Below are 49498 nucleotides of genomic sequence, written 5' to 3' on the forward strand. Positions count from 1 at the left end.
AAACCGTTGCGCTCCATGATGAGCAACTTCTGCTCGACGAACGTCCCTTCGATACCAGCGAGCGCCGTATCCAGCAACGGACCGATATCGCTCCAGATTTCGCGCCAGACAACCGAAGTCGGCTGACCGAGCGCCTGCGGATGCTTGCCGCCGATGATGGACTTGTAAGGGTCGTTATAGAAAAACAGCAGCTCCGGGCCCCAGCCGACCCAGATCGGCTGGCGCGACGTGAGCATGATGCGGATCGCCGTTTTGAGGCTTTGTGGCCAGTGCTCGGGCGAGCCGAGCGACGTTTGCGTCCAGTCGTGATTGCGGATCAGCGCGCCCATTTCACCGCCGCCCAGCAGAAAGCTCGGGTCGAGCCCGTCTGCTCTCGTATCGGGGATCAAATGGTCAGCTTTCACCGACGGCGTGTCTCCTCGCGGCGCATGAACAGGGGTGACGCGGCGGCCCCGCGCGCAGGTTCAGACGTGCGGCGCGGCTAGGCTCTCAAAAGATGGATGCGCCCGCTGTAACGATGCAGACGGGCGTGTTCGGATTCTCGCACGGAACGCGCGGACGTTTCAGTTTCGTGCGGTCAGTTTCCCGCGATCATTTTCCATCGATAGGATCGAGGCCCGTGGCTTTGACCGTCTCCAGCGCCTCGGGCGACGCCAGATAGCGGAGCAGGGCGCGCGCTTCCTCGGGATGCTTCGCGCCTGCGGGAATGCCGGCGGCATAGCGCGTGACGGATTGCATGGGTTCCGGAATCCGGCCGACGAATTGCGCGCCCTTTACCGGCAACAACTCGCTGACCTGCTGAAATCCCATTTCGTACTGGCCATCCGCGACGACGGACGCGACCGGAATCTTTGGCACCATCTTCGCCTTCGGTCTGACCTGATCTTCGATGCCGAGCTTTTTGAACATCTCGTTCTGAATGTAGACGCCGCTCGCGCTATCCGAATACGCAATCGATTTCGCCTGCAGCAGCGTATTGCGCAGCGCATCCACCGTGCCGATATCGGGTTTCGCCGCGCCCTCGCGCACCGACAAGCCGATGCGCGAATCCGCCAGTTCCACGCGTGAGCCGGGTATCACCTTGCCCTGTTTGATGAGGTCGTCGAGCGCATAGCCGACCATGATGACGACGTCCGCCGGTTCGCCGCGCGCGAGGCGATTGGGAATCGCTTCGGGCGATTTGCCCATCGAGGGGCCGAGCGTGGTGTCGAGTGTATTGCCGGTATCGGAAGCGAACTTCGGCCCGAGGATTTTGTACGCTGCGGTGAATCCGCCCGAACTCATCACGTGCAGTTCGGCGGCTTGCGCGGCGACGGGATTGAGGGAAATGAATGCGGGGAAAAGCGCAGCAATGGCCGCGCGGGCGATACAGTTTTTCATGAGGTTCGATCCGTTCGGTGCGGTTTTTTTGCCATATCGTTTCGCACTATACGGGATCGGCTCCGAAGCCTTGTCCTGGCGCGTGCGGAACACTAATTGCTGCGGCAGTCTCACCTCGAATGAGACGCTTTGTCGTCGCTCGTCTACCGCACGATCCATATCCGACTTATGCCGAAATCCTCGCCGCTCTCCGAAGGCTCCGTCTATGAAGGCTTCGATATTTACGCGTCTTATGTGGTGAATGCGACGGGCCTGCACGTCGGCACATTGAAGGTGGTCAGAAAACGCGACAAGCGCGTGCTCTATCCGTTCGATGGCTGCGAGACCATCGGCCCGTACGAGTCGAGTGAAGATGCGCGCAAGGCCGCGCAGGTGCTCGGACAAAGATTGGTCGAAGCGGATATCGCCAATCCGGAGCCTTGAGTCTGCTCACTCAGCGCCGACTCAGTGCGCCACCTTCACCGTCTTCCCGCCGCGCTTCAGCACTCTGGCCTGCAAGACGATCACCAGCAGCAGGAACAAACCGCGAATCACCGACTGCCAGTAAGCCGACAAGCTGATATACCCCAGCCCGTTTTCGAAGTTGAGCAGGTTGAACACCAGTCCGAGCAGCGCGACACCGGCAATCGTCATCGCGATCGAGCCTTCGCCGCCCGTCAGACGCGTGCCGCCGAGCACGACAGCGGAAATCGCGAACAGCTCCCAGCCGACGCCTTCGTTCGGCTGTCCCGCGCCGAACTGCGCTGCCAGAATCGCCCCGGCGATACCCGCGAGCAGTCCGCTCACCGCGTACACCGCCACCAGCGTGCGATCGACATTCATCCCCATCAATCGCGATGCCTCTTCGCTGCCGCCGATCGCCAGCGCGTGCCGCCCGAAGCGCGCCGAGCGCAACGCGATCCAGCCCAGAATTGCCGCCACCGCCGATACGACGCCCGGAATCGGCAGGCCGAAGATATCGCCCTGACCGAAGGCCGCGAAGCTCGTGTCGGACGCGATGCCGACCGCATCGTTATGGCCGAGCAGCAGCGCCAGACCATGCGCGCCGAGACTGGTCGCCAGCGTGACGATGAAGGGCAAAATCCGCATATGCGTAATCACCATGCCGTTGAGCAGACCCACCGCCAGCCCGGCAATCGATCCGGCAAGCACGGCGACCAGGCCGCCATGCGGACTCGCCAGCGCCGACACCACGCTCGCCAGCGCCGCCACCGATCCCACCGACAGATCGATCCCGCCCGTGATGATCACGAACGCCATGCCGATGGAAATCAGCAGGAACATGGAGTTGTATCGCCAGAAGGAGAGGATGTTGTAGGCATCGGCGAAATGGTCGTAACGGGTCACGCCGAGTACGAGCAGCGCGGCCAGCGCGATCAGAATGGGCAAGTTCTTCTTCATATTCGATTCAGCCTCGCTTTCTTTGCACGTACACGGCCGCGATGATGATGGCCGCTTTCAGCACCAGCGCCGCCGCATCCGGAATGCCGTGGGCGAGCAGCGTATAGCGCAATAACTGGATGATGAGCGCGCCGATCAGCGTGCCCGTGATGTACGCGCGTCCGCCCGTCAAGGCCGTGCCGCCGACCGCGACCGCCGCGATCGCATCCAGTTCGACGCCAAGACCTACCACGTTCGCGTCCGACGACGAATTCACCGAGATCGAAATGAGTCCGGCCAGTCCCGCCAGCGCGGCGCACAGCGCGTAGGCGATCATCTTGACGCGCATGGTCGGAATGCCCGACAGATACGCCGCGTCCTCGTTGCCGCCCGTCACCAGCAGATACTTGCCAAACAGCGTCTTGCGCACGATCCACGTGAACAGCGCGACCAGCGCGAGCATCAGCAAAATCTGGAAGGGCACGCCCGCGATCTTGCCCAGCGCGATCCACTGAAACGTGGGATTGGTGAACGCCTGAAGGCTACCGTCCGTGACGACCTGCGCGATGCCGCGTCCGGCGATAAACAACACCAGCGTCGCGACAATCGGCTGCACGTTGAGCCGCGTCACCAACAAGCCATTGAATACGCCGCACAAGGCCGCCACGATAATCGGCAGCGTGAACGCGAGCACGATCCCGAGCGGCCCGTCGATATTCATAAACAGCATCGGCGCGAGCGCACCGGAGATCGCCATCGACGCACCCACGGACAAGTCGATGCCGCCCGTCGCCACCACCAGCGTCATGCCAATGCCGACGATCACGATCGTCACCACCTGCGTCAGATTGACGTTGAAGGTTTGCAGCGACACGAAATGCTGCGTGAACAGCAGATTGAACACGATCATCGCCAGCAGCACGACGATCTCACGCTGGATCGCCACGCCGCGTTTTTTCTTGACCGGCGCTTGTTGGACGATGGGCGCGGCGCTATGCGTCTTATCGATCATGTTTGGCTTCCTCCACCGCCTCGGCCAGCGTCGATTCGCGGCCCGCGCCGTACGCGATCGCATCCATGATCGAGGCTTCGTTCATCTGCGCGCCGTTGAGTTTCGCGACGGTCTGGCCATCGCGGATCACGACCGCGCGGTCGGCCACCGCCGTCAGTTCTTCCAGTTCCGATGCCGACAGCAGCACGGCCAGCCCCGAATCGCGTAATTCGCGCACGATCTTGGCGACGTCCGCCTTCGCGCCGACGTCGATGCCGCGTGTGGGTTCATCGAGTAAAAGCAGGCGAGGGTGCGTGGCGAGCCAGCGCGCGAGCAGCACCTTTTGCTGATTGCCGCCCGAGAGCTCGCGGATCGGCTGATCGGGCGAACGCAGCTTGATACCGAGCGATTCGATAAAGCCATCGACGATTTCTTTTTGTTTGGCGACATCGACCACGCCGCGTTTGGTCAGCATCGGCAGGCAGACCAGCGTGAGGTTGTCGCGCACGGACAGCTCCGGCACGATGCCTTCCGCCTTGCGATCTTCGGTCAGATAAGCGATGCCGCGTGCGATCGCGTCTTGCGGCGACTTGAGCGCGACCTCTTTCCCGTCGATGGACAGCGCGCCTTTCGCCGGCCGATCTGCGCCGAACAACAAGCGCATGGTTTCGGTGCGCCCCGAGCCGAGCAAACCGGCGAGCCCGACCGCTTCGCCCGCATGCACATCGAGCGATACGTCCGCGACTTTCGCGCCCGCCGCCAGTCCTTGCGCGCTCAATGCCACCGCGCCGCGCTTGGCGAGATTCGCGTCTTTCACCGCGCTGTCTTCCTGCACCACAGCGGCGAGCGTGCGCCCGAGCATGGTGGTGACGAGCTTGAGCTTGTCCATCTCCTGCATGCTGCTTTCGGCGACGGTTTGTCCATCGCGCATGACGGTGACGCGGTCGCACAGCGCATACAGTTCGTCCAGCCGATGTGATACGAAAATCACCGCGCGTCCATCGTCGCGTAATCGTCTGACCACGGTGAACAGCAACTCGACTTCGCGCTCGTCGAGCGAAGAAGTCGATTCATCCATGATCACCATCCGCGCGTCCGACGACACCGCCCGCGCCAGCGCGACCATCTGCTGAATCGCGCTGGAATATTCACGCACGGGCTTTTTCACATCGATCTTCAGTCCGAACGATTCGAGCAATTCATCCGCGCGCCGCTGCACGCTTTTCCAGTCGATCAGACCGAAACGGCGCGGCTCGCGGCCCAGAAAAATATTTTCCGCGACCGAGCGGAACGGCACCAGATTGATCTCCTGATAGATCGTGCTGATGCCGGCTTCGCGCGCCTCTTTCGGCGTGCGGAAATCGATCTCGCGTCCATCGAATTTGATGCCGCCCGCGCTCTTGCGATACGCGCCGGTGAGAATCTTGATCAGCGTCGATTTACCCGCGCCGTTCTGGCCGATCAGCGCATGCACTTCGCCCGCCGCGACGGTCAGCCGCGCGTGCTTGAGCGCCGCGACGCCGCCGAAGGAAATATCGATGTCCTGCATGTCCAGCAAGGGAGCCTGAGCCATCGTGCTTCATCCATCGTCATCGAAATGAAAAAGCGAGCGCCTGGCTTGAGAAAGCAAGCGCCCGCAAAGGCACACACACTTCGCTGAAGATCAGTAGCCGTACTTCATGCTCGCATCGACGTTGCTCTTGTCGTAGAAGCGGTCCGAGACCTTGACCCACGGCGGAATGGTTTCGCCCTTGGCGTACTTCTGCGCCACGTCACACGCCAGCGGCCCGAAGAACGGACTGGACTGCACGCTCGCGCCGAGTTCGCCCGCCTTGATGGCGTCCAGTCCGCCCTTGGTGCCGTCGATGGTGACGATCTGGATATCCTTGCCCGGCTGCTTGCCCGCCGCCTTGATCGCGGCAATCGCGCCGAGCGCCATTTCATCGTTGTGCGCGTAGACGGCGGTCACATCCGGATGCGCCTGCAACAGGGTTTCCATCACCTGACGACCCTTGTCGCGCGCAAAATCACCACTCTGCGATGCAACGATCTTCATGCCCGGATTCTTCGCGATCACATCGTCGAAACCTTTCTTGCGATCGTTCGCCGCGGACGCGCCCGTCGAGCCTTCCAGTTCGATGATGGTCGCCTTGCCGCCCGTCGCCTTCACGAGCCAGTCGGTGGCGCGCTGTCCCTGATCGATAAAGTCCGAGCCGATAAACGTGATGTAGTCCTTGCCCGCTTTGGCCATCGACTGATCGACGTTACGGTCAACGAGAATCACCGGAATGCCGGCCTTCTTCGCCTGCATGATGACCGGCACCAGCGGCTTTTCTTCACGCGGCGGGAACACCAGCAGATCGACGTGCTGCGCGATCATGCTTTGGATATCCGCGACCTGTTTGGCGGCGGAACTGTTGGCATCGGTCATGACCATCTGCCAGCCGCACTTCGCGGCAATATCCTTGAAGCTCTTGGTCTCCGCCAGACGCCACGGGTTGTTGCTCTCCGTCTGCGCGAAACCGACCTTCAGCGGTTTCTTGTTCGGGATCTTGGGCAGCGCGTCATCGGCTGCGTGCGCGGTGGTGAAGCCTGCGGTAAAGGTAAGCGCGGTCAATGCAGAGAGTGTGGCGGCGAGCGGGCGCAAGCCCGATTTCTTCTTGAGCGACAGCATGTCTTCCTCCGATTGGAATGGTTTGCCTCTTTCTTGTTTCTATTGATGCCGATGCTTGTTGTTGCCCGGTCTGTCTGCTGCGAGAGTTATTACTTATTCGTTAATATTATTAGTCACGAGTTGCTTCGTTTCGCTGAGCACTTTCACCGACACACGTTCGATCAAAGGCCCATCGAGTTTCACGGTCCGACGCCGCACCGGCGCACCCGCCGCGCGGTTATGTTCTTCCTGCAAAAGCGTTTCGACCGCCCAGCGTCCGAGTTCGTAGTTGGGCAGAACGACGGTAGAAAGCGGCGGATGCGTATGACGCGCGATTTCCTGATCGTCGTAGCCGAGCACGGACACATCGTCGGGCACGCGCAGGCCGAGTTGCTTCACGGCTTCGATCGCGCCGATCGCCATCAGATCGTTCGCGCAGAAAATGGCGGTTGGCGGATTCGGCTCGCGCATCAGTGAAAGCGTTTCTTCGAAGCCGGTGGCCGGACCCCAATCGCCTTCGCGCACGAGTTCCGGCGCGAACGGCAAGTCAGCCGTCGCCAATGCGGTCCGATACCCCTTCAGCCGATCGCGCGCCGCGTCCTGCCACGGCTCGCCGTTGATATACCCGATCCGCCGATGCCCCGCCGCCAGCAAATAATCCGTCGCCGTATGTCCGCCCGCGACTTCCGCCGGCACCACCGACGAGATGTTGGCATCGTTCGAATAGCAGTTGAGAAGCACGGTCGGCACGCGGGCGAGTGCGGCGGGCACGCTCACACGGCGCGTATAAACCGTCGCGTAGATCACGCCGAGAACGTTCGGATTGCCGAGCGTTGCATCGAGCACGCGCGCTTCGATTTCCGCGTTGCCGTGCGTCGAATACACCGCGAGCATGCGATTGTTGGCAAACGCGGCATCGCGCGCGCCGTCGATGCTTACGACAGGATGCGGACTGGTCGAGATTTCATCAGCGAGATAGACGATCAGATTGCGCTCGCCTTCGTTTTCCAGCGGCGTCAACGCGTTCGGCTCGCGCTGTGTCATCCGATAGCCGAGTTCCTGCGCCGCGCGCAGCACCTTGTCACGCGTGGCATCCGAAAACTTGGCACCACTGGCGTTGTTCAGCACGAGCGAAACCGTCGATTGCGAGACTCCGGTGAGTTTCGCGATATCGGTCATGGTCGGGCGGCGCTGAGTGGTTTTCTTCATGTGCGTGACGGCTGGAGTGCAGCAAACTTACCACTAATATTAGCGATGAACAACGCGCACGAACGCCAATCAGACTCGGGGTTTTCACCGACTATTACTAATAATATTGACGACTCGATTACAGCCGTGCGATTCTCTTCGCCAACCGAGACAGAGACAAGAAGGAGCCGCGCATGGGCCGATACGACGAAAGCGAGCGCGATGCGCTGGCGGCATCGTTCGAGCGCGACGGCTTTCTGATGCTGCGCGAGCACTTTCCACGCGCGACGATCGAAGCATGGCGCGACGCCTTCATGCCGCTGCTGCAACCGCATGTCGATGCAAACGCCAACGGCAATCGCGGTCCCGGCCGCTATTACGTGACGCTGCCGTTCGACGGCCTGTTCGCCGATCCCGCCATCTTCTGCGATGAAGACATCGTCGGAATAGTCGAACGCGTCGCGGGCCGCGATCCGGTGATGTGCCAGCTCGCCACCGATACGCCCGTGCTCGGCTCGCAAAACCAGGACTGGCATCGCGACACGCCCGCGCTTTTCGACAACGCGCCGGAAACGCCGTCCTTCCAGCTCGCGGTCAATTTTCCGCTGGTCGATGTGGACGACAGCAACGGCCCGCTCGAAACCACGCGTGGCACGCATCGCATGTCACGTGAGGAAGCGCTCGACGCGATGGAAGCAGGGCGCATCGCACCGGAACGCGTACCGATGCAACTCGGCGACGTGATGATCCGCGACGTACGCGGACTGCATCGCGGCACGCCGAATCTGATCGCCGCGCCGCGTCCGATGGTCGTGATCGGCTACAGCCGCGCATGGTATTTCCGGCCCGAAGTGCATATCGACGTACCGCGCGGCGTGCTCGCAGGCTTACCCGCGCGCGCCAGACGTCTGCTGCGATTCAACAACATCGTCGAAGAAACCACGCGTAGCTTCGACGAAAACTACAGGCAGTTCGCATATTGAGCGACGATCGTTTTTCTCTCTCCACGCCCGCCGATACACCCTTGGTCGAGTTGCGTCACGGCGCGCGGCGTGTGCTGCTCGCGCCGCATATCGGCGGCGCGATCGCGGCGTTTTACGAGTCGCACGATGCCGACGTGATCCACTGGCTCCGTCCCGCGACGCAAGCAATGCTCGACGCGCGCAATCCGCTCGGCATGGCGAGCTTTCCGCTGCTGCCGTACTGCAACCGCATCCGCGATGCGCGCTTCACATTCAACGGCGAACTCATCGATCTGTCCGACGATGGCAATACGTTCCCGCATGCGCTGCATGGCAACGCGTGGCGTCGCCCGTGGCGTGTCGATGCGGTGAGCGAGTCGCGAGCGACGTTGAGCTTTGCGCACGAGCCGTCGCGTGCGGCGGCGCATCACTGGCCGTTCGCGTACGAGGCATCGCAGGAAATTGTGCTCGATGCGCACGCGCTGTCCGTCACCATGACGCTGCGCAATCTGTCCGATCAACCGATGCCGTTCGGCATCGGCCATCATCCTTATTTTCCACGTACGCCAGCCACGACTGTGAGCGCACAAGTCGATGCGATGTGGCACGGCACGCCCGATCCCTTGCCGATGCATCTCGCGCCGCACCCCAGCGTCGATGCGCTGAATTCCGCGCAAGGCATGCTCCCCGATGCCTTCGATCTCGACAATCACTTCACCGGCTGGAAGCATTCGGCCACGATTGCGTGGCCCGACGAAGATCGCGCGGTCACGCTGAAAGCGGCCGCGCCGTTCGACTTTATGGTGATTTATGCGCCCGCGACGTTTCCATCGTTATTGTGCGTGGAGCCGGTGAGCAATGTCGCGGACTGGGTGAATCTCGATGCGGATCGCGCGTCGGCGGGCGGCGGCGTGCTTGCGCCGGGTGAAGTCATGCGCGCGGGCTTTTCACTGGCTACGCGTATCGGTTGACGATTCGCTCTTGCCGGAATCGGCGCCGCCATAGGAATTGTCATTGGCGGCGGTGCCCGATGCGGGCGCGTCTTGCGCGACGTACATCGGCCGCATCGTATCGATAATCTGATGCGCGCTGTCCGGCATGCCTTGCGCGCGCGACGACTGCATATAAGCGGCATTCACGACGAGCGCGCAGGCGGCCATCATCGTGACGACTCTGGTTTGGGTCTTGCGATTCATGATGCGTTTCCCCTTCATTCGACGACAAAAATCGCGTCGCGCATGGTCCACGCGTATCGGGACGCCATGCGACGGCCAGCCGACACGCCTCTTCGGGTCTGCTCGCATACAAACGGCCACGCGAACGCTCGAAATCGCCCGCAGGGCAAGGAGTAAGGAGCGCCGTTTGGTTATCCAAACAAGCGACGCGCGACGCCGCCATGCGGGTGAGTTCGGGCGTTCCCGAAGGGTTGTCCCCGCAGGGGCAACGCGTGGTCGTTTGTATGCGAGCAGGCCCGAGTGAATCCATGCGCGCGCGATGCAATGAACGCACGGGATGCGCAGCGTTCAGGGGTCAAGTTACGGAGAATGGGGAAATGGCGAAATCCCTATGACGTAGGGACGCATTTGGCGGGGACATGAATAAGCCCGCGCGCTTCCGTCCGAAGCACGCGGGCTGTTACTCCTAAACCGATATCAATTCGACTTGGCTGCGCCGCCGCTGGCGTCCATGCCCGAGTCGCCTTTCTTCTTCATCATCATCTTGCCGTTCGAGCTTTTCGAATCCATCGTGTTCGCGCCCGATGCACCCGACGTCGAACCCGTCGCGCCATGCGCATTCGGCGTACTCATGCCGGTGCCGCCTTGACCCGCGCCATTGCCGCCTGCCGTGCCGCCACCGCCGCCACCCGACTGTGCAAACGCCAGCGTCGATGCGCTCATGATCAAGGCCGCGGCAATACTCGTTCTGATCGTTCTCATGATGTCTCTCCCTTTTCCAGTTTCCATTGACGGTGAATGTGAACCACGCGCCGCATTCAGCGATGCAGCGTCGTCTTACATTCCGCAATGAACGTGCCGTGAGGGAAGGGACATCGACAAGTTGCTATTGCTGTAGTCCCGCGAGCATCTCGTCGCACCACTCGATAGCCCACGAGCGCGCGCAATGCAGCGCGTCCCACTCGCTGTCGAAGCCATCGAGATCGTCCGAGTCGAACACCTGGACGTGCGGCGTGCGCTCATCCGGCGGACAGGCGATGCGCGCGTGCGCATAAAAGCGCCCGTCTTCGTCATGACGCGCGGTGCAGTCGATATGAAACGTGCGGTAGTCGAAACGCATAAAAGTCTCCGTGGAACGGGGCGTGCGGATGCATCCGAGAACGAGTCGAACACGTACCAGACTCATTAATTGCCAACGCCCCATCAACTCCGTAGAATACTGTATAAACATACAGTATCACATCAAAATGGACTTGTCCGAGAAGCTCGAAATTCTCGCGGATGCAGCCAAGTACGACGCCTCGTGCGCGAGCAGCGGTGCGCCCAAACGCGAATCGCGCGGTATCGATGGTTTGGGCGCCAGCACCGGCTCCGGCATCTGCCACAGCTTCACGCCCGATGGCCGCTGCGTCTCGCTGCTCAAGATTCTGCTGACCAACTTCTGTCTTTACGACTGCCGCTACTGCATCAACCGTCGTTCGAGCAACGTGCCACGCGCACGCTTCACACCCGAAGAAGTCGTCGATCTCACGCTGGACTTTTATCGCCGCAATTACATCGACGGGCTGTTTCTCAGTTCGGGCGTGATCCGCTCCTCGAATTACACGATGGAGCAGATGATGCTCGTGGCGAAATCGCTGCGCGAGACGCATCGGTTTCGCGGCTACATCCATTTGAAAACGATCCCGGATGCGGATGCTGAACTCATCGAAAAAGCCGGGCGATACGCGGACCGGCTGAGCGTGAATATTGAATTGCCGACCGAAATTGGTCTGGAAAAGCTCGCGCCTGAAAAAAGCGGTCGCACCATCAAGCTGGCAATGGGCAATATCCGCATGGCGCGCGAAGAGGCCGAAGCGGAGCCGCGCGCGCCGCGTTTCGCGCCTTCGGGGCAGAGCACGCAGATGATCATCGGCGCGGACGAAACCGACGACCGCACCATTCTCGGCACGGCGGAAACGCTGTACGGCTCGTATCAGCTCAAGCGCGTCTATTACTCCGCGTTCAGTCCGATTCCCGATGGACCCTCAGCCTTGCCGCAGAAAGCGCCGCCGTTGTTGCGCGAGCATCGGCTGTATCAGGCGGATTTTTTGTTGCGCGGCTACGGTTCCAACGCCGCCGAATTGCTGGGCGATGCAGGCAATCTGCCGCTCGATATCGATCCGAAACTGGCCTGGGCGCTGGCGCATCGCGAGCGTTTTCCGGTGGATCTGAACACCGCGCCGGTGCGGATGATCGCGCGGGTGCCGGGCATCGGCATGCGCAATGCGAAGCGTATCGTCGAGTTGCGGCGCGCGCGGCGTGTGCGTTATCAGGATTTGGTGCGGCTGCGCTGCGGCATGGACAAGGTGAAGCCGTTCGTCGTGACGGAGGATTATCGGCCGCCGCTGCGCGAGGTGCAGTCCGACCATCTGCGGCGCGCGCTCGCCACGCAGCCCGTGCAACTTTCGCTGATCTGACGTGCCCGTTATTACCATCGACGATGATTTCGATGCCTGGCGCAACGCGGCGCGCCATGCTTTAGCGCAAGGTCTGACGCCGGAATCGATCGAATGGCGCACGGAGCAGGCCGCGCCTTCCTTGTTCGATTCGGCCTCGGACGCTTCTCCGGACGTTTCCGCAAAGTCAGAAACCATCCGCATTTCCAAAGAACTCGCGACGCTTCTGAAAGACGCCGCCCATTTCCGCGATCCACAACGCTGGGGCTTTCTTTATCGCGTGTTGTGGCGCTGGGCGCAGGGCGATCGCGCGGCGGCGTCGGCGGCGGACGAAGATGGCGCGCGGCTCAACAAGATGGCGAAATCCGTGCGGCGCGCGCAGCACGACATGATCGCCTATGTGCGATTCCGTCAGCGCGAAGCCTCGCTCGGCGCGCCGGAATATATCGCGTGGTACGAGCCGGATCACGATGTGCTCGCGTGGGGCGCGGAGCATTTCGCCGATCGCATGGGCAAATCGACGTGGCTGATCACCACGCCCGACGGCGCGGCCATGTTCGATGGCGCGCATCTGCATCTGGAACGCCGCCCCGCGCTCGCCGCCGACCACAAAGTCGATACCCCCGATGCCGCCGAAGCCCTGTGGATGACCTACTACCGCAGCATCTTCAACCCCGCGCGTTTGAACGAAGGGGCCCTGGAGCAGCATATGCCGGTGCGTTTCTGGAAGGGGCTGCCCGAAGGCGCGTTGATTCCCGGCATGATCAGCCAGGCGCGGGGCGGCGCGCGACGCGTCGGACAAGCGCAGCATGTCGGCGCTATGGGCGGCAAGACCGTGCAGGTCGAAGCGCAGGCTGCGCAACCCGAACGCGATGCCCCCACATCGCTCGATACCTGCCGCCGCTGCGATCTCTGGCGTCACGCTACGCAAGCCGTGCAAGGCGAAGGCCCGCGCGATGCCCGCATCATGCTGCTCGGCGAGCAGCCCGGCGATCAGGAAGACCTGAAGGGCGAACCCTTCGTCGGTCCCGCAGGCCAGTTACTCGATGATGCGATGCGCCGCGCCGGTGTGCCGCGCGAGCAGGTCTATCTGACCAATTCGGTCAAGCACTTCAAATGGGAGCCGCGCGGCAAGCGCCGTCTGCACAAAACGCCCGCGCAGCAGGAAATCGATGCGTGTTCGTATTGGCTCGAACAGGAACTGCACGATGTCGGCGCGCGCGTGATCGTCACGCTCGGCGCGACGGCCCTGAACGCGCTGCTCGGCAAGCGCGCGACTTTATCGGCGCATGTGGGGCGCGTGGTGCCGTATCGCGACAAGCTGATCGTGGCGACTTATCACCCGTCGTATGCGCTGCGCCAAAACGACGAGGCCGCGCGGGAAAAAACCGTCGCGGCCATCGTCGCTGCGCTGGAGCAGGCGCGTGATTTAAGCGGCTGAATCGAGCGGCTGAACCGAGTGACTGAACTGAGCGGCTGGATCAGAACGCCGCGCGCACCACGCCGCCATCGGCCCGCAACGCCGCGCCATTTGTCGCCGATGACAACTCCGAGCACACATAAGCCACGGTATTGGCAATTTCCTCCGGCGTGATAAAGCGCTTGAGGATGGACGTCGGGCGCGCTTCCTCGAAAAACTGCGTCTGGAATTCCTCGAAGCTCTTGCCGCCGCTCAGCTTGTTCACAAACTCGGTCACGCCTTCCGAACTCGTCGGACCCGGCAGCACGGAATTCACGGTCACGCCCGTGCCCGCGCAGGTTTCCGCCAGACCACGCGAGAGCGCGAGTTGCGCCGTCTTCGTCAGACCGTAATGGATCATCTCGACGGGAATCTGAATGCCGCTTTCGCTGCTGATAAACACCACGCGGCCCCAGTTCTGCGCCTTCATCTTCGGCAGATACGCGCGCGACAGCCGCACGCCGGACATGACATTGGCGTTGAAAAAGCGCAGCCATTCATCGTCGGAAATGTCTTCGAAGGGCTTCGGGTCGAAGATGCCCATGTTGTTCACGAGAATATCGACTTGCGGATAACGCTCGACCAGCGCGCTGACTTGCGCGGGATCGGAGATATCGCCCGCGAAGCCTTCGGCGCGCGCGTCCGGGACGAGTTCGAGCAGACGGGCGAGGGCGTCATCGACGGATGCTTGCGTGCGGCCGTTGACGATCACGCGCGCATCTTCGCGCGCCAGCGCCACCGCGATCGCATGGCCGATACCCTTCGTCGATCCGGACACCAAGGCGAGCTTGTTGGCGATTTTCAGATCCATATTTGTGCTCCTGTGCGTTGACGGGTTGAGCAGGCATAAGCGCGCCGCGAGACAGCAGTGAATCACAGGCAGGCGAAATTTGCTCGAATCGTGCCGCCGATTCGATCCCGACCGCGACTTTCCGAACGCGCGCAGAACCTTGTCACACAAGGCTCGGCGGCCCGTGACACCCCGCGACATAAATGCTCGATGGCCTGATTTATCGCCGTCCCGCATAGTTGCGCCAAGCGTGACGGGAACGATAGAGCAGGAACCGAAAGCCGCATCACGCACCGACGAATCCTTCAGGAGATGCACCATGACTTTCGCCCTCGCCATCAAACGCGCCGCTGCTGCTTGTGTCCTCACCGCCACCGCCTTGTTCGCCGGCACCGCCGCTCACGCGCAAACGGTCCGCCCCGACACCATCTACGTCTACGCCTTCCAGAGCGACGCCGCCGACGTCAAGCTGGACAATCACGGCATCGTCTCGAAGCTCAAAGGCGCAATGTCCGACCAATCCGCCGCGCAACAACAGGCGCAGGAAGCGCAGCAATCGCGTGAAGCGGTAGCAGACGAAATCGTCGCCAAACTCCAGTCGATGGGTCTGCCCGCCGTGCGCGCCGATGTCCCGCCGCCGTCCGATCAGAACGTGCTTGCGGTGCAGGGCAGCATCGACTCGATCGATGCGGGCAATCGCCGCCGCCGCACGCTGATCGGCCTCGGTGCGGGCAAGAGTCAGGTCGGCGCGACGGTGCAACTGGTCTTCACGCCCGCTCACGGCACGCCGCAAGTGCTCGAACAGTTCGATGCCGATGCCGACAGCGGCCACGCGCCCGGCGTCGCGGAAATGGCGGGCATCGGCGCGGCGGCGGGGCATGTGGCGAGCTCGCTGGCGGTATCGGGCGGGATGCACGCGGTGTCGGAGACGAAGCGCGCGGGGGTGTCGTCGGATGAGAAGAAACTGGCCGATTCGATCGCCAAACAGATTGCGAAGGTGGTCGGCTGAAGCCTCGCGCCGGGAACCGCCTACACTAGCGGTTCCCACCGAAGCCGAGGCCCGCGCATGCTGATGTTCGCTGTGATTGTTCTGACGGTCGTGGTGACCGTCATCGTCGTTCTGGTGATCGCCAATCTCACGACCGGCGAAAAGAAGGTCGAACACAAGATCGAACGGCTCTACGCCAGCGACGACCCGCAATTTCTCCGCTCGATGGGTCTGCTGCTCGGCCCGCCCGTGGTCGATGGCAATCGCTTTCAGGTGCTCGTCAACGGCGACGAAATCTTCCCGTCGATGCTGGACGGCATTCGCTCCGCGCAGCAGACCATTTGCTTCGAGACCTTTATCTACTGGTCCGGTGAGATCGGCGAGCAGGTGGCGAAGGCGTTATCGGACAAGGCGCGCAGTGGCGTAGCCGTACACGTGCTGCTCGACTGGGTCGGTTCCTCGAAAATGGACAAGCGCTATCTGTCGATGCTGCGCGACTCCGGCGCGGAAGTCATTCAGTATCACAAACCGCACTGGACCGGCCTCGGCCGCATGAACGACCGCACGCACCGCAAGCTGCTGGTGATCGACGGCAAAGTGGGTTTTACGGGCGGCGTGGGTATTGCGGAAGAATGGACCGGCCACGCGCAGGACGAAAAGCATTGGCGCGACTCGCACTTCCGTCTGGAAGGCCCGGCGGTCGGACATATGCAGGCCGTGTTTATGGACAACTGGGTCAAGGCGACGGGGAACGTGCTGCATGGTCCGGAATACTTTCCGGAACTGTCCGCGCTTCCTGCGCTCACCGAACCCGGCGCGGGTCTGGCGCATATGTTCAGCAGTTCGCCCTCGGGCGGCAGCGACGACATGCAGCTCATGTATCTGATGGCGATTACCGCCGCGACGCATTCCATCCAGCTGGAAAGCGCCTACTTCGTGCCCGACAAGCTGACGATCAACGCGATCGTCGAAGCGGCGAAACGCGGCGTGCGCGTGCGCGTCATCACACCGGGCAAACGGATCGATACCCACACGGTGCGCGAGGCCTCACGCGCGTGCTGGGGCGATCTGCTCGCGGCGGGCGTCGAAATGTACGAATACCAGCCGACCATGTTCCACTGCAAGCTGATGGTGGTGGACGAATATCTGGTGTCGGTCGGCTCGACCAATTTCGACACGCGCTCGTTCAAACTGAACGACGAAGCCAACCTCAATATCTACGACCGCGATTTCGCACGCCAGCAGACGGCGATCATCGAAAACGATCTGACGCGGGCGCGGCGCATCACGCTCGAGGAATGGCGACGCCGGCCCTGGTCCGAGCGGCTTCTGGAGCATGTCGCAGCGCTGCTCGACCCCGAACTCTGACCTCGACAAAAGCTGGCTGACAATTATTCGCATTTACAAGCTAAAGCTTGCCTGACCGCAGCCGATAAGACGCTTACGTAATTGAGCCTCTTTTCACGGTCATCAAAAATGCACGGCACATACAATTTATGGCTGGTCGCGGCGTCCTTGGTGGTCGCGTCGCTGGCTTCGTTTACCGCGCTCGATATTTCGGGCCGAATCGCGATGCTCCAGCAATCGCGCATGCGCCACGTCTGGCTGGCGGGCGGCGCGGCATCGATGGGCATCGGTATCTGGTCGATGCACTTCATTGGCGTGCTCGCCTTCGAATTGCCGATTCCGCTCGGCTACGACTTCGGCATCACGACAGGCTCGCTGGTGATCGCCATCGTGGTCTCGTACTTCGCGCTGTGGGTCATCAACGGCGCGAAGCTGACGGCGCGGCGGCTGATCATCTCCAGCGTGGCGATGGGTATCGGCATTGCAGCAATGCACTACACGGGCGATGCCGCCATGCAAATGGTCCCGGCGATTCAATACGATCCGTGGCTGTTCGCCGCTTCGATCTTGATTGCGATCGGCGCGTCGGGCGCGGCGCTGTGGATTGCGCGCACGCTCGCCGATGTCACGCAGGACAAGGTGGTCGAAAAACGGCTGATTGCGGCGGTGGTAATGGGTATCGCGATTACCGGGATGCACTACACCGGCAATGCGGCGGCCAATTTTCTGCCGAATTCCATTTGCGGCGCGGCGAACAGCGTCGATGGACGCTGGCTTGCGACGACCGTCGCGCTCTTTACGCTGGCGATTCTGAGCATCACGCTGGTGCTTTCGCGCTATGACGCGCGCACATCCGTGCTGGCCGGTTCGGTGTCGCGCCTGAATGGTCAGATCGTGCGGATGGCGAGTTTCGACACGCTGACCGACTTGCCGAACCGTCGCACCATGACCGAACGCATGGAACGCGCGATCAAGAATGCGTTGGCGGGCGGCAGTCGCTTCGCGATCCTCTTTATGGATCTCGACGGCTTCAAGACCATCAACGATTCGCTCGGCCACACCGTGGGCGATGAAGTGCTGAAAGCATTCTCCAAGCGCCTGCTCCAGTGCGTGCGCGGCGGCGACACGGTCGCGCGTCTGGGCGGCGACGAATTCGTCGTGATGCTGGAAAACCTCAACGTGCCGACCGATGCCGAAAAAATGGCCGAGCGCATTCTGGAAGTGATGCGTCAGGGACTGGTCGCGAGCGGCCATCCGCTTCAGGTGATGCCGAGCATCGGCATTGCGCTGTTTCCGCAGGACGGCGCATCCGTCGATGAATTGCTCAAGCACGCCGATGTCGCCATGTACGAAGCCAAGCGCGGCGGCCGCAGCACGTATCGTTTCTTCGAAGCCAGCATGAACGAAGCCGCCGTGCGCACCTTGCAGATTCAGCAAGCCTTGCACGATGCACTCGGTTCCAACTTTTTCTACCTGCTGTTCCAGCCGAAATTCCGTGGCAAGAGTGGCGAACTGGCGGGCGCGGAAGCGCTTATCCGCCTGAACCATCCGGAACTCGGCATGCTCGGGCCGATGGAGTTCATTCCGATCGCGGAGCGTTCGGGGCAGATTGTGCAGATTGGCTATTGGGTGGTGCGCGAGACGTGCAAACACATCTCGCAATGGCGCACGGAAGGCCGGCCGCCGGTGAAGGTGGCGGTGAATTTGTCGCCGCGTCAGATGACCGAAACGGACCTGGTTCAGAACATGATCCGGATCGTGCGCGAGCAGGGCGTATCGCCCGATCTGATCATGTTCGAGATCACCGAAACCGTGGCGATGCAGGACGCGCCGCGCACCATCGAGATGATTCATGCGTTCCAGGAAAGCGGTTTCGAGATCGCCATCGACGATTTCGGCACGGGTTATTCGAGCTTGGCCTATCTGCAACGTTTCCGCGCGAAGCAGTTGAAGATCGACCGCTTCTTCACGAACGGGCTGGACGAAAACGGTCAGGAAGGACGCGCGATCGTGTCCGCGATCATTGCGCTGGCGCACTCGCTCGATATGGATGTCGTGGCGGAAGGCGTCGAAACCGGCTCGCAACTCGACCGGCTCGAAGACATGATGTGCGACGAGATGCAGGGCTTCCTGCTGGCCAAACCGCTGTCGGCGGATGCGTTCGGCGATTTGCTGGTGCCGAAGACGGTGAGTGCGTGAGCCTCAATCCATCGCCGCATGCGCAAGCGATTCGTTCGTCACCCGCCGCGCCGGTCGGATCAGCAAAATCAGCGGCACCACCAACAGCGTGGCGACGAACATCAGCTTGAAATCGTTGAGATAAGCGATCATCGACGCCTGCTGCGTGATGCTCTGATTGAGCATCGCCATGTCCTGCATCGTGCCGCTGGTGAGCATGGGCTGCATCAGCGGATTGAAGGGCGTGATCTGCGCGGCGAGGTCGGCGTGGGCGACTTGCGTGTTGCGCGTCATCAGCGTCTGCACGATCGAAATGCCGATACTGCTGCCGATATTGCGCATCAGGCTGTAGGTGGCCGTGCCGTCGGCGCGCAGCGTGGCGGTGAGCGTGGAGAAGGTCAGCGCGGACAGCGGCACGAACACGAAACCCAGACCGAAGCCCTGAATCACGCCCGGCCAGACGATGTCGGAGGCGGAGAGGACGATCGTGTAGTGCATCATCTGCCAGAGCGCGAAGGCGGAGATGAGGAAGCCCGCGAGCAGCAATAGCCGCGCGTCGATGCGCTTGAGCAGGCGTCCGGCGACGAGCATCGCCACCATCGTGCCTGCGCCGCTCGGCGCGGTGACCAGGCCGGTGGTCGCGACGGGATAGTTCATCAGGTTCTGCAACATCGGCGGCAGGAGCGCGCGCGTGGCGTACATCACCGCGCCGATCACGAAGATGAAGCAGGTGCCGGTCGCGAAGTTGCGGTCTTTGAGCAACTCGTATTTGAAGAAGGATCGCGCGCCCGCCGTCGCCGTGTGCGCCACGAAGAAAACGAAGCTCACGGCGGCGAGAATGGCTTCGATGCGGATTTCCATCGAGCCGAACCAGTCGAGTTGCTCGCCGCGATCGAGCATCGCCTGGAATGCGCCGATGGCCAGGCCCAGCGTGGCGAAGCCGAATGCGTCGAATTTGACGGAGCGGCGCGCCGCCTGCGTCGGCAGAAACGTCAGCACGCCGAACAGCGCAAAAGCGCCGATCGGCACGTTGATGAAAAACACCCAGCGCCAGTTGTAGCTGTCGGTGAGCCAGCCGCCGAGCGTCGGCCCGAGAATCGGGCCGACCATCACGCCCATGCCCCAGACGGCCATCGCCTGACCTTGTTTTTCGGGCGGGTTGATATCGAGCAGGATGGACTGCGACAGCGGCACCAGCGCCGCGCCGAAAATGCCCTGCAACAGCCGCGACGCGACGATCTGCGTCAGCGTCTCCGACAAACCGCACAGCGCCGACGCCACGGTAAAGCCGGCAATCGACACGCACAGCAGGCGCTTCACGCTGAGCCGATCCGCGAGCCAGCCCGTGAGTGGCGTGGCGATCGCCGCCGCGACGATATACGACGTCAGCACCCAGGTGATTTCGTCCTGCGAGGCCGAGAGCGTGCCCTGCATATGCGGCAGCGCCACGTTGGCGATGGTGCTGTCGAGGGTCTGGATCAGCGTCGCGAGCATGATCGCGACGGTGAGCATGGTGCGGTTCAGCGGGACGGCGGCGCTTTCCGCGGAGGCTTGAGAGGACATTGACGGGTGCCGGGGCTCGGCGGCATCGAATAGTAAGTATGTGGATGATAAGCACGCTTATTATATGCGCGCCGCAGTCGGCTTTCATATAATCGCGCGATGGAAACCCAACTCGACAAACGCTTCGGCTTTCTGGTCGCGGACGTGGACCGCCTGTGCGGCAATCGTTTCGATGAACTGGCGAAGTCGTCGCTCAATCTCACGCGCGCGCAGTGCCGGGTGCTGGCGTACCTGTCGCATTACGGCGAAGTCAATCAGGCGCGGCTCGCGGGGCTGCTCGAAGTCGCGCCGATTTCGGCCGGGCGGCTGCTCGACCGGATGGAAGAGGGCGGCTGGATCGAACGTCGCGACGACCCGGACGACCGCCGCGCGCGTCAGGTGCGCATGAGCGGGAAAGCCGAGCAGGCGCTCGATCGGGCGCGGCGCGTGGGCGATGAGATCACGGAGGAAGCGCTGGCGGGATTCAGCGCGCAGGAACGTGATCAACTGATCGGCCTGTTGCAGCGCGTGCGGGGGAATCTGAGCCGTATCGTCGATCGGTGAATCGGTGAGAAGGGGCGGGATCGGTTTTTGCGCAGGCGTTTTGGCTTACATACCTCTTTTTGGAGAATCGCCATGCTGAACCTCCGCACTGCTCCGTTGGCCGTCCTCGCTTTATCCGCTGCGGCGCTTATTTCTCTGCCGGTTGCATCGGCGCAGGCTCAGGATGCGGGCGCATCCACGCCGAAGGAAGTTAGGAAGGCACAGCGCAAGGAAGCGCGCGCCAAGAAGAACGCCGAACTGAGCCAATTGGAAAAGAACGGCTACAACCCGGCTGGCGAGCAGACCAACTATCCGCAGAACCTGCAAAACGCGCAGAAGAAGATCGACGCGCAGAAGGCGGGCAAGCCTGCGCCGGCTACGACTACGCAGTAATGGACACTGCGCCCGCGTGGCATTCAGCGGGCGCTAACCTCGCAACAACTCAATCCAGCTGATACGAGAACGTCGCGTTCACACGCGGACTTCTCGACGCGCTTTCTACAGGCGCATCACCCGTGGCCTTGGCCACGGACAAATCGAGCGAATAGTGCTTCGCATCGCTTACGCGAAAGCCGATCCCGACCGATGACAACTGCTTCGGATTCGCCGTGCCGCCATGCAGATACACCCGCGCGGCATCGACGGAAACGTAGGGCGTGAAAGTCTTCAGATACGTCATGCCGATCACCACCGGCCGGTTCACCTCGAACGATGCGCCCCAGCCCGAATCGCCCGATACTTCGCCCGGCTGATAGCCCGCCGCGTAATGCTGCGCGCCGAACGAAACCTGCTCGGACGTGGGCAGCGTATCGGGCGAATACTGCCCGGTCGCCGATACGGCCGTGCCTATGCCGAACGGCCAGTCGTTGTTCTGCGTATAAGTCGCGCCCGTGCGCACGAAGGTGAGCGACACCGGATTCACCGGCGCATATCCAACGATATTCGTATCCGTTCCCTTCGATGCGCCGAGCACGTCGAACGCCTTCGCCACATTGACACTCATGCGCCGCGTCACGCCCGTACCGATGGCGGTGTAATCGAGCTGCAACTGCGTGACGCGGATTTGCGAATGCTGCGAGAGCATCGGATTGCCTTCGACGACGGTATTCTTCAGCCGGTCCTGATCGTGCGATGCGTACAGCGTGGCCGTGCCGACCAGACTGCGCGTATTGGACAACATGAACGGATACACCGCCGAAAACGCCAGCCTGTCGTTGACCACCGTCCGTTCGATATAGGACGGCAGGCCCGGATTATCGACCGGATGCCCGTAGTAATGCGAAGCATCGACCTTGGCGGTGAAGCCGTCCGTGCCGATCGGCAGCGTACCGTTCAACGCGTAGTAGGTCTGATCGTTTCGCCCCTTCGGCAGCAGCGCCGACGCACTGAGCGATTCCCCCAGCCCCAGCATGCCGTTCTCGGTTGCGCTCAGCAAACCCTGCACGCCCGGATGATTGAAGTCGATCCCCGTACTCACGTTGAACGGCTTGCGATCGACGTCCAGCGTGAGCGTGGCCGCGCCATCGGTGCTGGTCGGCGGCGCGACGGTGGCTTGCGTCTTCACGCCGGGAATCATGCCGAGCACGTTGATATAGCGCTCGAAAGTCGCCTGCCGCAGCGGCCGGTCGGCACGCATGCGATCGGCCACGGCGCGAATGCGTTTCTCCGCCGCGCCAGCTTTGCCTTTGATGACGACATCGGCAACATAGCCTTCGACCACGGTCACGCGCACCACGCCGCCCTCGAAGGTTTGCGCCGGGATAAAGGCGAACGACAGCGCATAGCCTTGGTCCTTGTACATCTGCGTGACTTCGTTGGCCGTCTCGATCAGCTTGCCGATGGTGATGTCCTGACCGACCAGCGGCGTGAATCGTCCGGCTACATCCTTGAACGGCAGCGTTTTGACGCCTTCGATCTGGACCTTGCTCGGCGTGATATGGCGTGCGAGCAGCGCATCGAGTGCGGAAGAGGGCTTCTGCACATCGACGGTCACGGTTGGAGTGGATGGCGCTTTGACCTGAGGCAGCGCGTCGAGCGGATTGCCGCCGACGGCCGGGCGCGGTGCGGCAGGAACGGTCTGCGAATGTGCGATTTGGGCCGAGAAGGGCGCCGCCATAGCGGCAAGAAAGAGCGCCCGTTTCCAGTCACGGATCTGCATGGTGTTTCCCTCGATTTCGATGTCGCGAGAACGTCGTGCGTTCTTCGTCGTTTGTGTTGTGCTGCAGTTACGTGCGGCAGTTACTTCGGATTCCAACGTATTTATCGTCGATACACCGGGCGGCGTGGCCGTTGGCTCGGCCTTACCCGCCCGGTTTTACTTCTGCGCTTTAGCGGTTCTTGCTGCCCAGGACGCCTCCGACCAGCGTGCCGACCGTACCGAGCAGGCCGCCGCCGTTCGCGGTGCCGCCCGTGCCCGACGTGCCACCCGACGACGATGACAGGCCCGTGGCCGGAGCTGTCGTTTGATTGGTCGCCACCGTGACGCCGAGGCCTGCCGTGACCGTCGTCACCGTGCCGAGCACGCCGCCTGAGGGCGCCGTGCCGCCCGATCCCGGCGATGTCGCCGCGCCCGTCAGGCCGCTGACCAGACCGGTGACCGGCGCAAGAATGCCGCCCGCACCCGTGCTGCCCGGACCTGTGCCAGAACCTGTGCCAGAACCTGTGCCTGAGCCTGTGCCCGTGCCGCCCGTCGTGCTGCTGAGCGCGCCCGTCACGCCGCTGAGCAGACCCGTGACCGGCGCAAGCACGCCGGTGCTCGATCCCGTGCCGCCGGTCGCGCCGCCCGTTGCGCCCGTCAGTGCGCCGACCACGCCGGTCACCGGCGCAAGAATGCCGCCCGCGCCTGCGCCCGTAACCGTACCGCCGAGTCCGCCCGTCAGTCCGCCGACAAGACTCGTCACCGGCGCGAGCACGCCCGAAGCGGAACCGCCCGTCACGCCGCTCACCAGACCCGTCACCGGTGCCAGGATGCCGCCCGCGCCCGTGCCGCCACCGGTCACGCCGCCGAGAATGCCGGTGATCGGCGCGAGCGGATTGCTGCCCGAATTGCCATTGACCAGCCCGCCCGCCGTCGAAACCGTCTGTCCCGTCGATGAAACCAGCGTGCCCAGACCGCTCGTGAGCGCATTGCCACCCGAAGCCGAGATGTTCTTGCCGGTGGTATCGAGCGCGCCGCCAAGCGATGTCAGCAGGTTGTTGACCGGCTGGCCGAGACCCGTGGCCGCGCCGACCGTTTGCGTCGTCGAGCCGACGAGCGATGTGATCGGCGTGATGGCCTGACTCACGGCTTGCGTGACCTGCGTGACCGGCGCGCTGCTGAGCGACTGGCCGACCACACCGCCGGTCTGATCGACCGCGTTCCCCACGATGCCGACGATCGCGCCCACCGGCGTCGTCACCGGCGCGAGCGGCGACAGCGTGCCGGTGCCCAGGCTCTGCACCAGCGTGCCCGCGCTCGAAACGGCATCGCCCGTCTTCGATACGACGCCGCCCAGACTCGAGACCGTGGTGCCGACCGGATTCGTCGACGAACCAATCGTGCCGAGCCCGGCCGATACGCCGTCGCCGAGCGTGGACACAGCCGCGCCAAGATTCGATACGGTGTCGCCTGCGGCTTTCGTGGTGCCCGCGCTGACGACGGGCGTCGTGCTCGTGCCGATGGTCGTGCCCAGGCCCGATACCGTATCGCCCAGTGCGGACACCACGTTGCCGGTCTTGTCGGCGACCGCTGCGACCGGCTGGACCGGAGTGGTTCCGGTGCCGCCGCCCGTGCCGCCGTTACCACCACTCCCCCCGCCACTTCCTCCACCACCGGTGCCGCCCGTGCCGCCTGTGCTGCCCGTGCTGCCGGTCGTGGTCCCCGAAGTTCCGCCCGTTCCAGTGCCTGTACCTGTGCCCGTATCCGTGCCGCCACCCGCGCCGCCCGTTCCGCCGTTATCAGATGAGATCGTGCCGGCGCCCGCGCCGCTGCTGCCGGTCGCGCCCTTGCTGATCGATCCCGAGCCGCCGCACGCGGCCAGTGACAACAGACTCGCCGCCGCAGCCGCGATGATTGTGGTGCGCAGCGTGACGCGCGCGATATCTCTCGTATTCATGTTCGGCCCTCGTATGTTTTGTTTGAACGACGGCCGATTTATTGCGAGAGCCGTGCCATCACGCCAAACCACGCCAAACGATTGCGGCGCGCGGGTCTCGAAACAGGTAAAAAATCCTTATGCGATGCGGCTTTAACGAATGCTCAGGATGCCGGAAGGATGCGCGCAAGACACGCGGGCGAAGAGGGAAAACACGTTCTCGTAACGTTACGAAGCAAGGGGCGCGTTACGGTTGATCGCGTTACATCGAATAAGGGGAAAGAGTTTCATGACGGCTATCAGCAATATCGACGAATAAGACGTTAATCGGCGATAAGCTAATTACGCACCGTGCGGGATAACAACCAGGTAACGAGAAATTCAATCGAATCAGGGTGCAATCGGGGCGGAACTGCGGGCGTCGTGTGTCGCTACTAGTACAACTACTGTCAGATGATTATTGATTTTGAGATATGTCTGGGTTATAAATTCACAAAAGCGGATTCTTCTTTCGGCAAACGGTGCGGGAGGGGTTATCGAAGCTAAAACGAAGCAAACATAAAACAAACTGAGAGAAAACGTGGATTTGAAATGCCGCTTAATAAGCGTGCGTTGCGGGTGACGCAGGCATGCTTATTAAGCGGCAAGGATAAACACGTCAATAGGCCAAAGATTCACCATTCCGAGGGCAACACAAATGAAAGCGACCGTTCTGCAGTTCCTCCGCGACCGCCGTGGCATTACCGCGATCGAATATGGTTTGATTGCCGGTGTATTGGCATTAGGCATCATGGCGGCCGTGGGGGACGTCGCGACTCAACTTTCCAGCACGTTCGAAGCCATCAAGACCGAATTGGCCAGCCACAGCTAAAAGCGTCCTCGAATCCCGAGCTTAATCGGCTCGGGATATTTAATTCACGGAAAGTGATTTGATCCGCGCCGGAGCAATCCGGCGCGCGGGGATTTCTTTTTGCTCACGCATCAGCATTAAAACGTCTTCGATTAACCGTTCGTTTAATCGAATACGTTTTGCCTCACCTGCTGCTTTTGCCTTACCTGCCGATCGTGCGCCGTCATGCTTTCATTTGAAAACGCGATTCTCGTCGCCTGGGCGCTCGCAGTCGCTTTATCCGACTGCCGGCGCAGGTCGATACCCAATTCGCTCGTATTGGCGGGCGGGCTGTCCGCGCTCGCCTTCGCGGCGTGGCGCGCGTCCCCATTCGATATCACGCTGGAAAGCGCGCTGCTCGGCACCGCCGCCGGTTTCGCGGCGCTGCTGCCGTTCTACCTGCTCAATATGATGGGCGCCGCCGATATCAAACTCTTCGCCGCCGTCGGCGCATGGTGCGGACCGCATGCGTTGCTCGGTATCTGGATGGCGGCGAGTCTGGCGGCTTTCGTCCACGCGCTGATTTTGCTGGCGCGCCGAATTCCAATATTCCAGATACGCGATTTTCCCGCCGATACTTCAGCCGCCGAATATCGTCGATCAAGTACGCCTTTCGGCGCGCTGCTCGCGTGCGCGGTGATCGCGCATCTCGCGCTGCATGCGCTGGAGAATCCGTCATGAAGCGCAGGCCGATTCCTTTAGGCCGCCAAAAGCAGCGACAGCGCGGCAGCATGGCGGTCGAATTCGCGATCATCTTTCCGCTCTTTTTCTATGTGTTCTACGCGATCGTCACCTACAGCCTGATCTTCGTCGCGCAGCAATCGCTGACGCTGGCGGCGGAAGAGGGCGCGCGCGCGGCGCTGCGGTATCAGACCGGCGCGAGCACCGTCGCTCAGTCGCTCGCGTTGCGCAGCACGGCTGCCTGCCAGACCGCGCAAAACCTGACCAACTGGCTGTCGAGCCTCGCGCAATGCACCGCGACGCCCGCCGCCTGTACCTACAACGCCAGCTTGTCGTGCATCCAGGTCACGCTCAACTACGCCTATTCGACCAACCCGCTGGTGCCGACGCTGCCGCTTTTGAGTCTCGCGCTGCCATCGGCGCTGCAGGCCAATGCAATGGTCCAGCTCGATCCGAACAACGTGCTATGAGCACGCGCCGCACTCATTTCATTTGATGCCATGGCCAACGTCACCCGCACACTCGCAATCCTGTTTTTCACGCTGGCCGTCGCGCTCGGCGTATTCGCCTTCACGCTGGCGCGCTCGCCCGATGCGCGTCCGGACCGCGCGTCCGCGCCGGGTGAATCGCAGGCGCTCGACGCCAATCGGCATCTCGTGCCGGTGGTGATCGCCGCACGCGATCTACGCGCGGGCCAGTCGCTCGATGCGTCGGCGCTGACCGTGCGCATGCAGGCCGAAACCGCGCCCGGCGCGTTCAACGATATCAACGCGCTCACCGGCCGCGTGACGCGCGCCGCCGTCGCACAAGGCGCGCCGCTCACCGAAGACGCGCTGTCCACCGGTCTCGCCGATGTCGTCGCGCCCGGCGAACGCGCAGTCGCCGTGCAGATCGACGAAACCAACGCGGTAGGCAACTACGTGCGTCCGGGCAATTTCGTCGATGTGTTCTTCACGCTCAAGCGCGAAAACGGCGGCACGAACAACGACGCCGAGATTGCATCGACACAGGCGCGGCTGCTGTTGTCGAAGGTGCGTGTGCTGAGCGTGGGCAGCACGGCGGTCGGCGGCGCGGATACGAATGCGAATGCCGGTGCGAACGGTGCAAACGGCGTGACCAACGCGAACGCCGCGAACCCCAACATCCCCGTGAATCGCACGGTAGCCGGCCGCCCCGCCGTGCTCGCCATCCGCACCGCCGATGTCGATGCTCTCACGCTCGCGGAAAACGCAGGCCGCATCGTGCTCGCGCTGCGCAATCCCGACGATGACGAAGCCGCACCTCCGCAAGCCTTCACGCCGCTGGTTCAGACCGGCGCGGACAAGAACGGCGCGACGCTGGCCGCAGCGGGGGTATCGCTGAGTGCGCTGGCGGCGGCGCATGTGACGCGGGAACGCGCGCCGGTGCGCGCTGCATCGCCTGCGCCGGTTCAGCGCGCCGCGCCGCGTGGCGACGATATCGAAGTGATTCGCGGCGGCCGCGTGGAACGCACCGCATCCTGAATCGAAGCAAGCCCAGCAGGTATGAATAAATCACAATGACGATCACCCGGCCAACCCATTTTTTTCGCGCTCGTTTGCTGATTGCAGCGCTGTTCACGTTTCAGATTGCCGCCCATGCCGCCGAACTCGATGCCGTGACCGCCGCGCCCATCGGCGCTCCGCAACGCATCGTGCCTGTTACGGCGATCGCGCCAACCATCGCGCTGACCGTGGGCGCGCAGAAATCGATCTCGCGTGGCCGCGCTTTCTCGCGCATCGCGGTAGGCGATGCCGCCGTCGCCGATGTCATCACGCTGCGCGGCAATGGCGGCGTGCTGATCGTCGGCAAATCGGCGGGGACGACCGATCTCCTGCTTTGGCCGCGCGGCGAGTCCACGCCGATCACCTACACCATCGACGTGAAGGCGAGCGCGAGCGCCGCGCTGCTCGATCCGGACACGCCGCAAGTGCGCGTGCTCGGGCAAACTGCAGTGCTGTCCGGTACGGCCGCGAACATGGCGGCGCATCAGCGGGGCGTCGCGGCGGCGCGGGCATCGGCAGGCAAGGACGGCGCAATCGTCGATACCTCCACCGTCGCCACCAAGAACGTCGTTCAGGTCGATGTGAAAGTGGTCGAATTCACCAAGTCGGTCCTGAAGGAAGCAGGCTTCAATCTGTTCTCGCAGAACAACGCGGGCTTCGCCTTCGGCACCTTCGCGCCGAGTTCGCTGAGTTCGGTGACGGGCGGGGCGAAAGCGCCGATCGCCGTGACCGCGACCTCGCCGATCGGCTCCGCGTTCAACCTGGTGATGAACTCGACCTCGCGCGGCATCTTCGCGAATCTGAGTCTGCTCGAAGGCAACAATCTCGCGCGCGTGCTCGCACAGCCGACGCTGGTCGCGCTGTCGGGACAAAGCGCCAGCTTCCTCGCGGGCGGCGAGATTCCGGTGCCGGTGCCGCAATCGCTCGGCACCACGACCATCACGTACAAGCCGTACGGCATTGGTCTGGCGCTGACGCCGACGATTCTCGGTCCCGAACGCATCGCGCTGAAAGTTGCGCCGGAAGCGAGCCAGCTCGACTTTGCGCACGCCATCACCATCGACGGCGTGTCGGTGCCTGCGCTGACCACGCGCCGCGCCGAAACCACCGTGGAACTGGGCGATGGCGAGAGCTTCGTGATCGGCGGATTGGTGGATCGCGAAACCACGTCGAACGTGAACAAGGTGCCTTTCTTAGGCGATTTGCCGATCATCGGCGCGTTCTTCAAGAACCTGCAGTATTCGCAGTCGGATCGCGAGCTGGTGATTATCGTCACGCCGCATCTGGTCGCGCCGATTGCGAAGAACGCAGCCTTGCCGAGCACGCCCGGCGAGCAATCTGAGCAGCGCAACGGTCCGGTCTGGCGCAGCTTCGTCGGCGGCGTGTTCGCGCGCGATGCCGCGCCGGGGTTTTCACAATGACACCGAAGTTCGCGCCCCTCGGCGGCACCTCGTTCGCACCCGCGATGCCCATGCTCAGCGTCAGCGCCGATCCGGCGCGGCTCGCGTGGCTCGGGCGCGCGCTCGGCAGTCTGGGCGCGGTCGCTCCCGCGCCGACCGAACCGATGGCGCTGGTCGCGCGTATCGCGGAAAGCGGGCCGGCGGTGGTGTTTATCGACTTCACGGAATTGCCGTGCGGACAGAATGCGCCGGGCACGCTGTCGCGCGCGCACGATGCCAGCCAGCTCGCGCAGGCGGTCCGCGACGCGTGTCCCGGCGTGCCGATGGTCGCGCTTGGCACGCTGTCGTCGCCGGTCTCGGCGGTGCTGGCGCTGCGCGCGGGCGTGCGCGATTTCATCGACGTCAACGGCAATCCGGCGGATGTGCTCGCCATCGTCAAGCGTCTGGCGGATGAGCGTCCCGAACCGGTCAGCCGTCACGGCAAGATCACGGTCTTGCTGGGCGCGCGCGTCGGCATGGGCGTGAGCACGCTGGCGGCGAATCTGGCGATCTGCGTGCAGAAGCGCGTGACGGACCGCCGCAAGACTACGGCGCTGCTCGACCTCGGCCTGCCCGCCGCCGACAGCGCCTTGTTGCTCGACACCCAAAGCGAACTCCATTTTGTCGATGCCGTGCGCAATCTGCGTCGCTTCGACGAAACCTTCGTGAACACTGCGTTCGCGCGTCATTCGAGCGGCCTCGCGCTGACCGCCTTGCCCGCCGATCTCGCCGCGATGCGCTCGATTTCCTTCGCGTCCGCCGTGAGCACGCTGAACCGGCTGCGCGCGTACTTCGATCATCAGATCGTCGATATGGGCGGCTTCACGAATCTCGAATTCGTCGCGCAAGTGGCGCACGCAGCCGACGATGTGTGGCTGGTCTGCGACCCGAACGTGACCTCGGCCGTCTCCGCCAAAGCCATGCTCGATGCGCTGAACGCTGAACCGCAGGACAACACGGAAATCACGCCGCTGAAGCCGAGCCTGATCGTCAATAAATTCGATGCGGCGCTTAACTTCGGCGCAGACCAGCTTGCCGCGCGGCTCGAATTGCCGCTGCTGGCCGTGCTGCCGGAACGCGCGCAGGCGCTGGGCCGCGCGGTGAATCAGGGCCGCCTGCTCAGCGATCTCAACGAACGCGATCCCTATGTGCGCGCGCTCGCGCCGCTCATCTCGCGGCTCGCGGGCGAACCGGCCGTGGCGACGAAACGCACGAACGACACCAAGGCCCCGACGCTCGGGCATCTCCTTCCCACTTTTCTCAGACGGTCATAGACGATGGCACAGGACTTCAGCAAGGACATCGCATTCGCGAACGACCTGGCCGACGACGCCGTCGCGTTCGCGCATTCGCAGCAGTTTCAGGATGTGGCGACGGCGGCGCACGAGCACTTGCTTACGCGCATCGAAGAACTCGGCGCGGAATTCGGCCGATGGTCGCGTGCGGCGATTCAGCAATTCGTCGATCTGGAAATGGACAGCTTCGTGCGCCTGCGACGCGTGCCGCTCAACGAAAGCGAAGTGCGCCTCGTCGCTGCCGCGCTGACCAAGGAACTCGCGGGTTTCGGGCCGATCGAGGATTTACTCGCCGATGTCGCCGTCGAAGATATTCTGATCAACGGCTACAGCGACGTGTACGTCTCGCGCCACGGCATGCTGGAAAAGATTCCGGTGCGATTCGCGGATAACGCGCATCTGCTGCGCATCGTGCGGCGCATTCTCGCGCCGATCGGACGGCGGCTCGACGAATCGAACCCGATGGTCGATGCGCGCCTGCCCGACGGCGGCCGCGTGAACGTGGTGATCGAACCGCTCGCCATCGACGGGCCGATGGTCTCGATCCGCAAATTCCGCCGCGATCCGCTGCGTCCCGACGATCTGCTCGCCAATAACACCTTCAATCAGGACATCGCCACGCTGCTCGAAGCGGCGGTCGAGGCGCGCTGCAATGTGCTGGTGTCGGGCGGCACGAGTTCGGGCAAGACGTCGCTGTTGAACGCGCTGGCGTTTTTCATTCCGAAGCACGAACGCGTGGTGACCATCGAAGATACCGCCGAGCTTTCGCTGAATCATCCGCATGTGGTGCGGCTCGAAAGCCGTCCGGGCGGCTTCGATGGCGCAGGCGTGGTGTCGATCCGCGACCTCTTGCGCAATACGCTGCGGATGCGGCCGGACCGCATTATCGTGGGCGAAGTGCGCGGCGGCGAAGTGCTCGAAATGCTTCAGGCGATGAACACCGGCCACGATGGTTCGATGGGCACCGTGCACGCGTCTTCGCCGCGCGAATGTTTGTATCGGCTGGAGATGCTGGCGGGGTTTGCGGGTTTTCAGGGCACCGAATCAAGTTTGCGGCGGCAGATTGCCAATGCGATCGACTTTATCGTGCAGATCGGGCGCTTGTCGAACGGGCGGCGGCGGATTCTTTCGGTTACCGAAGTAACGGGATTGTCCGACAACATCATCGCGACGCAGGAGTTGTATCGCTACGATCCGTCCACGGATTCCAATGGCGATGACGTCGATCACTGGACCTCGCTCGGCATTCATCCGAGTTCGCCGAAGCTGGCGAAGTTCCGGCAGGCGCTCGGCGCAGCAGCGATGAACGAAGGCTTCGGCGCGCCGCCGGGACGCATGGGCGGCTTCGGCTTCGGCGGAGGCTTCAATGTCTAGGGGCGTCGCGCTCGTCTCGATGTTCGCGCTGTTGTGCGCGGCGGCGGGATTGTCGCTGTGGTGGCGCAGCGTGCAAAAGCGCGAGCGCGCGCTGGCGGCGAAGTTCGTCGAGCGGCAGGTGCAGGCGGCGGGCAATGTGCAACAGGCCGTTCCACATGCGCCGCGTGCACCGCGTGCCGATGCGCCTTCGATGCTCAACGTCACCGCGCCGCCTGCGGATGCCGCGAAGCGCATCGTCTGGGAAACGGCGCGCGTCTGGGCGATGCTCGTCACGCTGATGCGGCGCGCAGGCGTCGCGAATCCGCGCTCGCTGAGCGTGACGACGCTGTGCGTGGCGGCGGTCGTATCGCTGTGGGCGGGCGTGCGCGTCGGCGCGATGTTCGGCGTGATCGCGGCAAGCGCCGTGTTCGTCGCGGTGTACGCGTGGCTGACGTGGCGCGCGCAGAAACGCCGCCAGCACATCACGCGGCAACTGCCTTCGTTTCTCGATGGCATCGTTCGATTGATCGTGATCGGCAACAGCGTGCCCGCTGCGTTCCAGGCCACGCTCGCGGGCACCGAAGCGCCGCTGCGCGAATGCCTCGATCGCGCGCTGCCGATGCTGCGCACCGGCATGGAAATCGATCATGCGCTGGGCGCGGTGGCGCGCATGTATCGCGTGCGGGAACTGGAACTGGTGGGATCGGTGCTGCGTGTGTCGGTGAAATACGGCGGGCGCTCGGACGTGATGCTCGACCGCATGGCATCGCTGATGCGCGATCTCGAACAGGCCGACCGCGAGCTCACGGCGCTATCGACGGAAACGCGGCTTTCGTCGTGGGTACTCGGCTTGCTGCCGATCGTGCTCGGCGTGGCGGTGATCGTGATGAACCCGCGCTATTTCAATACCATGTGGGTCGATCCGCTCGGCAAGCGGCTCGTCTATGCGGCAGTCGGCTTGCAGATGCTGGGCGCGTATCTGCTGTATCGGCTGGCGAAACTGAGGGTATGACGATGACCCATCCCACGTCTCTCACGCTTCTCACGCCAAATTTGCTCGCTGCGTTTGCCGTGTTGGCGACGGCGATCGGCATGGGGCTGATCGGTCTGCACGCGTTGTCGCGCTATGTGCGTATGCAGCGCTCGGCGCGCACCTTGGATCAGGCGTTGACGCAACGCGCGGCAGCGCCATCGGCTGCATCCTCGCCGCGCGAAGCAGCGCTGCCGAAGCGCGGTCTGCTTGCCGCGATCGGCAGCACGGGAACCGGTTGGCTCGATACCCCGATCGGCCGCGTCGCGGTGGCGGAAGAAGATCGCCGCTTGTTGGATCGCTGCGGTTATCTCGATGCACGCGCACGCGGTTATTTTCTGGCGGCGCGCATCGTCGGCGCAATCGTGATGCCGCTGTTCGTGCTCGCCTACGCGCGATACGCCGCACACGGCGCGCACGGCACGCGCGTGGCCATGTACGTGTTTATCGCGCTGTCGCTGGGCTTTATGGCGCCGAAGTGGTTCGTCAAGAACCGCGCAAGCCTGCGTCAAAGCGCCGTGAACTCGGAATTGCCGATGTTCGTCGATTTGCTGCGTCTGCTTCAGGGCGTGGGTTTATCGCTCGATCAGAGTCTTCAAGTGATGATCTCCGACTTCAAGGCCGTGCTGCCCGTGATGTCGCGCGAACTCGCGATGGCGCAGGCGCAGTTCGCCACCGGCCGCACGCGCGAACAATCGCTCAAACGCTTGTCCACGACCTACGACAACGACGATCTTGCCGCCATCGTGCGTCTGGTGATTCAGGTCGAACAACACGGCGGCGCGGTGCAGGAACCGCTGCGGCAATTCGGCGATCGCCTGCGCGATGGCCGCCGCGCGATGCTGCGCGAACGCATCGGCAAATTGACGGTGAAGATGACCGGGGTGATGGTGATTACGCTGCTTCCTGCGTTGTTGATCGTGACGGCGGGGCCGGGGTTTATCGCAATCGTACATTCGCTCGCGGGCATTCACAGGTAAGCATGATATGTATATCAATCGATTCGTTCAGGCATCCGTATTAATGCTGGCAGTGAGCATGCTCTCGGCGTGTGCATCGAAAATGGAAAGCGGCTATGGACTCGGCATTCAGGCCGAACGTCAGGCTGCGCTCGATCAGGCATCGAAAAAAGACGCCATTCCCGATACCCCCGGCATGTACCTCGCGCTGATCGACAAGATGCAGGCGCAGGGCCTGTGGTTCGCCTCGCTCGCGCATATCGACGCGTACGAGCAGCAGTATGGCGAGTCGCCCGACACCATTCTCTTGCGTGCCGATGCGCTGCGTCAGACCGGTCAGGCGGAAGCGAGCGAGGCAGCCTACCATCGGCTGACGGGCACGCCACTGGCTGCACGCGGATGGCGCGGGCTGGGGCTGTTATCGGGCGAAGCGGGCGACTTTGCGAAAGCGGCGGCGCGTTTTCAGGCGGCCACGCAACTCGCCCCAACCGATGCGCCGATGCTCTCGGATCTGGGCTACGCACGTCTGCGTCAGGGCGATGTGGAAGGCGCGCGCGTGCCGCTGATGAAAGCCGCCGAACTCGCGCCGGACAATCCGAAGATCATGAGCAATCTTGCGCTGTATCTGCTGGCGAGCGGGCAGGGCGCGAATGCGCAGAACCTGATGGCGCAACAAAAGCTGCCGGCCGATATTCAACAAGCCATTCGCGGCGATGCGCAGCGTGTGGCGGATGCGGTGAAAGCGAGTCGCGTGGCATCGCGCTAGCATCGAATAGAAAGGATAACGATATGAATGGATTTCGAGGAAAGTGCTTGCTGGCAGCGTGTTTGCTAAGCGCAGCGCACGGCGTGTATGCGCAGGGACAGACGGACCGCATCGGTGAATCGGCGAATGCGTGGATCGCGCTGCAGGCGAGCAACAGCGCCGCCGCGCCCGTGCAGCCCATGCTCGGCGCGGAGGCGGGCGCGGCTTATGCGCGCTATCTGAAATCGTTCGATACAGCCATTCCCGATCACTACGGTTCGTCGTTCGAGAACGGCGGTAAGCCGTCGCTCGATGTGAATTATCACGATGCCAATTGATTCGGCATGCTGAAAGAGTCGTCATGATCAAGCGCAAATCTTCTCCGGCGCGCGCAAGACAACGAGGCGCGGCCAGCACGCTCGCCGCGATCTGGATCGTCGTCGCGGTGGCGGCGCTCGGCGCAATCGATGTGGGCAACTATTTCTTCGCGCGGCGCAGCCTGCAAAGCGTGGTCGATCTGGCCGCGAGCGCAGGCCCGCAAGTCGCCGATGCCGCCTGCACGCGTGCTACGTCGGCGGCGAGTGGCAGTGCATCGCTCAATAACTTTAGTGCTTCGGCGCAGGGCAACAGCATGACCGTGAGCTGTGGGCGCTGGGACCCGACCATGTACGCCGCGCCCGATTACTACGGCATGAACGGCGCGCCCGTGAACGCCGTCAAGGTGGTCGCGACGCGCACGGTGCAGCCGTTCTTTATCGGGCCGACGCAGACGGTGAGCGCAACGGCGGTGGCGCGCGCGACGAATATCGGCGCGTTCACCATCGGCACCACGCTTGCGACCATTGGGCCGGGACCGATCAACGGCCTGCTCAACGCGCTGCTCGGCACCAATCTGAATCTGTCGCTGGTGGGTTATCAGGGGCTGGCGAATACGCGCGTGAAGATCGGTGATCTGGTGACGGCGGCGGGCGTCGGCACGGTCGATCAATTGCTGGCGACGCAACTGACCGCCGCGCAGATCGCCAAACTTATGCTGACGGCCTTGCAGACCACCACGGTCGCGAATGCGCAGCTTTCCACCGCGATCGGCGCGATGCAGACCATCGTCAATGCGAACATTCCGGGCAATCAAAGCATTGCGCTCGGCAAGACCGCGAGCAGTCCGGGTTTGCTGCAAGTGGCGCTCGCCAACACCCAATCCGCACTCGATGCCACCATCAGCCCGCTCGACGCGCTGTTCGTGACGGCGGAAATCGCACAGGCGGGCAAGGCGGCGGTGAACGTGGCGGGCGGGCTGAATCTGCTGGGTATATCGGCGGCGCTTCAGGTGCAGGTGATTCAGCCGCCGGTGCTGGCGGTCGGCGAAGCGGGCAAGGACGCCAGCGGCAACTGGCGCACGATGGCGAGCACGGCGCAGGTGCGCGCGTATCTGAATGTCAGCGTGGCGACGATTCCGCTCGGCGCGATCCTCGGCGGCAGCAATTCGGCGCTGCTGAATCTGCCTTTGTACGTGGATGTCGGCGCGGGACAGGCGTGGTTGACATCGACCAGTTGTCAGGGCGCACCCGCCGCGCGGACCTCGACGATCGGCGTGATCAGCGGACTGGCGAACGTCTGCGTCGGCAACCTGCCGACCAACACGCTCGCGCCCTACAGTTGCAGCTCGCCCGCGACCTTGCTGAACGCAGGCGTGCTGACGGTGACGATGGCGGCGAACGTGAGCGCCTCGGTGCCGAAGTCGGCGGCGGCGTCGTTGACGTTCAACGGCGTGGTGGGCGACAGCGACGACTATCAATCAACTTCGGTTACTCCCGGCGCGACGCTCGCCAACGGTTTGCAGACGCTGAGTTCGAGTCTGTCGCAGCAAGGCGGTCTGGTGATTACTTCATCGATCGGGCTGCTACAACCGGTGCTCAATCTCGTGTCGCCGCTGGTACTGAATGCACTGCTGCCGGTGCTGAGCACCATTCTCGCCGGACTCGATCAAGTGCTCGTGCCGGTGCTGCAACTTCTCGGCGCGCAGGTGGGCGTGAGCACGATTCACGACTTGTCCCTGACTTGCGGCCAATCGCAACTGGCTTACTGAATGTCCAACATGAGACCGAACACCAAAATCGACGGAATCGATATCTACGTCTGGGAGGGCAAGGCCGATATCGTCGAGCGCGTCGTGCGCGCCATGTCGGGCCACGAAGTGGACGTGATCCGCGCCGACGGCACGTCGATCAACGCGCCGCGCGAGGGCGACCGGCCGAGCATGGCGATCATCAGTGTCAGCGTGATCGATACCGGCGCGTTCGCATTGCGCGACTGGGAAGCGCGTCATTCGATGCCGGTGGTCTGGGTCGGCGCCGCGCCCCGCGAACGCGATTCATCGACATTTCCTGCGGACTACTCACATATTTTGCCGCTCGATTTCACCGGCGCGGAACTGCGCGCGATGACGGGCAAGCTCGCGCAGCAATTGCGCGCGCATGGCGCGGAAGCGCAGGCATCGCATGCGCTGATTGCGCAGGCCGAGTGCATGCAGGCGCTTTTACACGAAGTCGAAACCTTCGCGGACTGCGACACCAGCGTGTTATTGCATGGCGAGACGGGCGTGGGCAAGGAACGCATCGCGCAATTGCTGCACGAGAAGCACAGTACATTCAGCGAAGGACCGTTCGTCGCGGTCAACTGCGGGGCGATTCCGGACGGGCTGTTCGAGTCGCTGTTCTTCGGGCATGCGAAGGGATCGTTCACGGGCGCGGTACTGGCGCACAAGGGCTATTTCGAGCAGGCCAACGGCGGCACCTTGTTTCTCGATGAAGTGGGGGATTTGCCGCTGTATCAGCAGGTAAAGCTGTTGCGCGTGCTGGAAGATCAGGCGGTCGTGCGGCTGGGCACGGCATCGCCGGTGCGGCTTGAATTCCGGCTGGTGGCGGCGAGCAACAAGAGCTTGCCGCAACTCGTCAAGGACGGCACATTTCGCGCGGATCTTTATTATCGGCTCGCGGTGATCGAGTTGAAGATTCCATCGCTGGAAGAGCGAGGATCGTGCGACAAGATCGCGTTGTTCAAGGCGTTTATCAGCGAAGTGGTAGGCAAGGAAAAGCTGGCCGCGCTGCCGGAAATGCCCTATTGGCTCGTCGATGCAGTCGCCGATATCTACTTCCCCGGCAACGTGCGCGAGTTGCGCAATCTGGCGGAGCGTATCGGCGTGACGGTGCGGCAACTCGGCGGATGGGACGAAGCGCGCGTGAAGCGCCTTCTCGTGCTTGCACGCAATTCACAGCCCGCGCCTGCGGATGCGGTGGCGGATTTGCTGGTCGATCGCAGCAAGTGGGATATGAACGAACGCAATCGCGTGCTCGCCGCGCTCGATGCCAATGGATGGCGGCGGCAGGATACGGCGCAGTATCTCGGGATCAGCAGAAAGGTGCTGTGGGAGAAGATGCGGAAGTTTCAGATATTCGATGAGGAGCCGGCGGTTTGAGGGGAAGTTAATCTCGAGCCAATATATTTCGGACTGCGATTAACCAAAAAAGCGCCAAAAAAAACGCCGACGCTTGCCAAAGCGTCGGCGAAGTTCTGGCCTTTCGAGGGCTGCCAGAAGCTCTCGTTGGCCCGACTATTGTTGTGCGTATCCTGTGCGGATCAACACACAAAAAGCCGGGCAAACGTTAAACCTGTGAGCAAACAATCAGGCTGCATCGGCGAGACGCATACTGTTCCGCAAATGCTGATGGTCATGACGCAAGGTCCTGCGCCGTGCAATCGTGTTGGCGTGCTTCACACCCGGCACCTTGTCGATGCCGAACGTCGGCCGCGCCAGAAAGAATCCCTGCGCCAGCACATGCGGCCATTGCGCGAGCCATTGCGCCTGCGCCGCCGTTTCGACACCTTCGACCACCACGTTGACCTTGAGCCGCGACATCAGCGCCAGCACCGATGAAAACACCATGCGCGCATTGGGGCAGCGCGGCGCTTCCTTAAGCAATTCCTTGGCGATTTTCACGGTGCCGAAATCGATCGGACCGAGCGCTGCAAGGCAGGCGTAGCCAGTGCCGAAATCGTCCATGGCGATATTCACGCCGCGCGCTCTCAGACGCCGCACGACTTCGCCTATCGACGGAAAACTGGCGAGGTCTTCACTCTCCGCCAATTCGATTTCGATGCACTCCATCGCAATATCGTGCGACTTGCAAATGGACGCGACGCTCTCCGTGAAACCCGGCAGCACCGCGACCGATGGCGGCACGTTCACCGCGACCGTATAACGTGCGCCGCCGTCGTGCTGCCACGCGGCGATGTCGCGCGCGACCGTATCCATCACGAACCAGGTCACCGCGTCGATGACTTCGGGGTCGGCGAATGACTGGCAGAACGCGCCCGGCAGCAGCAGACCGTATTCCGGATGATTCCAGCGAATAAGCGCTTCCATCTGCGCGAGTTCGCCATCGTTGACTCGGTAGATGCCCTGATAGGCAATGCAGAACTCTCCGGCTCTCAGACCGTCAAGTACGCGTCGCTGCAACGCATGGCCCGACTCCGGCGCCGCGTTCGCGACGGGCGAACGGTGCGTCGTTGTATTCGTGCCCGCAGTTTTCATTATCGTGTCCCTCCGATTGGACCGTTGCTTTGTTTGCAGGACTCGTGCCAGCGTGGTTCTTCGCGCAACATAACGCGCGAACAATGGGAGCAACCCGGGGAAACCCCAGCGGATAAGGCTTTCGATGGCTTTTCGCGGTGCAGGACCGTTCATAAACGAAACAGATTGCGTTCCGGTTACGTGACGAACGGTGAAGGCGTTACGGTGACATGTCGAGTGTGAGACAGGAGGACACGGCAGGTTTGGCGCGTTTTGAAATTTTGCGCTAAGCACTTTTGGAAACTTTTGCAATCCCAATCAAGCAATCCTCAAGGCGTACCGGTCCGATGCCTAGTACGTGATGGTCGCAATGATTGTGTCCGTATAGCTTCCCGCGCTCGGTGTGGTCTGCGGCAACACGCGCGCATAAACGGTGATGGCATGGCTCACGCCGGTGCCGGTGCCGGTGCCGGTCACGGGCATGGCGCCGCTGGTGCCATCGCCCCACGGCGTGGAATACGCGGCGTTTTGATAAAGCTGATAGCGCACCTGCTCGCTGCCGCCCGAACGCGTCATGCGCCGGTCCGCGACACTTGCGCCCGTGCCGCTGCCCGCCGATAGCGCGATCGAATACGCATCGTTGCTGGTGCAGGAGACGGACAGCGTGCCGGTTGCCGCGAGCGTGCCGTTCAGCACGCCCGCCGTGCCGAAATTGATGTTGGTCGCGGCGAGCGTGCAGTCGTTGATGACATTGGCGCTGACGGTGAAGGATAGCGCCTTGGAATTGGCCGCAAGGGTCGAGCAATCGGGCGGCGTCAGGACGTAGGCCTGATACGTCATTTCCGCCTGCGTCGCGCCCGCAAATGTCGATAGATACGTGCCCGCGACCAGCGTCGTCTGTCCCGTCGGCACGCGTCCGTAGAAGGGCACGGTGCGGCTGCCCGTTGCGGTGCCGAGCTGGATCGTAAGCGGTATGTCGATGGCGACGGCCGCATACGTGCCCGAGCGCCGCGAGCCCCAGATCGTGCTGCCGGCTGAATCGACATAAAGGTTGTAGGCGAGCGTGCTCGCGCCGTTCAGCGCGTAACGCGGCGCATACGATGTCCCGCCGCTGCCCGTGCCGATGCTCACGCACGCGCGCACGAACGGCGTCAGCAAAAAGCCGCTGCACGAGACGGTGACCGAGCCGGATGCGCTCGCCGATGAATCCGTGGCAGGCGCGATCGACCCGAAGTTGATGCTCGATATCGACGCCGTGCAAACTTGCGCGCGCACCGGCGTCACGAAAAAAATCAGCATGACGAAGAATAGTGCGATGCGTCTCATGGCGAGGACGCCTTGCAGTTGAACGGCCCGAGCGTCGGCAGCGAATTGGCGCGTGCCTGGAAGGGCACTTCCGCTTCGCAATGGCCGCTGGCGAGCGCGGCATCGAGCGTATTGCTTGATGCGAGATCGTCGATAAACGCAAGGCCGTCGTAGCCGATCACGAAATGCTTGCCGGTTTCGCGATGAATCAGTTCCGTGCCTACCGGCAACGGCGCGCCGTTTGCATCGAGTAATTGAAGCTGTGCGCCCGTGAAATCATGCAGCGGAAAACGCGCCAGCACGCCCGCGCGCGATTGCGGCGCGAGGTTGAGCTGCGTGGTGCTGACGGCGGTATCGGCGGGAAGATTGAGCGGGTCGATCGCCAGATGGTTCGATTGATACGCGACCAGATCCGGCACCAGCAAATGTCCCGCGCCGTTGGTCGTGCCGATCTCGCGGTCCTCGTGCAGCACGGGCACGTTTGGCACGCCATCGGTCGAGACGAGCGCGAAGGCATCGTCGATACGGCGGCCCGCGAGCACGTCGCCCGCCATGATGACGAGCGAGCCGGAGGCATCGAGTTCGCCGTAGACGCGCGATTGTGTATCGACCACGGTGGCAAGCAGATCGCCGTATCGGCCGCGATAATTGGTCTGCGCGAGCGACTGCTGCACACCGTTCTGCCGTGCGCTCTGCACTTGCCAGCCGAAGCCGCCGCCATAGTCCGCGGTCTTGGTCACTGCCGCGCCGAACAGCGGCTTGCCGTGATCCGTGCCCGCATCGACGCTCGCGTTGAGCGCGCCGCCGAGCGCGAAGGTGAGGGCAGCGAACACGCCGGTGTTATGGGTATCGCCGAAATCGTGATAGACGCTTGCCGATAAGGACGTGCCGCGCGGCAAGGTCACCGTGTAGGCCAGCGAGCCGATGCGCGAATCGCCGTAATACGGATCGTCCTGACCGACGAAACTCGCGCTTGCTGTGCTCGTGGTGCCGAACATGCGCCACGGCGCAGCGACTGTCGCGCGATACGTCGATCGCGGCACGGGCGTGCCTTCGGCGGAGGCGAGATCGCTGTAGTGAGGCGTCGCTTTCTGCACCTGAAGATCGATCGATACAGCAGGTGTGCGCCATTGCCATCCTGCTGATACTTGCAGACCGCTGCCGCCATTCGGTGTCTGCGGCGTGATGGTGCTCGCGTCCGGCGCAATCGCGCCGAAGCCGTCGTAATAGCTCGCGGGATAAACATAGATCGGCGCGGGATTCGAGCCGCCATTGCCCGCGCTGCCCGCCATCGACACATTGAAAACACCCGCCTGTCCGATGCGGAACAACACGCCCGCGCCCGCGTTATACACGCCGTGCGTGGCTTCGCCGTGTGCTTCGAACGTGAACGAGTCCGTGATGCCGCGACGGATCGATGCGGAGACCGAAGGATCGCCCGCATAGTCGAACGAGCGTAACGCGTACGCGCGCCGCACGAAACCGGCTTCGATGGAAAAGTCCGTGAGGCCGTGCGCGAGCAGACGCGAATCGATATAAAGCGGCACCGTGGTCATGACGCTGCGGCCCAGCACGTCGCGGCTCACGATCACCGCTTCGCCCGCGCCGGTGATCGACGGCACCGCGTTGATGACGAACGGTCCGGTCGGCGCATTGCCGCTGTATTGACGCACGTTGTTCACGTACAGATCGACCGCGCTCGGCACCGCCGCCGATCCCGCCAGCGAGGGCACCGGATACGTGATGAGATCGGGCCGCAAGCCGAAATCGCGCGAAAGCTGCGCGCCGCCCATGCGCACCGGTCGCGTCCAGGTAAGCGATGACGATATCGTATCGCCCACGCGCGTGGTGAGCATCGATTCGGTATCCGAATGACTCCACGACGTATCCAGACGCACATAGCGATGACTGGTCGAATACCAGTACACCGTGCCCGTATTGTCCAGGACACCGCCCGGATAAAAGAAGCGTTCCTCGCTGTAAAGACCGTATTGCGTGGGCGAATTGGTCTGCACGCTCGCTTCGTAATTGACGACGAGACCCGTGCCACTGACCGACACGGGCGGTGGCGCAGGCGTATTGGCGAGCGTATTCGGCACGCGGCGCGCATCGGTTGCTTCGAGGTCGATACGCTGCTGCTGCGGCACGTACTTGTAACGCAGTCCCGGAATCAGCCCGAGCGCGATGCGTCCGCGTGCATCGCCCTTGAGGTCGTCGGTGCGCAGGCCGAGATCGCGCAACTCGGAGAGCGTGGTGTAAATCATCTCGTCGGTCACGAAGAACTGCGCGATCTTCTGCGTGGACGTGCCGTTGATCGCGACTTCGAGATACAGCGCGTTCTGTTCACTGACGGCGGCGCGCGGCACGGCTGCATCCTTCGATTGCGGCCACGCGGGCATCGACACCAACGCGCTGATCGGCAGAATGCAAAGCGCAAGCGCATGTGGCGATCGCATCCACGGCTCAGTGGTCGGTTGCCGGCGACGCCCGCACCGGCTCGATAGCGATGCGCGCCGTCAGCGGCTCGCCGTTGACCAGCGCATGCACGGTGGCGGACGCGGGATCGCCGGGCACGCTTGCAACCGGCCAGCGTCGCGTGGCATGCGGCAACGTATAGCCGAGCAGTCCTGAAGATACCGCCGTCGATTGACCGTTGGGCCATTCGAGACTCACGCGGCTCAATTGCGCATGTGTGTCCGCACCGTTGGACGCGCGCAGCATCCACTGCGCATCCTTGCGTTCCAGCGCGAACGAAAGGGTAGGCACGCGTGAGTCTTGCGCACCCGCGAAAACAGGCACCGAATAGCGCAACTGCATACGCACGCCATTCGTTTCGGATGCCTGAGCGTTTGGAATCTCATCGATCAATAGCCGATACGTCTCCTCGCGCGCAAGCGGCGTATCCGCCACGCGCAGGATGCGCACCGTCTGCTCCGCGTTCGGCGCAATCCGCACGATCGGCGGACTCGCAACGATCGACGCCGTGCGTTCGAGCCGGTCTTCATCGGGCGATTGGCTCCACGCGAACACGCGCACCTGCGCATTGAGCGGCACGGCGCCTTCGTTGCGCAAGGTCAGCGCGGCGGCGGGCTTGTCGGCGCCGAGGTCGAGGCGGATCGGCGACACCTGCAAGGCGGCCGCCGATGCGTCGTGCATCGACATCGACATGATCCAAACGCTGGCGACAATGCTCCCCGCGAGCCGCTGCGCGACTCGTCGAACCTGCTGGTTGAGCATGTCAGAACGTGATCGTCGTCGTGACCGTGGACGAGTAGGTGCCCGCTGCCGGCGTGTTCTGCGGCGCAACGCGGCCGTATACCGTCAACGTTTGCGCAGCGCCCGTGCCGGTGCCGCCCAGCGTATCTGTGCCGACTGTCTGGCCCCACACCAGCGAACGCGCCGAATCACGATAAAGCTGGAACGCGACGGTAGGCGTACCCGTCGCCGGATTTTGCAGCAAACGTGCGGCAACCGTGGAACCGCTGACCGAACCCGCGTCCAGCCCAACGTTATACGGCGCGCCGTTGGTGCAGGTGACAGTGAGCGTGGTGGTCTGATCGATGTTTGCTGCAATGACGCCCGACGTGCCGAAGTTCAACGCGTTGGCCGCGATCTGGCAATCGTTTTGCAGCGTGAGGGTGACAGTGAACGTGGTGCTTCGCGTGGCGGCGTTCGCTCCGAAGGGAACGAGCGGCCCCGTTGCCAGCGCGAGGGACAACATGGATACGGCAAACGAATGACGGCGCATTTCTTCACCTCTTTTGTGAAATGTCCCGTCGCGCCATCGTTTGCGCAGCTCTCTCTCAGGTTCTGGGGCGCGTCGTGGACGCCTTCATTATGTTTATTCGTCAGACCAGAGTAGTAACAAATTGTAACGATCGTTGTGATCGTTTGTGGTAGTGCAAATGCCTCATTTACGCGGCTTAGAAGGCGATTTCGACGATCGAACCTGCGCGATCCGCATTTGCCCGGAAGCGCGCGACCCGCACACTGGCAAAAAATTCTCCTGCCAGAACGCGATACTGCCCGCCAGCGGAACACGCGACGCTTGGGCGCGCGGTGTTGGTATCGAGCGTGCAGATGTCGTAGATGGTCAGCGTGACGGGCAGTTCGGCATTGCCGGAATGCGCAAGCGATTGCGCCGGCCCGACGACGAGCGCGGACACGAGCACGACGGCCGACGCCGCCAGCGAACGAAAGCTGGATGCCATGAGTGGACGAAAAACGGAGCGTGTGAAGGGCGGCGCTCTTGATGGCGCCGGCTTGTCTCGTTTACGGCACTTTCAGGCGAAAACTTAATTGTGATGCGCGCGTGCTCAGGCGGCGACTTCGACCGGCTTCATACGTTCGAGCGCGCTGCCATCTTCGCGGAACAAATGCACGTGCCGAATGCTGAATCCGGCATTGAGTTTTTGCCCTTCGACGGCGGTCGATTCACCGGAACCTTTGACCTGAATCACCAGCTCGTTTTTAAGCCGCAGATGCAGCAAGGTTTCGCCGCCGAGATGCTCGATCACCATCACTTCGCCGCTGAGACCACTGTCGATATCGCCGCCGCATGCTTCCACGAAGTGCTCGGGACGGATGCCGAGCGTGAGCGTTTCCCCCGCTTTTGTCGCCGATGCCGCGAACGGCAGCGTCAGCGCTTCTCCACCGGGCAACTCGATCGTCACGCCGTTGGCATCGCAACGCAGCACGCGCACATCGAGAAAATTCATTTTGGGCGAGCCGATAAAACCCGCCACGAAGCGATTGCGCGGCGCGCGATACAACTCCAGCGGCGAGCCGATCTGCTCCACGCGCCCGTGATTCAACACGACGATGCGGTCGGCCATGGTCATGGCTTCGGTCTGATCGTGCGTGACGTAGATCATCGTTGCGTTGAGCTGCTTGTGAAGCTTGATGAGTTCGAGGCGCATCTGCACGCGCAGGGCGGCATCGAGATTGGAGAGCGGTTCGTCGAACAGAAACACTTGTGGTTCACGCACGATCGAGCGGCCGATGGCTACCCGCTGACGTTGTCCGCCCGATAGCGCACGCGGCTTTCTTTCGAGCAACTGACCGATTTGCAGAATCTCCGCCGCGCGCTGCACGCGTTCCTTGATCTGCGCTTCCGGCAGCTTCAGCATACGCAGCCCGAACGCGATGTTTTCATAAACGGACATATGCGGATACAAGGCATACGACTGAAACACCATCGCCACGCCGCGCTGGGATGGTTCGAGGTCCGTAACATCTTCACCGCCGATCAGCACATGGCCGGAATCGCTTTCCTCGAGGCCTGCAATCGTGCGCAATAGCGTGGATTTACCGCATCCGGAAGGGCCGACGAAGACCATGAACTCACGGTCCGTCACCTCGATATCCACGCCCTTCAGCACTTCGACGCCCGCAAACGTCTTGCGAATCTGCTGCAGATGAACTGCGCTCATGCGTGTCTCCTGTTCACTGCGCGACGATCGCTTTGCATCGCAGCGCAGCATCTTAAGGCTTTAGCGATTTAGTTCTTGACAAGCTGTTCGGGCCAAAATATACAATTGTAAAACTGAAATTACAAGTGAAACGAAGCACAAGGACGTCATCTTAAGGACACATTCCCTCAAGCCGCACCCGCAAGAAAAAAACCAAGGAGACAGGCATGAAGAAGCGTTTTACCCCGACCCGCCAAATGGGTCCGGTCAAACACGTCACGGCAGTCGTGCTGCTGGCGGCAAGCGCTGCATTCGCGGCATCGAATGCTCAGGCCTGGACTTTGAAGGAAGCGGCGCAGCCGTATTCGGGCACCACCATCAAGGCGGTTTTTCTGGATCGACCGGGCTATAAGGCCGCGCAAACCCTGATTCCTCAGTTCGAGAAAGAGACCGGCATCAAGGTGCGTTGGGAAGTCATTCCATACGAGAACACGCGCGAAAAAGAAGTGCTTAATTTCGTGGGCGGCGGCGATCAGGACATCGTACTGGTGGACGTGGTGTGGATCGGCGAATTCGCCAGCAACAAGTGGCTGGTGCCGATCAAGAAGTTCACCGACGACCCCAAACTCGCGGACCCGAATCTCAATCTCAAAGGGTTCTTCCCGATTCTGCTCGACTCGTTCGGTTCCTGGGACAAGGTCACGTATGGTCTGCCGTTCGATAACTACTCTGGCCTGATGTTCTACAACAAGTGCATGCTGAAGGACGCCGGTTTCGACGGGCCGCCTAAGACATGGGATGAACTGCTCAACGTCTATGGACCGAAGCTCACCAAGGGCGACAAGTTCGCCTTCGCGCTGCAATCGCGTCGTGGTGAAACGCAGTCGGCAGATAGCTTTATGCGTGTGCTGTGGCCGAATGGCGGCTCGCTGCTCGACGACAAATTTAAGTCCAACCTGATGTCGCCGCAATCGCAAACGGGCCTTGAATATCGGCAGAAATTGATGAAGTACATGCCGCCGGGCATCGTCGATTTCGATCATGCCGAAGCGGTCAATGCGCTTGCGCAAGGGCAGGTCGCGATGATCACCGAGTGGTCCGCGTTCTATCCCACGCTGACGGACCCGAGCAAATCGAAGCTCGGCAATTGTCTGGCGATCACGACCGAGCCTAAAGGTCCGGCTGGCCTCAAGCCTGCGCTCGGCGGCTTCTCGCTTGCGGTGAATGCGAAGTCGAATGCGAAGAAACAGGCGGCATCGTGGCTGTTTATTCAATGGATCACGTCGGAGGCAATGGCCAAGCCGTATCTCGATGCAGGCGGCGTACCGGCGCGCATGGCCGTCTACAACGACAAGGCCGTGCAGGACAAGTATCCGTTCGTTAAGCCGATGGTCGAATCGTGGCAAGGCGGCGTGCCGGATTATCGTCCGCGTTTCCCGGAATGGCCTGCGGTGTCGGAAGTCATCGGCGAATGGGGCAGCAAGATGATGCTCGGTCAGGTGACGGTGAAAGAGGGCGCGCAGACCATCGGCCAAAAGACTGAAGACATTCTCAAGAAAGCGGGCTATTACGACGGCAAGAAGCCTTTGCTGAAATAAGGCTAAGGCTTAAGGAGACAAGGCATGGCGAATGGAATGGCATCACCAGTCACGCATGGCCGCAAGCCTGCACGGCGCTTGCGCGTGTGGCCGCGTTCGCCTGCCTTCTGGTTTCTGATCCCCGCAATCGCGGCGCTGGCGATCATCGGGATTTATCCGTTGTTGCTGGCGCTGTGGAATTCGTTTCATCAGTACAAGCTGGCTGATCTGGCTTCGGGCACGCCGTTTGTCGGTGTCGATAACTACGTTTCTACATTGACCGATCCGAGCTTTTGGCAAGCGCTTGGCCGCACGGCTTTGTTTCTTTGCTTAACCTTGCCGATAGAAGTCGCCTTAGGCCTGTTCGCTGCATTGATGCTGCATAGAACCGCTTTACGCTGGATGCGTACCGCCGCGCGCGTAAGTCTCGTCATTCCTATGGCGACGACTTACGCGGTCGTTGGATTGATCGGACGACTAATCTTCAATCGGCAATTCGGTGTGGCGAACTATCTGGCGGGTTTGATCGGCATTCCGCCGCAGGACTGGCTGGCGGACCCGACACTCGCTTTTGTCTCCGTGATGATCATGGATATCTGGCAGTGGACGCCTTTCTGCGCGCTCATCATGCTGGCGGGTTTGTCGATGGTGCCGAAGGAAGCGGAAGAGGCCGCCCGTCTGGAAACGCCTAAATGGAGCATGATTCTCTGGCATTTGCAGCGGCCTTATCTGCTGCCGGGACTCACGGCCATTCTTATTTTGCGCTCCGCAGACATGCTCAAGATGTTTGACGCCGTCTTCACCATGACGCGCGGCGGTCCGGGTGCTGCCACTGAATTTATCAGCATCTATATTCAGCGCGTGGGCTTTCGTTTGTTCGATCAAGGCATGGCATCTGCGCAGGCCATCATTCTTTTGATTCTGACTATTGTGCTGTCGCGTCTTTATATTCGTTTTGTGTATCGGGAGGCTGCGTGAGTACGCTTAACCTTGAAGTCACTCAGCGCGCCAAGCGTGCACGTGCGGCGCGTAAGCGTGCGACCGTATGGCATTTTATCGGCCTTTTAGTGGTGTTTTTGTCGTCCGTGTTTCCTTTCTATTGGATGGTTACGACGAGCCTTAAAAGCCAGGCCGATGCGCTCGCGTATCCGCCTAAATGGTTCTTTAGTCCGACACTGCATCACTACTCCGCAGCGCTGTTCGAACACGATGTAGCGGGCAGCTTGCTTAACTCGCTGATTATCGCAAGCAGCACGACGGTGCTGGCCATTCTGCTAGGCGCACCCGCTGCTTACGCGCTTGCACGCTATGAATTTCGCGGCAAGGAAGACTTGTGGTTCTGGTTTATTTCGAACCGTATGGTAAGTCCCGTGGTGCTCGCGGTGCCGTTCTTTCTGATTGCCACCAAGCTCGATCTCGTCGATACACATATCGTGCTGATTCTGCTTTATCTGACCTTTTCGCTGCCTATCGTCGTGTGGATTTGCACGGATCAGTTCCGCAATATTCCCATCGAGCTCGATGAAGCCGCGCGGCTCGATGGTGCTTCGCCGTGGCGCGTGTTCTGGCGCATCAATCTGCCGCTTGCGATGCCGGGCATCGTCGTATCGGCGATCTTCGCGTTTATCTTTTCG

47 protein-coding genes (1 of these 47 running past the window's edge) are annotated in these 49498 nt (G+C 62.3%); 26 read left to right on the forward strand and 21 right to left on the reverse strand.

Annotated features, from left to right (window positions below; all coding sequences use genetic code 11):
- Positions 1–404: the 5' end (the start) of a response regulator gene (locus tag P7F28_RS14615; RefSeq protein WP_277185234.1), read on the reverse strand. Its footprint begins 4429 nt before the window's first position; the window shows 404 of its 4833 coding nt (coding positions 1–404); it begins with the start codon at positions 402–404; the stop codon falls past the left edge of the window.
- Positions 405–591: 187 nt separating this feature from the next.
- Positions 592–1380, reverse strand: a complete 789-nt coding sequence (locus P7F28_RS14620) for a substrate-binding domain-containing protein (protein ID WP_277185235.1) — start codon at positions 1378–1380, stop codon at positions 592–594.
- Between the two features lie 168 nt (positions 1381–1548).
- On the opposite strand from P7F28_RS14620, the gene P7F28_RS14625 reads away from it, so the two are divergent.
- Complete coding sequence (locus tag P7F28_RS14625) at positions 1549–1803, forward strand: DUF6723 family protein (protein ID WP_277185236.1); 255 nt, start codon at positions 1549–1551, stop codon at positions 1801–1803.
- 21 nt (positions 1804–1824) lie between these two features.
- Here P7F28_RS14625 and P7F28_RS14630 read toward each other — a convergent pair whose 3' ends face one another.
- The 5 genes from P7F28_RS14630 to P7F28_RS14650 all read right to left on the reverse strand — a co-directional run bounded on the left by P7F28_RS14630 (position 1825) and on the right by P7F28_RS14650 (position 7613).
- A complete protein-coding gene (locus tag P7F28_RS14630) occupies positions 1825–2781 on the reverse strand; it encodes an ABC transporter permease (protein WP_277185237.1) in 957 nt (318 codons plus the stop codon).
- A 7-nt stretch (positions 2782–2788) separates the two neighbouring features.
- Positions 2789–3772, reverse strand: a complete 984-nt coding sequence (locus P7F28_RS14635) for an ABC transporter permease (RefSeq protein ID WP_277185238.1) — start codon at positions 3770–3772, stop codon at positions 2789–2791.
- Positions 3762–5324 carry a sugar ABC transporter ATP-binding protein gene (locus P7F28_RS14640; protein ID WP_277185239.1) on the reverse strand — a complete coding sequence of 521 codons (1563 nt, stop codon included), beginning with the start codon at positions 5322–5324 and terminating at the stop codon, positions 3762–3764. Before P7F28_RS14640 ends, P7F28_RS14635 begins: the two co-directional genes overlap by 11 nt.
- Before the next feature lie 90 nt (positions 5325–5414).
- Positions 5415–6425: an ABC transporter substrate-binding protein gene (locus P7F28_RS14645; RefSeq protein WP_277185240.1), complete on the reverse strand. Its 1011-nt coding sequence runs from the start codon at positions 6423–6425 to the stop codon at positions 5415–5417.
- Positions 6426–6518: 93 nt separating this feature from the next.
- Positions 6519–7613: a LacI family DNA-binding transcriptional regulator gene (locus P7F28_RS14650; RefSeq protein WP_277185241.1), complete on the reverse strand. Its 1095-nt coding sequence runs from the start codon at positions 7611–7613 to the stop codon at positions 6519–6521.
- A 173-nt stretch (positions 7614–7786) separates the two neighbouring features.
- Between P7F28_RS14650 and P7F28_RS14655 the strand changes: the two genes are divergently transcribed.
- Both P7F28_RS14655 and P7F28_RS14660 read left to right on the forward strand, forming a co-directional pair.
- A complete protein-coding gene (locus tag P7F28_RS14655; protein ID WP_277185242.1) occupies positions 7787–8575 on the forward strand; it encodes a phytanoyl-CoA dioxygenase family protein in 789 nt (262 codons plus the stop codon).
- On the forward strand, positions 8572–9525 hold the full coding sequence (locus P7F28_RS14660) for an aldose 1-epimerase (protein WP_277185243.1): 954 nt from the start codon (positions 8572–8574) through the stop codon (positions 9523–9525). The genes P7F28_RS14655 and P7F28_RS14660 overlap by 4 nt, the downstream gene beginning before the upstream one ends.
- Here P7F28_RS14660 and P7F28_RS14665 read toward each other — a convergent pair.
- The 3 genes from P7F28_RS14665 to P7F28_RS14675 all read right to left on the reverse strand — a co-directional run bounded on the left by P7F28_RS14665 (position 9502) and on the right by P7F28_RS14675 (position 10849).
- Positions 9502–9750 (reverse strand): hypothetical protein, encoded by a 249-nt coding sequence (locus tag P7F28_RS14665; protein ID WP_277185244.1) that lies wholly within the window; start codon positions 9748–9750, stop codon positions 9502–9504. The genes P7F28_RS14660 and P7F28_RS14665 overlap by 24 nt on opposite strands.
- Positions 9751–10206: 456 nt before the next feature.
- A complete protein-coding gene (locus P7F28_RS14670; RefSeq protein ID WP_277185245.1) occupies positions 10207–10491 on the reverse strand; it encodes a hypothetical protein in 285 nt (94 codons plus the stop codon).
- A 124-nt stretch (positions 10492–10615) separates the two neighbouring features.
- A complete protein-coding gene (locus P7F28_RS14675) occupies positions 10616–10849 on the reverse strand; it encodes a hypothetical protein (protein ID WP_277185246.1) in 234 nt (77 codons plus the stop codon).
- Between the two features lie 127 nt (positions 10850–10976).
- Between P7F28_RS14675 and P7F28_RS14680 the strand changes: the two genes are divergently transcribed.
- Together P7F28_RS14680 and P7F28_RS14685 are read left to right on the forward strand one after the other, a co-directional pair.
- The gene (locus P7F28_RS14680; RefSeq protein WP_277185247.1) at positions 10977–12188 is read left to right on the forward strand and encodes a putative DNA modification/repair radical SAM protein; all 1212 of its coding nucleotides are present in this window, start codon (positions 10977–10979) and stop codon (positions 12186–12188) included.
- Position 12189: 1 nt separating this feature from the next.
- Positions 12190–13608: a UdgX family uracil-DNA binding protein gene (locus P7F28_RS14685; RefSeq protein WP_277185248.1), complete on the forward strand. Its 1419-nt coding sequence runs from the start codon at positions 12190–12192 to the stop codon at positions 13606–13608.
- A gap of 40 nt (positions 13609–13648) precedes the next feature.
- Here the strand turns inward: P7F28_RS14685 and P7F28_RS14690 are convergent, their stop codons facing one another.
- Positions 13649–14437 carry an SDR family NAD(P)-dependent oxidoreductase gene (locus P7F28_RS14690; RefSeq protein ID WP_277185249.1) on the reverse strand — a complete coding sequence of 263 codons (789 nt, stop codon included), beginning with the start codon at positions 14435–14437 and terminating at the stop codon, positions 13649–13651.
- A gap of 298 nt (positions 14438–14735) precedes the next feature.
- Here P7F28_RS14690 and P7F28_RS14695 point away from each other — a divergent pair, with 298 nt between their 5' ends.
- The 3 genes from P7F28_RS14695 (at position 14736) to P7F28_RS14705 (ending at position 18950) form a co-directional block, all read left to right on the forward strand.
- Positions 14736–15425, forward strand: coding sequence for a DUF4410 domain-containing protein (locus P7F28_RS14695; protein ID WP_277185250.1), 690 nt, complete (start codon positions 14736–14738; stop codon positions 15423–15425).
- A 57-nt stretch (positions 15426–15482) separates the two neighbouring features.
- Positions 15483–16772 (forward strand): cardiolipin synthase, encoded by a 1290-nt coding sequence (gene cls, locus P7F28_RS14700; RefSeq protein WP_277185251.1) that lies wholly within the window; start codon positions 15483–15485, stop codon positions 16770–16772.
- A gap of 108 nt (positions 16773–16880) precedes the next feature.
- The gene (locus tag P7F28_RS14705) at positions 16881–18950 is read left to right on the forward strand and encodes an EAL domain-containing protein (protein ID WP_277185252.1); all 2070 of its coding nucleotides are present in this window, start codon (positions 16881–16883) and stop codon (positions 18948–18950) included.
- Between the two features lie 3 nt (positions 18951–18953).
- Here the strand turns inward: P7F28_RS14705 and P7F28_RS14710 are convergent, their stop codons facing one another.
- Positions 18954–20492 carry a DHA2 family efflux MFS transporter permease subunit gene (locus P7F28_RS14710; RefSeq protein ID WP_277185253.1) on the reverse strand — a complete coding sequence of 513 codons (1539 nt, stop codon included), beginning with the start codon at positions 20490–20492 and terminating at the stop codon, positions 18954–18956.
- 99 nt (positions 20493–20591) lie between these two features.
- On the opposite strand from P7F28_RS14710, the gene P7F28_RS14715 reads away from it, so the two are divergent.
- Together P7F28_RS14715 and P7F28_RS14720 are read left to right on the forward strand one after the other, a co-directional pair.
- On the forward strand, positions 20592–21035 hold the full coding sequence (locus P7F28_RS14715; protein ID WP_277185254.1) for a MarR family transcriptional regulator: 444 nt from the start codon (positions 20592–20594) through the stop codon (positions 21033–21035).
- A 72-nt stretch (positions 21036–21107) separates the two neighbouring features.
- Entirely contained in the window at positions 21108–21407 is a 300-nt protein-coding gene (locus P7F28_RS14720) for a DUF4148 domain-containing protein (protein ID WP_277185255.1), read from the forward strand.
- A 49-nt stretch (positions 21408–21456) separates the two neighbouring features.
- Here P7F28_RS14720 and P7F28_RS14725 read toward each other — a convergent pair whose 3' ends face one another.
- Positions 21457–23172, reverse strand: coding sequence for a ShlB/FhaC/HecB family hemolysin secretion/activation protein (locus tag P7F28_RS14725; protein WP_277185256.1), 1716 nt, complete (start codon positions 23170–23172; stop codon positions 21457–21459).
- Positions 23173–23341: 169 nt separating this feature from the next.
- Positions 23342–25108, reverse strand: coding sequence for a collagen-like triple helix repeat-containing protein (locus P7F28_RS14730; protein WP_277185257.1), 1767 nt, complete (start codon positions 25106–25108; stop codon positions 23342–23344).
- Between the two features lie 676 nt (positions 25109–25784).
- Here P7F28_RS14730 and P7F28_RS14735 point away from each other — a divergent pair.
- The 13 genes from P7F28_RS14735 (at position 25785) to P7F28_RS14795 (ending at position 38476) form a co-directional block, all read left to right on the forward strand.
- Positions 25785–25958, forward strand: coding sequence for a Flp family type IVb pilin (locus P7F28_RS14735; RefSeq protein ID WP_277185258.1), 174 nt, complete (start codon positions 25785–25787; stop codon positions 25956–25958).
- Positions 25959–26162: 204 nt separating this feature from the next.
- A complete protein-coding gene (locus tag P7F28_RS14740; protein WP_277185259.1) occupies positions 26163–26657 on the forward strand; it encodes a prepilin peptidase in 495 nt (164 codons plus the stop codon).
- Positions 26654–27127 (forward strand): TadE/TadG family type IV pilus assembly protein, encoded by a 474-nt coding sequence (locus P7F28_RS14745; RefSeq protein WP_277185260.1) that lies wholly within the window; start codon positions 26654–26656, stop codon positions 27125–27127. Before P7F28_RS14740 ends, P7F28_RS14745 begins: the two co-directional genes overlap by 4 nt.
- A gap of 30 nt (positions 27128–27157) precedes the next feature.
- A complete protein-coding gene (cpaB, locus tag P7F28_RS14750; protein ID WP_277185261.1) occupies positions 27158–28159 on the forward strand; it encodes a Flp pilus assembly protein CpaB in 1002 nt (333 codons plus the stop codon).
- 35 nt (positions 28160–28194) lie between these two features.
- Complete coding sequence (locus P7F28_RS14755) at positions 28195–29601, forward strand: type II and III secretion system protein family protein (RefSeq protein WP_277185262.1); 1407 nt, start codon at positions 28195–28197, stop codon at positions 29599–29601.
- Complete coding sequence (locus tag P7F28_RS14760; RefSeq protein WP_277185263.1) at positions 29598–30893, forward strand: fimbrial protein; 1296 nt, start codon at positions 29598–29600, stop codon at positions 30891–30893. The genes P7F28_RS14755 and P7F28_RS14760 overlap by 4 nt, the downstream gene beginning before the upstream one ends.
- A gap of 3 nt (positions 30894–30896) precedes the next feature.
- Positions 30897–32288: a CpaF family protein gene (locus P7F28_RS14765; protein WP_277185264.1), complete on the forward strand. Its 1392-nt coding sequence runs from the start codon at positions 30897–30899 to the stop codon at positions 32286–32288.
- Positions 32281–33279 (forward strand): type II secretion system F family protein, encoded by a 999-nt coding sequence (locus P7F28_RS14770; RefSeq protein ID WP_277185265.1) that lies wholly within the window; start codon positions 32281–32283, stop codon positions 33277–33279. The genes P7F28_RS14765 and P7F28_RS14770 overlap by 8 nt, the downstream gene beginning before the upstream one ends.
- Before the next feature lie 2 nt (positions 33280–33281).
- Positions 33282–34277, forward strand: coding sequence for a type II secretion system F family protein (locus P7F28_RS14775; protein WP_277185266.1), 996 nt, complete (start codon positions 33282–33284; stop codon positions 34275–34277).
- Between the two features lie 7 nt (positions 34278–34284).
- Entirely contained in the window at positions 34285–35022 is a 738-nt protein-coding gene (locus tag P7F28_RS14780) for a tetratricopeptide repeat protein (protein ID WP_277185267.1), read from the forward strand.
- Between the two features lie 23 nt (positions 35023–35045).
- Positions 35046–35339, forward strand: a complete 294-nt coding sequence (locus tag P7F28_RS14785; RefSeq protein WP_277185268.1) for a DUF3613 domain-containing protein — start codon at positions 35046–35048, stop codon at positions 35337–35339.
- Positions 35340–35362: 23 nt separating this feature from the next.
- Positions 35363–37087, forward strand: a complete 1725-nt coding sequence (locus P7F28_RS14790; RefSeq protein WP_277185269.1) for a TadG family pilus assembly protein — start codon at positions 35363–35365, stop codon at positions 37085–37087.
- Between the two features lie 9 nt (positions 37088–37096).
- Entirely contained in the window at positions 37097–38476 is a 1380-nt protein-coding gene (locus P7F28_RS14795) for a sigma 54-interacting transcriptional regulator (RefSeq protein ID WP_277185270.1), read from the forward strand.
- A 207-nt stretch (positions 38477–38683) separates the two neighbouring features.
- Here P7F28_RS14795 and P7F28_RS14800 read toward each other — a convergent pair whose 3' ends face one another.
- From P7F28_RS14800 to P7F28_RS14830, 7 genes are all read right to left on the reverse strand, one after another.
- Positions 38684–39592 (reverse strand): EAL domain-containing protein, encoded by a 909-nt coding sequence (locus P7F28_RS14800; RefSeq protein WP_277185271.1) that lies wholly within the window; start codon positions 39590–39592, stop codon positions 38684–38686.
- 330 nt (positions 39593–39922) lie between these two features.
- Complete coding sequence (locus P7F28_RS14805) at positions 39923–40897, reverse strand: spore coat U domain-containing protein (RefSeq protein WP_277185272.1); 975 nt, start codon at positions 40895–40897, stop codon at positions 39923–39925.
- Positions 40894–43332 carry a fimbria/pilus outer membrane usher protein gene (locus P7F28_RS14810; RefSeq protein ID WP_277185273.1) on the reverse strand — a complete coding sequence of 813 codons (2439 nt, stop codon included), beginning with the start codon at positions 43330–43332 and terminating at the stop codon, positions 40894–40896. Before P7F28_RS14810 ends, P7F28_RS14805 begins: the two co-directional genes overlap by 4 nt.
- Before the next feature lie 7 nt (positions 43333–43339).
- Complete coding sequence (locus tag P7F28_RS14815) at positions 43340–44038, reverse strand: molecular chaperone (RefSeq protein WP_277185274.1); 699 nt, start codon at positions 44036–44038, stop codon at positions 43340–43342.
- Between the two features lie 76 nt (positions 44039–44114).
- The gene (locus P7F28_RS14820; protein WP_277185287.1) at positions 44115–44597 is read right to left on the reverse strand and encodes a spore coat U domain-containing protein; all 483 of its coding nucleotides are present in this window, start codon (positions 44595–44597) and stop codon (positions 44115–44117) included.
- Positions 44598–44799: 202 nt separating this feature from the next.
- Complete coding sequence (locus tag P7F28_RS14825) at positions 44800–45087, reverse strand: hypothetical protein (RefSeq protein ID WP_277185275.1); 288 nt, start codon at positions 45085–45087, stop codon at positions 44800–44802.
- A gap of 105 nt (positions 45088–45192) precedes the next feature.
- Positions 45193–46308, reverse strand: coding sequence for an ABC transporter ATP-binding protein (locus tag P7F28_RS14830; RefSeq protein WP_277185276.1), 1116 nt, complete (start codon positions 46306–46308; stop codon positions 45193–45195).
- Positions 46309–46514: 206 nt separating this feature from the next.
- On the opposite strand from P7F28_RS14830, the gene P7F28_RS14835 reads away from it, so the two are divergent.
- The 3 genes from P7F28_RS14835 to P7F28_RS14845 all read left to right on the forward strand — a co-directional run.
- Positions 46515–47885 carry a sugar ABC transporter substrate-binding protein gene (locus P7F28_RS14835; protein ID WP_277185277.1) on the forward strand — a complete coding sequence of 457 codons (1371 nt, stop codon included), beginning with the start codon at positions 46515–46517 and terminating at the stop codon, positions 47883–47885.
- A 36-nt stretch (positions 47886–47921) separates the two neighbouring features.
- Positions 47922–48842, forward strand: coding sequence for a carbohydrate ABC transporter permease (locus P7F28_RS14840; RefSeq protein WP_277185278.1), 921 nt, complete (start codon positions 47922–47924; stop codon positions 48840–48842).
- Positions 48839–49498, forward strand: a 660-nt coding sequence (locus P7F28_RS14845; protein ID WP_277185279.1) for a carbohydrate ABC transporter permease, incomplete at its 3' end; no start/stop codon positions are given. The genes P7F28_RS14840 and P7F28_RS14845, both read left to right, overlap by 4 nt.

The sequence above is a fragment of the Caballeronia sp. BR00000012568055 genome (assembly GCF_029439455.1).
In the GTDB taxonomy this organism is placed as follows: domain Bacteria; phylum Pseudomonadota; class Gammaproteobacteria; order Burkholderiales; family Burkholderiaceae; genus Caballeronia.

Coding starts and splice junctions, on each gene's coding strand:
- P7F28_RS14620 (WP_277185235.1), bottom strand. CDS start 1,380: ATGAAAAACTGTATCGCCCGCGCGGCCATTGCTGCGCTTTTCCCCGCA.
- P7F28_RS14625 (WP_277185236.1), top strand. CDS start 1,549: ATGCCGAAATCCTCGCCGCTCTCCGAAGGCTCCGTCTATGAAGGCTTC.
- P7F28_RS14630 (WP_277185237.1), bottom strand. CDS start 2,781: ATGAAGAAGAACTTGCCCATTCTGATCGCGCTGGCCGCGCTGCTCGTA.
- P7F28_RS14635 (WP_277185238.1), bottom strand. CDS start 3,772: ATGATCGATAAGACGCATAGCGCCGCGCCCATCGTCCAACAAGCGCCG.
- P7F28_RS14640 (WP_277185239.1), bottom strand. CDS start 5,324: ATGGCTCAGGCTCCCTTGCTGGACATGCAGGACATCGATATTTCCTTC.
- P7F28_RS14645 (WP_277185240.1), bottom strand. CDS start 6,425: ATGCTGTCGCTCAAGAAGAAATCGGGCTTGCGCCCGCTCGCCGCCACA.
- P7F28_RS14650 (WP_277185241.1), bottom strand. CDS start 7,613: ATGAAGAAAACCACTCAGCGCCGCCCGACCATGACCGATATCGCGAAA.
- P7F28_RS14655 (WP_277185242.1), top strand. CDS start 7,787: ATGGGCCGATACGACGAAAGCGAGCGCGATGCGCTGGCGGCATCGTTC.
- P7F28_RS14665 (WP_277185244.1), bottom strand. CDS start 9,750: ATGAATCGCAAGACCCAAACCAGAGTCGTCACGATGATGGCCGCCTGC.
- P7F28_RS14670 (WP_277185245.1), bottom strand. CDS start 10,491: ATGAGAACGATCAGAACGAGTATTGCCGCGGCCTTGATCATGAGCGCA.
- P7F28_RS14675 (WP_277185246.1), bottom strand. CDS start 10,849: ATGCGTTTCGACTACCGCACGTTTCATATCGACTGCACCGCGCGTCAT.
- P7F28_RS14680 (WP_277185247.1), top strand. CDS start 10,977: ATGGACTTGTCCGAGAAGCTCGAAATTCTCGCGGATGCAGCCAAGTAC.
- P7F28_RS14690 (WP_277185249.1), bottom strand. CDS start 14,437: ATGGATCTGAAAATCGCCAACAAGCTCGCCTTGGTGTCCGGATCGACG.
- P7F28_RS14695 (WP_277185250.1), top strand. CDS start 14,736: ATGACTTTCGCCCTCGCCATCAAACGCGCCGCTGCTGCTTGTGTCCTC.
- cls (WP_277185251.1), top strand. CDS start 15,483: ATGCTGATGTTCGCTGTGATTGTTCTGACGGTCGTGGTGACCGTCATC.
- P7F28_RS14705 (WP_277185252.1), top strand. CDS start 16,881: ATGCACGGCACATACAATTTATGGCTGGTCGCGGCGTCCTTGGTGGTC.
- P7F28_RS14710 (WP_277185253.1), bottom strand. CDS start 20,492: ATGTCCTCTCAAGCCTCCGCGGAAAGCGCCGCCGTCCCGCTGAACCGC.
- P7F28_RS14715 (WP_277185254.1), top strand. CDS start 20,592: ATGGAAACCCAACTCGACAAACGCTTCGGCTTTCTGGTCGCGGACGTG.
- P7F28_RS14720 (WP_277185255.1), top strand. CDS start 21,108: ATGCTGAACCTCCGCACTGCTCCGTTGGCCGTCCTCGCTTTATCCGCT.
- P7F28_RS14725 (WP_277185256.1), bottom strand. CDS start 23,172: ATGCAGATCCGTGACTGGAAACGGGCGCTCTTTCTTGCCGCTATGGCG.
- P7F28_RS14730 (WP_277185257.1), bottom strand. CDS start 25,108: ATGAATACGAGAGATATCGCGCGCGTCACGCTGCGCACCACAATCATC.
- P7F28_RS14735 (WP_277185258.1), top strand. CDS start 25,785: ATGAAAGCGACCGTTCTGCAGTTCCTCCGCGACCGCCGTGGCATTACC.
- P7F28_RS14740 (WP_277185259.1), top strand. CDS start 26,163: ATGCTTTCATTTGAAAACGCGATTCTCGTCGCCTGGGCGCTCGCAGTC.
- P7F28_RS14745 (WP_277185260.1), top strand. CDS start 26,654: ATGAAGCGCAGGCCGATTCCTTTAGGCCGCCAAAAGCAGCGACAGCGC.
- cpaB (WP_277185261.1), top strand. CDS start 27,158: ATGGCCAACGTCACCCGCACACTCGCAATCCTGTTTTTCACGCTGGCC.
- P7F28_RS14755 (WP_277185262.1), top strand. CDS start 28,195: ATGACGATCACCCGGCCAACCCATTTTTTTCGCGCTCGTTTGCTGATT.
- P7F28_RS14760 (WP_277185263.1), top strand. CDS start 29,598: ATGACACCGAAGTTCGCGCCCCTCGGCGGCACCTCGTTCGCACCCGCG.
- P7F28_RS14765 (WP_277185264.1), top strand. CDS start 30,897: ATGGCACAGGACTTCAGCAAGGACATCGCATTCGCGAACGACCTGGCC.
- P7F28_RS14770 (WP_277185265.1), top strand. CDS start 32,281: ATGTCTAGGGGCGTCGCGCTCGTCTCGATGTTCGCGCTGTTGTGCGCG.
- P7F28_RS14775 (WP_277185266.1), top strand. CDS start 33,282: ATGACCCATCCCACGTCTCTCACGCTTCTCACGCCAAATTTGCTCGCT.
- P7F28_RS14780 (WP_277185267.1), top strand. CDS start 34,285: ATGTATATCAATCGATTCGTTCAGGCATCCGTATTAATGCTGGCAGTG.
- P7F28_RS14785 (WP_277185268.1), top strand. CDS start 35,046: ATGAATGGATTTCGAGGAAAGTGCTTGCTGGCAGCGTGTTTGCTAAGC.
- P7F28_RS14790 (WP_277185269.1), top strand. CDS start 35,363: ATGATCAAGCGCAAATCTTCTCCGGCGCGCGCAAGACAACGAGGCGCG.
- P7F28_RS14795 (WP_277185270.1), top strand. CDS start 37,097: ATGAGACCGAACACCAAAATCGACGGAATCGATATCTACGTCTGGGAG.
- P7F28_RS14800 (WP_277185271.1), bottom strand. CDS start 39,592: ATGAAAACTGCGGGCACGAATACAACGACGCACCGTTCGCCCGTCGCG.
- P7F28_RS14805 (WP_277185272.1), bottom strand. CDS start 40,897: ATGAGACGCATCGCACTATTCTTCGTCATGCTGATTTTTTTCGTGACG.
- P7F28_RS14810 (WP_277185273.1), bottom strand. CDS start 43,332: ATGCGATCGCCACATGCGCTTGCGCTTTGCATTCTGCCGATCAGCGCG.
- P7F28_RS14815 (WP_277185274.1), bottom strand. CDS start 44,038: ATGTCGATGCACGACGCATCGGCGGCCGCCTTGCAGGTGTCGCCGATC.
- P7F28_RS14820 (WP_277185287.1), bottom strand. CDS start 44,597: ATGTTGTCCCTCGCGCTGGCAACGGGGCCGCTCGTTCCCTTCGGAGCG.
- P7F28_RS14825 (WP_277185275.1), bottom strand. CDS start 45,087: ATGGCATCCAGCTTTCGTTCGCTGGCGGCGTCGGCCGTCGTGCTCGTG.
- P7F28_RS14830 (WP_277185276.1), bottom strand. CDS start 46,308: ATGAGCGCAGTTCATCTGCAGCAGATTCGCAAGACGTTTGCGGGCGTC.
- P7F28_RS14835 (WP_277185277.1), top strand. CDS start 46,515: ATGAAGAAGCGTTTTACCCCGACCCGCCAAATGGGTCCGGTCAAACAC.
- P7F28_RS14840 (WP_277185278.1), top strand. CDS start 47,922: ATGGCATCACCAGTCACGCATGGCCGCAAGCCTGCACGGCGCTTGCGC.